This is a genomic window from Anaeromyxobacter terrae, from assembly GCF_022690685.1.
GTDB classification, from domain to species: Bacteria; Myxococcota; Myxococcia; order Myxococcales; family Anaeromyxobacteraceae; genus Anaeromyxobacter; species Anaeromyxobacter terrae.
In genome coordinates, this window is the sequence record NZ_JALCYY010000026.1 from 1 (window position 1) to 57671 (window position 57671).

Genomic DNA, 57671 nt, shown 5'->3' on the forward strand with positions numbered 1-57671 from the left:
GAACCCGCACGCAGGCCACGGACGGTAAGGCACCATGATCAAGGCCATCATCCGCTTCTCTGCGGAGAACAAGTACCTCGTCATCGCGGCGACAATCGTCGCGCTCCTCGGGTCGGCCTGGGCGATGAAGAACATCGCGCTCGACGCCCTGCCCGACATGTCCGACACGCAGGTGATCGTCTACTCGCGCTGGGACCGCAGCCCGGACATCATCGAGGACCAGGTCAGCTATCCCATCATCACGGCGCTCCTCGGCGCGCCGAAGGTGAAGGCGATCCGCGGCTTCTCGGACTTCGGGTTCAGCTACGTCTACGTCATCTTCGAGGACGGGACGGACCTGTACTGGGCCCGGACTCGCGTCCTCGAGTACCTGTCGAAGATCACCTCCCAGCTCCCGCCGGACGTGAAGGTGGAGCTCGGGCCCGACGCGTCGAGCGTCGGCTGGGTCTACCAGTACGCGCTGGTGGACAGGACCGGGCAGCACTCCTCCGACGAGCTGCGCTCGTTCCAGGACTGGAACCTGCGCTACGCGGTCCAGAGCGTGCCCGGCGTCGCGGAGGTCGCGACCGTGGGCGGCCAGGTCCGCCAGTACCAGATCACGGTGAACCCGAACGCCCTCGCCGCCTACAAGCTGCCCCTCGACGCGGTGATCAACGCCGTCCGCAAGGGCAACAACGACGTGGGGGGACGCCTCGTCGAGTTCAGCGGCCGCGAGTACATGGTCCGCGGCCGCGGCTACGTGAAGAGCATCGAGGATCTCGAGAAGCTCGTGCTGCGTTCCGAGGGAGGCACCCCGGTGCTCGTGAAGGACGTCGCCACGGTCGCGCTCGGCCCGGAGATGCGGCGCGGCGTGGCCGACCTCGACGGCGAGGGTGACGTCGTGGGCGGGATCGTCGTGATGCGGGCGGGCGAGAACGCGCTCAACGTCATCCACCGAATCGAGGCGAAGCTCGAGGAGGTGAAGCCCTCTCTCCCGAAGGGCGTCGAGGTCGTCACGACCTACGACCGCGCGGAGCTCATCGACCACGCCATCGAGACGGTGAAGGGGAAGCTCGTCGAGGAGATCATCGTCGTCTCGATCATCATCCTCGTCTTCCTCTGGCACGTCCCCTCCGCGATCATCCCGATCGTCACGATCCCGGTGTCGGTCGCGCTCGCCTTCATCCCCATGTACGCCATGGGTCTGAACGCGAACCTCATGTCGCTCTCCGGCATCGCCATCTCGATCGGCGTCCTCGTGGACGGGGCGATCGTCGAGGTGGAGAACGCCTACAACAAGATTCACCACTGGATAAAAGACGGGAAGAAGGGGGACTTCCACCAGGTCCGCCTCGAGGCGCTCCTCGAGGTGGGTCCGGGCGTCTTCTTCTCGCTGCTCGTGATCGCCGTCGCGTTCATGCCGGTGTTCACGCTGGTGGACCAGGAGGGCAGGCTCTTCCGCCCGCTCGCCTACTCGAAGAACCTCGCCATGGCCATCGCGGCGTTCCTCGCGATCACGCTCGATCCGGCGATGCGCATGATGTTCGCGCGGATCGACGAGTTCAAGTTCAAGCCGCGATGGCTCGCGTGGGCGGCGAACCATGCGCTCGTCGGGAAGTACTACTCGGAGGAGGCGCACCCGATCTCGAAGGCCCTCCACCGCATCTACGAGCCGCCCTGCCGGTTCGTGCTCCGCCATCCGAAGGCGACCATCGCGGCGGCCCTCGCGCTCGTCCTCACGACCATCCCCGTGTACCTCTCGCTCGGCTCCGAGTTCATGCCGCCGCTGCGCGAGGGCACGATCCTCTACATGCCCTCGGCGGTGGAGCCCGGCATGTCGGTCGCCGAGGCGCAGAAGGCGCTCCAGGTCCAGGACAAGCTCCTCAAGACCTTCCCCGAGGTGGAGCGCGTCTTCGGCAAGGCCGGCCGCGCCAACACCTCCACCGACCCGGCGCCTTTCACGATGATGGAGACCACGATCATCCTGAAACCCGAGTCGGAGTGGCGGGAGAAGCCGCGCTGGTACTCGTCGTGGGCGCCGGGGTGGGCGAAGTCCCTCCTCCGGCCCATCTGGCGCGATCGCATCAGCCAGGACGAGCTCGAGAACGAGATGAACGCGAAGCTCCAGCTTCCGGGCATCTCGAACGCCTGGACGATGCCGATCAAGGGACGCAACGACATGCTCTCGACCGGCATCCGCACGCCGGTCGGCATCAAGATCAGCGGCGCGGACCTCGCGACCATCGAGCGCGTGGCGAAGGAGACCGAGGCCATCATCCAGAAGGTCCCGGGCACGCGCAGCGCCTACGCCGAGCGGGTCGCCGGCGGCTTCTTCGTCGACTTCGTCCTGAAGCGCGAGCAGCTCGCACGCTACGGCCTCACCGTGGACGACGCGAACACGATGGTGATGACCGCCGTCGGCGGCGACAACCAGTCGACGACGGTGGAGGGCCGCGAGCGCTACGGCATCAACGTGCGCTACGCCCGCGACTACCGTGAGGACCTCTCCGCGCTCCGGCGCGTGCTCCTGCCGCTCCCGGGCGGCCAGGGCCAGATCCCGATGGAGGAGATCGCGGAGGTCGTGCTCGCGCAGGGTCCGTCCATGATCCGCGACGAGAACGGGCTCCTCGCAGGCTACGTCTACGTCGACTTCGACACCTCGGCGATCGACGTCGGGTCGTACGTCACCGAGGCGAAGAAGGCGGTCGCGTCGGAGCTCAAGCTCCCCACCGGTTACAACATGGCGTGGAGCGGCCAGTACGAGAACATGCTGCGCGTGAAGGAGCGGCTGAAGCTCATCATCCCGCTCACCCTCGTCCTCATCTTCGCGCTGCTGTACATGAACACGAAGTCGTCATTCAAGGCCGCGCTCGTGATGTCCGCGGTGCCCTTCTCCGCCATCGGAGCGGTGTGGCTCCTCTGGGCGCTCGGCTACAACGTCTCGATCGCCGTCTGGGTCGGGATGATCGCCCTCATGGGCCTCGACGCGGAGACCGGCGTCTTCATGCTCCTCTTCCTCGACCTGTCGCACGACGAGTTCAAGGCGAAGGGCCTGCTCCGGACGCGCCGGGACCTCGTCGAGGCGATCGTCCACGGCGCGGTGAAGCGCGTGCGGCCGAAGGCGATGACGGTCTTCGCCGCGATGATCGGCCTCTTGCCGATCATGTGGTCCGTAGGCACCGGCGCCGACCTCATGAAGCGCATCGCCGCGCCCATGATCGGCGGGCTCGTGACGTCGTTCCTGATGGAGCTGCTCGTCTACCCGGCCGTGTACTTCCTGTGGAAGAAGAAGGAAGTGAGCGACGAGGACACGATCACGGCGATGGCAGCCTGAGACCTCGCAGGACCGGGCGCGGGTGCCCGGGTGCCGCACTCGGCTCAGGTGAGCCGGGTGCGGCGTGGTTCTCGTGAGGAGGGACGAACTTGAGCGAGCTGACATCGCCAGCCGGGAGCCTCGCGGTCGCGATCTCGGCCCTGCTCCTCGTCATCGGGTTCCGCCTCGCGCGCCCGGTTCGCACGCGCGAGTGGCTCGCCTTCGCAGCCTATGCGGGCGCGCTGGTGGTGCAGACGCTCGGGTCGCTCGGCCTCCTCGCAAGGCCCGCCAGCGCTCCCGACATGCGCCTGCGCATCGCCGGTGCGGGTTTCCTCGTCGCCGGGATCCTGCTCGCCGGGGCCCCGTCGCGTGCCCGGAGGCGCGCCGCGATGGGTGTTCCGCCCGCGCGAGCGCCCGGCGCGCGGCGCGTGGATCCGGTGTACGCGGGGCTCGCGGTCATCCTCGTCGGACAGCTCCTGCGCGGGCCCTCTCGCGCCGCGGCCGTCGCCGTCGGCCTCGCGGTGCTCTTGGCCGGCTGGGCCGCGCTGACGCCGGGGCGGGACGGGGGCCCGCGCGAGGCGAGCACTCGCTGAGCCCCGGGGCGACTCGTCGTCCTCTGCTTCCATTCACAGGAGGTATGCGCTCGTCGCGTACTCGAGGACCATGCGCTGGGAGTTGAAGAACGAGGCATTGAGGGCGATCGTGGATCTCATGATGGCGGCCCACCGTTCCGCCTGGTTCTGGAACACGTCCAGGACGATCGGCAGCTTCGCGTACAGGTCCGCTGCATCGTCCGCGTCCGAACCGAACTCCGTGTCGCCGCGTCCAACGGACCACCCGGTGACGCCCTCGATGTGACCCTCGAGCCACCATCCGTCCAGCACGGAGAGGCTCGGCACGCCGTTGTGCGCCGCCTTCATCCCGGACGTCCCCGACGCCTCGAGCGGACGCTGCGGCGTGTTGAGCCAGACGTCAACGCCGGCCACGAGCAGCTTCGCCAGGTCGAGCCCGTAATCCGGAAGGTAGACGACCGGGATCTCGTCGCCGAGCTCGCGTGCGAAGCGCGAGACGCGGCGTATCAGCTCCTTCCCCCCGCTGTCCTTCGGGTGTGCCTTTCCGGCGAAGACGAGCTGAAGAGGCCCGAGCCGTCTGATCGACCGCAGCCGCGGCACGTCCGAGAAGATCAGATCCGCGCGCTTGTACGACGCCGCGCGGCGAGCGAACCCGATCGTCAGCGCTTCCGGCGCGAGCTCCCGACCCGTCAGCCGCTTCACCTCGTCGAGGAGCGCACGCTTGGCTTGCGCGTGTGCGCGCCGCAGCTCGTCCCCGGGGATGCGCATCGCCTGGCGCAGCAGCGCGGGGTCCTCCCGCCACCCGGGCACGTGTCGATCGAACAGCGCGCGCAATGGGACGCTCGTCCACGTGACCGAGTGCACGCCGTTCGTGACGCTGGAGATCGCGTACTCCGGGAACATGCCGCTCGACACCTCGCGGTGCTTGCGCGCGACGCCATTCACGTACCCGGCCAGGCTCAGCGCGAGCTGGGTCGTGTTCAGCTCGTGCGTTCCCGAGAGCATCCGCAGGAGGTCCCTGGGAACGGGCTCACCGAGCACCCGCTGTACGAGCTCGTGATCGAACCGATCGTGTCCGGCAGGAACCGGGGTGTGGGTCGTGAAGACGATGCGTTCCCGGACGTCGTCGAACCCCATCTTCGCGTCTCCCATCCTGAACAGTTCCAGCGCGGCGAGGCTGGCGTGTCCTTCGTTGAGATGGAACTTGCGGATCGAGTGATGGCCGAGGCTCTCGAGCATCCGCACTCCGCCGATGCCGAGCACGATCTCCTGCGCCAGGCGGTACCGCTCGTCCCCGCCATAGAGGCTGTCCGTCAGGCGTCGGTCGGGATCCGAGTTCTCCGCGACATCCGTATCGAGGAGCAGGAGCGGTACGAGGCCACGGGCGCCCGGGACGTCGTACTGCCAGGCGCGGATCTGGACTGTCCTGTCCTCGATGGAGACGTGAGCGCGCGCGGAGAGCGGCCGAAGACAGCGTTCCGGGTCCCATGTCTCCTCGCGCTCCACCTGCCCGCCGTCCCCATCGAGCGCCTGCGAGAAGTAGCCTTTGCGATGCAGGAGCGTGATCCCGATCACGGGCAGGCCGAGATCGGCGCACGACCTCAGCGTGTCGCCGGCGAGCACGCCCAGTCCCCCGCTGTAGATCGGCATTCGTGGGTCGACTGCGACCTCCATCGAGAGATAGGCGATCCGAGGAGGCCGCGTGCCCTCGGCCGCGCGGGCCTGCGCAGCGGCGGCGTATGCGGATGGATTCCAGCGGAACGCGTCGAGGCAGTAGTCGGAGCAGAACGAGTACCGTGCTCCTTCGAACTCGAGGGCACGACTCGTCGCCGGATTCACCGACATCCCGCAGACGGGATCCCTGGCACGCGGGAGCATGTTCCACCTCCTCGTCCAGCTTAGCGCTGCAGAACAACGACGGACGAGACGTGCGCCAGGGAAGGGGCGAAGAAGAGGTCGCGCGCTACCTCGGAGCCTTCGCGGTCCCGAGCTTCACGGTGATCGCGCGGAGGCGCTCGCCATCGCGCGTTCCCTGGACGACGGCGCGCTGCCCCGCCTGGACGTCCTCGCGCCGGGCAGGCTTCTCACCCTGGAAGAAGCGCGTCTCGGGCGTGACGGTGAACGCGACCGAGTGTCCGTCGGTCGTCTTCACCACGAGCTGTTCGGCCGTAACGCTCTGGACGACCCCCATCGCCCGACCGTGCTCCTCGTGGGCCGCGGCCGGAGAGGTGGCGAGCAGCGGCACCAGGGCCATCAGGGTTCTCACGAAGCTCATCTTCGCTCCTTCGGATGCGAGTGTGATCCGGCGCCGGGCGAGCGCTCCGCGGGGTCTTCGCCGCGCAGGAACGCGTCCTCCTCCCGCAGTGCGCGCCACTCCTCGGGTGACCTGGGGTTGAGCGCCTCCATCTGCGCTTTCTCCTCGGCGGTGAGCTTCGGGAGATGGCGGATGAAATGCACGAGGTGCCAGGTGCCCTCCGCGCTCCCGGCTGCGCTCCACGCCGGCATGCCCGTGAACCGCACCCCGTTCTCGATGACGTAGAAGAGCTCCCCGTCCGTGAGCCCCTGCGTCGCGCCGGCGCGCAAATCAGGTGCCCGCGGATAGAAGCTCTGGCCGATCCTGGTCTGGCCGCTGCCGTCGTTCGCATGACAGGTCGCGCAGTGGTCCGCGAAGTGCGCGAGGCCCGCCGCGAGCACGCGCGGGCTCGACGGGATCGGGTTCGTCGCCTCGCGGGCCTCCCTGGGGATCGCCCAGCGCCGGAGCGCGCGCGCGACGCGCGCCTCCACGGCGGAGGGCTCCCTGCGCGCCGAGATGCCTCCGCGCCGCACGAGGATCACGCCGAGCCCGACGAGGACCACGATCGCCAGCCCGAACCCTCCCGCGACCCAGCCCCCGCGTCTCATCGACCCTCCTACGCAGCTCCGACGCCCGCTGACGGCGTCCTGAGCTTCTGCCTCTCGGCTCCGTGGATGTCGGCCACGCGCGGGCGGAGCCGGGCAAGCCTCTGCTAACGTCCGGTGGGTCGGCGCGCACGAAGAGTTCCTTTGCCGAGCACGAGCGGCCACGTACGAGGTGGAGCGGGCTCACCGGGCTAGGAGCTCGGGATGACCGCGATCCTGATCGGCGTCCGGGATGGTTCACGATCCGTCGCGCACCACCCCACAACCGCGGTCGCCTGACGTCGAAAGGCCGCGAGGGTATCGGATCCGCGGACCAGGCTCGATGCGCCGGGCTCCGGAGGTCGGGTCGTGCCCGGCGCGTGATCTCCCCCGGGCGATGACGAGCCGGGCAGACGAGCGGGCGTCGTGCGCTTCGTGCGCGTTAGGTCGTGTCACGCGCAGGGTCACGCTCGCTTCGTGACGCGGCGCGGCCGCTCACGACTCGCCGCTCCTGATTACCCACCAGACCAGCATCTCCCTCGGGAACACGGCGGTAGGGTTCGACTCAGGCCGAGCCAGCTCGCATCGAACATCCGTCGGAGTCCGTCCGGCACGATTGCCGGCCCGACGTCCAGCATCCGGCATGCATCATCAGCGGCCAGAGCGGGTCACCTCGCGCCTGCGGCCGCGGACCGAGCAGAGGCCCACATGAAGCGGAGCGCCTTTCTCTACGCCGTCGTCGCGGTCGTGAGCGCTGCCGCGGGGCTCGGCCTGGGCGCGCTCGTGCTTCGCCGCCCGGCTGGCGCGCCGATGACCTCGGCCTCGGGCGAGCGCAAGGCCCTCTACTACCGGGATCCGATGAACCCATCCCGCACGTCGCCCGTCCCGCGGAAGGACGAGATGGGGATGGATTACGTGCCGGTCTACGAGGGCGGCGACGGTGCGGGAGCCGCGGCGCCGGGCGGCGTGTACGTCGATCCGCGCATGGCCCAGAACTCCGGCGTGCGCGTCGAGGAGGTGCGGGTCCGACGGATGAGCAAGGTGATCCGCACGGTCGGCCAGGTCACCTACGACGAACGGCGGCTCCAGAACGTCAACGCGAAGGTGATGGGTTGGATCGATCGGCTCTACGTCGACTTCACCGGCAAGCCGGTGCGCCGCGGCGACCCGCTCATGGCCATCTACAGCCCCACCCTGTTCTCGACGCAGCAGGACTATCTCCTCGCCATCCGCAACCGAAGCGCGCTCGCGCGCGACACCCCGCTTCGCGCGGAGGCGGACGCGCTCGTCGATGCCGCCCGGCAGCGGCTGCTCTACTTCGACATCCCGGAGAGCGACATCGGGAAGCTCGAGCGCCGCGGTGCCCCCACGAAGACGCTCACGGTCCGCTCGCCCGTGGACGGGTACGTGGTGGAGAAGTCGGTCGTGCAGGGTGCGCAGGTCACGCCCGGCATGCCGCTCCTCAAGATCGCGGATCTCTCGAGCGTCTGGGTGCTCGCCGACATCTACGAGTACGAGCTGCCCTGGGTCGCCACGGGCCAGCAGGCGACGATGGAGCTCCCGTACGCGCCGGGCACGACACTCGAGGGGCGCGTCGCCTACGTGTACCCGTACCTCGCCGGCGAGACGCGCACCGTGAAGGTGCGGATCGAGGTGCGCAACCCTGGCGGTCGGATCCAGCTCAAGCCCGACATGTACGCGACGGTGACCATCCGATCGCCCATCGTGCGGGAAACCGTGGCGGTCCCGGAGCAGGCGGTCATCCGGACCGGCGAGCGCAGCGTCGGCATCGTCGCGCTCGGCGGCGGGTGGTTCGAGCCGCGCGACCTGAAGCTCGGCGTCACGGCGGACGGCTACGCCGAGGTGCTCGCTGGCCTCGAGGCAGGCGAGCAGCTCGTCACCTCCTCCCAGTTCCTCATCGACTCGGAGAGCAACCTCCGGAGTGCCGTGGCGGGGATGGGCGCGCACGAAGGGATGCAGGGCGCCGGCGGAAGCACGTCGCCACGAACCGACTCCGCTCCTGCGGCGGGGCGAGGCGGAGCTCACGCCGGCCACGAGGTCGAGGGGCGAAAGCCGCCCGATCGCTCGGCAGAGCACGACGCGCACGAGGGGAAGTAGCCGCGAGCACCCTGCTCTGAGTTCTCAGCAGCGGCGGCACGCGAGACGAGGTGGCGGTCATGCTGGAGAAGATCATCGAGGGATCCGTCCGGAACAGGTTCCTCGTCCTCCTCGTCACGGCGTTCCTCGCGGGCTGGGGAGCGTACTCTCTCGTCAACACGCCGGTGGACGCGCTGCCGGATCTCTCGGACGTGCAGGTGATCGTCTACACGGAGTATCCGGGGCAATCGCCGCGCATCGTCGAGGACCAGGTCACCTACCCGCTCACCACCGCGATGGTGTCGGTCCCGGGGTCGAAGGTGGTGCGAGGCTACTCGTTCTTCGGGTACTCGCTCGTCTACGTCATCTTCGAGGACGGGACGGACCTGTACTGGGCGCGGAGCCGCGTCCTCGAGTACCTCAACTACGGGCAGAAGCGGCTGCCTGCCGGGATCGTACCCACGCTCGGCCCCGATGCGACCGGCGTCGGCTGGGTCTTCGAGTACACCGTCACGTCGGACCGGCGCTCGCTCCAGGAGCTGCGTTCGTACCAGGACTGGTATCTCCGGTACGGCCTCGCCTCGGTCCCCGGCGTCGCCGAGGTCGCGAGCATCGGCGGCTTCGTGAAGCAGTACCAGGTCACCGTCGATCCCACGAAGCTCCTCGCCTATCGCGTCCCGATCGACAGGGTCGAGGGCGCGATCCGCCGATCGAACAGCGACGTGGGCGGCGAGGTCGTCGAGCTCTCCGAGAAGGAGTTCATGGTCCGCGGCCTCGGCTACATCAAGAGCGTCGAGGACGTGAAGGCGATCCCGGTGATGGTGAACCCGAAGACCGGCACGCCCGTCCACGTCCGCGACGTCGCCGACGTGGCGCTCGGGCCCGTCATGCGTCGCGGACTGACGGAGGCGAACGGTGAAGGAGAGGTCGTCACCGGCATCGTGGTGATGCGCTACGGCCAGAACGCGCTCCGGGTCATCGACGGGGTCAAGCGGAAGCTCGAGGAGCTGAGGCAGGGATTGCCGGCCGACGTGAAGATCACGCCGGCCTACGACCGCTCCGGCCTCATCGAGCGGTCCATCGAGACCCTGCGCAGCAAGCTCGTCGAGGAGTCCATCATCGTCGCGCTCGTGAGCATCGTGTTCCTGCTCCACCTGCGGAGCGCGCTCGTCGCCATCTTCACGCTGCCCACCGCCATCCTGATCGCCTTTGCGGTGATGCGCATGCAGGGCATCAACGCGAACGTCATGTCGCTCGGCGGGATCGCCATCGCCATCGGCGCCATGGTGGACGCGGCGATCATCATGATCGAGAACGCCCACAAGCACCTCGAACACGAGGCGGCGAAGCCGCCCGGTGAGCGGCGCGATCACTGGCAGGTGATCCTGGACGCCTCGAAGGAGGTCGGGCCGTCGCTGTTCTACTCCCTGCTCGTCATCACGGTGTCCTTCATCCCGGTGTTCACGCTCGAGGCGCAGGAGGGGCGGCTCTTCGGCCCGCTCGCGTTCACCAAGACGTACTCGATGGCGGCCGCGGCCGTGCTGTCGTTGACGGTGGTGCCGATCCTCATGGGCTACTGGATCCGCGGGCGGATCCTTCCCGAGGAGCGCAACCCCATCAATCGCTTCCTCATCCGCGCCTATCATCCGGTCGCCGCCTTCGTGCTCGCGCACAGCCGCGCCGTCATCGTGGTCGCGGTCGCGATCATCGCGGTGACGGTCATCCCGCTCTCGAGGCTCGGCTCCGAGTTCATGCCGCCCATGTACGAGGGAGACCTGCTGTACATGCCCACGACGCTGCCGGGGATCTCGATCACGAAGGCGCGGGAGGTGCTCCAGCAGACGGACCGGATCATCCGGACCTTCCCCGAGGTCCAGAACGTGCTCGGCAAGATCGGCCGTGCCGAGACGGCGACCGATCCCGCAGGGCTCGACATGATCGAGACCACGATCCAGCTGAAGCCCGAGAGCGAGTGGCGCGCGGGGATGACGCCCGAGAAGCTCGTCCAGGAGATGGACCAGGCGATCCGGTTCCCTGGGCTCACGAACGCCTGGACCATGCCGATCAAGACGCGCACCGACATGCTGAGCACGGGCATCAAGACGCCCGTCGGGATCAAGATCGGAGGGCCCGATCTCACGGTGCTCGAGTCGATCGGGAAGGAGGTCGAGGCTGTCGTGCGCGAGGTGCCGGGCACGCTCAGCGCCTTCGCCGAGCGGGCGGCGGGGGGCAACTACCTCGACTTCGACATCGATCGCCTTTCGGTCGCGCGGTACGGCCTCACCGTGGGCGACGTCCAGGACGTCATTCAGACCGCGATGGGCGGCATGACGGTGACGACCACGGTCGAGGGGCTCGAGCGCTACCCTGTGAACCTCCGGTACAGCCGCGAGCTGCGCGACGATCCCGAGGCGCTGCGGCGCGTGCTCGTTCGCACGCCCTCGGGGCAGCAGATCCCCATCGCCCAGCTCGCGGACGTCCGGATCCGGAGCGGGCCGATGGTGGTCCGCAGCGAGGGGACGCGGCCGAACGCCTGGGTGTACGTGGACATCACCGGGATCGACGTCGGCACCTACGTGAAGAGCGCGATGCGCGCCGTCGCCGACCGCGTGAAGCTCCCGCCGGGCTACACGCTCAGCTGGAGCGGGCAGTACGAGTACATGCAGCGCGCCGAACGAAGGCTCCTGCTCGTCATCCCGCTGACCATCTTCATCATCTTCATCATCATCTACCTGAACACGAAGTCGCTCACGAAGACGGCGATCGTGTTCCTCGCCGTACCGTTCTCGCTCGTGGGGGCCATCTGGCTCCTCTACCTCGCGGGCTACAACCTCAGCATCGCCGTCTGGGTGGGGATGATCGCGCTCGCCGGCCTCGACGCGGAGACGGGCGTGGTGATGCTCCTCTACCTCGACGTCGCCTACCAGGAGTGGCGCTCGAAGGGACGCATGCGCGGCCTCGACGACCTCCGAGAGGCGATCGACCACGGCGCCGTCAAGCGCGTCCGCCCGAAGGTCATGACGGCTGCGACGATCATCGCGGGGCTCCTCCCGATCCTGTGGAGCAGCGGGGCGGGAGCTGACGTCATGAAGCGCATCGCCGCGCCGATGGTGGGCGGCGTGGTCACCTCCGTGCTGATGGAGCTGCTCGTCTACCCCGCCATCTATTTCCGCTGGAAGGGATGGGAGCTGCGGAGGGAGGCTCGCGCGACCGTGCCCTGACGCGGAGTGTGACCGTCTGCAAGCTCCTTCGCTGACCGTGACCGGACGGATCACAGAGTGACGAGCCGGGACGGGCCGGCAGGTGGCGGAGCCTGTCACTCCGGGCACTTCCGGCGCCGGAGCTCGGTCCGGCCGATGCACGAACGGCAGGCGAGCGAAGGGCTGCCTCGGCGCGAAGAGCGTTCGAGGGAGCCCGCTCGGCCGCCGCCACCACCGGCGGGAAAGGGGTTCACATGAAGCACCTCACCAGCGCCCTCGCCATCCTGTCGCTGTTCGCCGCCGCTCCGGCGCTCGCCAGCGACGTCTCGTCCGATCGCCACTTCGCCGAGACCAAGGCTGCTCAGTCCCGGAAGGGGACGACGGACGGTCATGTCGCGCCTTCGCAGGAGGTCAAGAAGGAGAGCTGTGCGCGCTGCAGCTGCGCGAAGAGCGGCGACCCACGGGCGCCCCGCAACGACACAGGCGCTCGCTAGGCCGTTACATGCGGTCGCCTGAAGCGTCGTACAGCGGCGGTCCAGGCGAGCTGAACCACTGGTACGCGCGTGGGCTCTGATCGGCATTCCCCTGAAGGAGACCCATGGATTCGAAGCTGGAAAACCTGCCTTCCTTTGAACCCCGCGTCAGCGTGTCCGTGGCGAGGCGGCGCGGCCTGCGCCCACTCGCCATGCTCGCGATCGGAGCGGGGCTCGCCCTCGCCGCGTGCGGCGGAGGTGGAGGCGGAGGCGGAGGCGGGACGACCACGCCCGCCTCGGGCGGCACCATCAGCGGAACGGTCGTGAAGGGACCGGTGAACGGCGCCTCGGTGGTCGCGTTCGCGGTGACGAACGGAACGAAGGCGGGCCAGATCGGAACCGCCACCACGGACTCGCAGGGACGGTTCACGATGACCCTCGGGGAGCACTCGGGCCCCGTGATGCTCCAGTCGACGGCGGGCGCTTACACGGACGAGGCGACCGGCGCGACGATGACGATGCGGCAGGGGGACGTGATGACCGCCGTGCTCCCCGCCCTCGACGCGGGGTCCACTGCGACGGACGTCCAGGTGACGCCGCTCACCTCGATGGCCCAGGCGCACGCGCAGAACATGGCCGGGGGTATGACGCCCGCGAACGTCACGGCAGCGAACGACGCGATCGGCGGCTACTTCTCGGTCGGTGACATCCTGCACACGATGCCCATGGATCCGCTCGCGCCGGGCGCAGGCACCGGCGCGACGCAGGACATGAAGAACTACGGCATGTCCATCGCGGCCATGTCGCAGTACGCGGCGATGATCGGGATGACCGGCTCGTCCTCGGGCATGGTGACCGTCATGATGAACGACGCGTCCGACGGCGTGATGAACGGCATGGCCGGCGCGACGCCCATCTCGATGGGAGGGATGGGCGGCATGATGGGCGGCAGCCTCGCGCCCACCGCAGGGACGGCCGGCCTCGCCGATGCGATGACGCAGTTCGTGAGCTCGGGCATGAACAGGTCCGGCGTCGCGATGCCCGACATGCAGCCGCTCGTCGACAGGCTCCGCGCCGCGGGCGGCCAGCTCTCCGGGAGCGGTACGGGAAGCACGAGTGGGATGGTCGGCGGCACGGTGTTCATGGGGACCGTCACGGACGGGACGATGAGCGCGTTCGCGATCCAGGGCGGCCAGCTCGGTCCCATGCTCGCGAGCGGCGCGGTGGACGCCACCGGTCACTTCAGCCTCTCCGTCGGCTCGTACGCGGGTCCCATGATGCTGCGCGCGAGCGGGGCGTCGTACGTGGACGAGGCGACCGGCTCCAGGATGACGATGCTCCCTCGTGACGTGCTCACGGCGGCCATCCCGTCGGTGGCCGACGGCTCGAGCGGGATCCAGGTCACGCCGCTCACGTCCATGGCTCAGGTCCGCGCGCAGGACATGGCGGGCGGCATGAACCCCGAGAACATCGCGGCCGCCAACTCCGCGATGGGCGATTACTTCTCGGCGGGGGACATCCTGCACATGCAGCCGATGGACCCCAGCGTGGCCGGCGCCGGCGCCGCCGCGGACCCGAGCAGCAGGAACTACGGGATGTCGATCGCGGCCATGTCGCAGTACGCGGAGACCATCGGGATGACGACGTCCTCCGGCATGGTGACCTTGATGATGGAGGACGCCTCGGACGGCGTCATGAACGGCATGCACGGGGGCACGCCCATCTCGATGAGCGGGATGGGCGGGATGATGATGGGCGGCAACATGCAGCCGTCGCTCGGGACGTCCGGCCTCGCGGCGGCGATGACCGCGTTCGTCGGCGACGCCGCCGTCAACAGGTCAGGCGTCACCATGGCCGACATGCAGCCGCTCATCGACAAGCTGGAGCGCTCGCAGGGCCTGATCCAGTGAACCCCACGCGGGCTGACCCGGATCTCCTCCGGGTCAGCCCGCTCGGCTTCGGCGGCTCACTCGTGCGCCGCGGGCCCCATCTCGCAAGTCCCGCTCTCCTCCATCCGCTGGGCGTGCAGCCGAACGGTGGAGCGCAGCCGCTCGACGTCGGCGGGATCCACCGGGGTGAGGAGGATGCGAGCTCCGTAGTCGAGATCCTCGACCGTCGCGCGGGACGGCGGCGGCATCGCCTCGTGCGGCATCGCCCCATGCCGCATGCCGTGCATTCCTTCCATGCCGGGGGTCGCATGGTGGCGGTTGTGCGTCTCGGCCATGGCCCGGACGCGCGTGCGGAGCTCCGGCGCCGCGTCCGGCGTCGTGGTGAACGTGAGTGACTCGCCGTCTGCCGTGTCCGCCGCGACCACGCGTGTCCCTGCCACGGACATCGGGCAGGCCGGCATCGCCATGCTGGTCATCCCGCCGGGCGCCGTGTCGGCCGCCTGTGCGGAGGCCGCGGGCGGCTGCGTGTGAGCCGCGTGTCCAGCCATGCACCCCGTCACGACGGTCAAGGCGACGCCAAGGGTACCGAACGCTCGCGTCATGCCACACCTCCGTTCCGGCACGCGAACGTACGGCGGGGTTCACCGCTCGCATCCGAGGAAAGGTGGGGCGACGCCTTCGTGATGCGTCCGGAGGCGTGACCTCCGACGCCTCGCCTGGCTGACTGCACGAGGTCCTGGCCGCTGCGATCAGGGGGGCATTGCCATCTGGCCAGGAGTCCGACGCGCCTCGCCGGGCACCGTCCGTTTCCTCGGGGCCAGCTCGGATCGCGGCGCCCGCTCAGCCCTCCTGAAGCTCGCGCACCGGGTCGCGCGCGATCGTGGCGAGCGCCGTCGGGATGGCCGCGGCGACCCCGACGGCAACCGCCGCGCCGACGGTCGCGACGCAGAGCGACCACGCCCGCGCGAGCGCGGCGGCGACGGCGGGATCCTGCGCCGCCGCGAGCGCCGCACCGCCGGCGGCACCGAGCGCTGAGCCGGCGGCGGCGAGGAGCGCCGAGCGAAAGAGGAGCGCGCCGAGCACTGTCCTTCGCGAGGCGCCGAGGGCGACCAGCGTCGCGAGCTCGACGCGACGCTCGGCCGCGTCGAGGTGGGCCGCGATGACGAGGCAGAGCGCCGCCACGGCCGCCATCACCGCGTAGGCGCTCCCGCGGTGGCGAGAGAGAGACTCCTGCGCCTCGCGGTCCGCGACGTCGCCCCGGTCGCTACGGATCACCGCGGCGCCGAGGGACGCGCGCGTGAGGCGCGCCTCGGCGCCGCGCGACGAGACGCCGGCGCGGAGGGACAGCCTGAGCTCGTTCACGCCCTCGACGCCGGCGAGCGCTTGCGCCGCGGCGAGCGGCAGGAAGAGCCCGAGGTCCTCGACGCCGCCGGTCGAGGGCAGGACGCCCTCCACCCGAAGCTCGCGCCCGTCGAGCGCGACACCCGCTTCGTTCCCGAGGCGGCGCGCGAGCTCGGAGCCGAGCGCCACCGAGTCCGGGCCGTGGAGCGGCATCGGCAGCGCGTCCGCCGCGACCCCCACCACCGGGACTCGGGTGCCCGCGAGCTCGCGGTGCACGACGAGGCGCCGCTCGATCGCCCGGAGATCGCGGCCGAGCGCGGCGCGCACCGCCGCCTCGGCGCTCGCCGGGAGCGCGGCCTCGCCGAGCTCGTACCGCGCGAGTTCGCCGGTCGAAGTACCACGCGGCACCACCGTGAGCGCGGGTCCCATCGCATCGATCTGCGCGGCGACGGCCTCCTCCCGCGCGCGGGCCACGAGCTCCGTCGCGGTGACGGTCGCAGCGATCGCGGCGATCACCGCGCACGCCAGCGCGGCGCGCCCGCGCCTCACGACGAGCTCCCGTACGGCGAGCCACGGCGCGGTCGTCACGCGGTCACCCGCTCCGGAGGATCCGTGTCGAGCGCCCCCGACCGGAGCCGGACGATCCGGCCAGCCCGGGCCGCGAGCCGCAGGTCGTGGGTCACCATCACGATCGTCTGTCCCTCTCCGTTCAGCTCGCGGAGGAGGTCGACCACCTGGTCCGCCGTCGCGGGGTCGAGGTTACCGGTGGGCTCGTCCGCGAGGAGCACCCGCGGGCCGTTCACGAGCGCGCGGCCGATCCCCACGCGCTGGCGCTCGCCCACGGAGAGCTGCGCGGGACGGTGGCGGCTTCGCGCCGACATCCCGAGCCGCTCGAGCACGCGAGCCGCCGCGTCGGTCGCCTCGCCGCGTGAGCTGCCCGCAAGCAGCGCCGGGAGCGCCACGTTCTCGAGGCAGGTGAGGTACGGGACGAGGTTGAACGTCTGGAAGACGAACCCGACCTCCGTCCGGCGCAGCGCCGCCCGCGCCTCGCGATCGAGATCGTAGACGCGCGTCTCGCCGAGCTGGACGTGGCCGGCGGTGGGGGTCGCGAGCCCGCCCATCGCGAAGAGCAACGTCGATTTCCCGCTGCCGCTCCGGCCGACGACGGCGACGAACTCCCCGCGATCGATCCACAGCGACACGCCGGCGAGGGCGTGCACCTCCCCGCCGCCGGGGGCGGCGAACGTCTTCGTCAGGTTGTCGACGCGGATCATGATCAGGACTCCCTCAGGACGACGGTGGGATCGAGCGACGCCGCGCGGGCGGCGGGGACTAAGGCGGCACCCGCGCTCACGAGCGCGGCGAGCCCGGCGGCGGGGAGGAGCAGCCCCGCGGGCGGCGCGAGCGGGGAAGCGAGCAGGGACGCTCCGAGCTGCCTCGTGAGCGGCGCGGCGAGAGCCCATCCCACCACGCCGCCGACCGCGCCGGCGATCGCCGCCTGCAGCGCGAACATCCCGGCGAGCGCGCGCGGCGATGCGCCGACGGCCACGAGGAGCCCCAGCTCGCGCGCGCGGCGCCGCGCCTGCGACGCCGCAAGGGAGCCGATGACGAGCGCGACGACGGCGAAGCCCGTCAGGTGGAGCACGGTCGAGTAGCGCTGCATCGTCTCGACGCTCCCCTTCTGCGCCTTCACCATCCCCGCGACCGTGACGGCGCGGGCGCCCGGAACGAGCTTCTCCACCTCGCCCGCCAGCGTCGCGACGTCGATGCGGCACCAGCACCCGCCGAGCCTGAGCGCCGAGAGCTCGCCGGGCCGCCCGAGGACGCGCTGCGCCGCGGCGAGCGGCATGAACACCGCGCCGTCGAGGCCATCAGGCGGCGGGTCGGCGATCCGCAGCGCCAAGAACGCCCGCCCCCCGAGGCTGAAGGTCCCACCCGCGGCGACGCCGAGGGCGCGCGCTGCCTCCGCGCCGAGGATCGCCGGCTCCGCGTCGCCGAGCGATGGCCAGTCGAGGTCCTGCCCGACGACGACCACCTCGCCCGTGCCCGCGCGCACGTTCCCGTAGAGCCGCGCCTCGATCGACCGGACGTGCTCGGCGACGCGCGAGGAGCGGATCGTGTCGGGGTACGTGTCGGGCAGCGCCTCCGAGCCGAAGCGCCTGGCATGGAAGGCCGAGAGGTCGGTGGCGGCCGGGACGACGAGCATGTTCCGGCCCAGCCGATGCGCGAGCTCGTGCACCGACTCCTCGGCGGAGGCAGTGACGGCGCGGTGGGTGACGAGCGCGGCCACGACGAGCGCGACGGCCGCGGCGCCGAGGGCGTACTCGGCCCAGCGTCGTCGCAGGTCACCGATGAAGATGAAGAGCATCCACATGCGTGGCTCCGGTCTCGGGAGAGGGGGGCGTGTGCCTGTCAGCAAGCCGCGCGCCACGATCCGAGCGCCGGGCCCGACGGGATCCGCCTGCATTCCTCGCGCGAGGCGGCTCGGCGCGGCCACACTGTGATGGGATCGGTTACGCAGGGCCCGCCGCCCCACGCGCGAGCTTGCCTGCTCCGTCGAGGGCGAGAATGATGGCCCGACGTTGAAGGGCTCCTCGCAGGAGGTGAACCATGATGCTCGTTCTCACGTGCGCGCTCTGCGCGACCCAGCCGGCGCTCCCCGCCGAGCGCGAGGCCGGTCCGGATCGCCCGGCGCTGCTCGGTGAGCGCCTCTCGCCGCCGGAGCTCGGCTTCGCAGGACCCTCCGCACCGTCGCCGATGGCGCTCGGTCGAGCCGAGGGCGCTGGCTCGGGCGAAGGCGACGGCCACTCGAGCTACATGGCGCCCATGTGGATCGCCATGGGAGTCATGATGGTCGCGATGATGGTGGTGATGGGCGTCTACGTCGCCGGCCACGGCTCGGGCGCCCAGGCCCTGCATCCCGCGGCCTCGACCTCGCCCGCTCAGCTGGCGCTTCCCGTGGCCCCGATGCGCGGCGGCGGTGGCTGAGGAGGCGTGAGGCTCACAGCCGCGCGCGGCGGAGGAGCTGCGCGTTGATCGCGACGACGACGGTACTGACCGACATCAGCACCGCCCCGACCGCCGGCGCCAGCAGGACGCCCCACCGCGCGAGGACGCCGCCCGCGAGCGGGATCGCGACGACGTTGTAGCCCGCCGCCCACCAGAGGTTCTGGATCATCTTCCGGTACGTCGCCCGGCTGAGCGCGACGATCCGCGGCACGTCGCGCGGGTCGCTCCGGACGAGCACGACGTCCCCGGCCTCGACCGCCACGTCGGTCCCGGCGCCCATCGCGATCCCGACGTTCGCGGTCACGAGGGCCGGCGCGTCGTTGACGCCGTCCCCGACCATCGCGACGCGCTTGCCGCTCCGCCGCAGCGTCTCGATGACCTCGGCCTTCCGCTCCGGGAGCACCTCCGCGTGCACGGTGTCGATCCCGAGCTCTCCTGCGACCGCCGTCGCCACCGCGCGGGAGTCGCCGGTGAGCATCGTGACCTCGAGCCCCATGTCGTGGAGGCGACGGACCGCCTCGTGCGACTCGGGCCGCACCGCGTCCGCGACGGCGAACGCGGCGACCGCCCTCCCCTCCTCGGCGAGGAACACCACCGACTGCCCGCGCTCCGCGGCAGCGCGCGCGAACGCCTCGAGCTCGGCCGGGGGGGCGATCGACAGCCGCCGCAGCAGATTCGGTCCGCCCACGTGGCGCTCCCGCCCGTCCACCCGCGCGCGCACGCCGTACCCGGGGATGGCCTCGAACGCCTGCGCGTCCGGGATCGCGATCCCACGCTCGCGCGCGGTGCGCACCACTGCCTGCGCGACCGGGTGCTCCGAGTCGCGCTCCACGGCGGCGGCCACGCGCAGCGCCTCACCCTCGCTCATCCCGCCACCCGAACGCACGCCCACCACCCGGTGCTCGGCCAGGGTGAGGGTTCCCGTCTTGTCGAACACGACCGTGGTGAGGCGCCGGGCCTCCTCGAGGCCTCGACGGTCGCGGACCAGGAGACCCGAGCGCGCGCCGAGCGTCGTCGAGATCGCGATGACGAGCGGGATGGCGAGCCCGAGCGCGTGCGGGCAGGCGATGACGAGGACCGTCACGACGCGCTCCACGACGAACGCGCCCGGCGCGCCGGCGAGGCGCCACGCGAGCGCGGTGACGAGCGCCGCCCCGATGGCGGCGATGGTGAGCAGGAGCGCCGCGCGATCCGCCAGCGCCTGGGCGCGTGACCGCGAGGTCTGCGCGCTCTCGACGAGCCGCATGATCCCGGCGAGCGCGGTCCGTTCCCCCGTCCCGGTCACCTGTGCGCGCAGGGAGCCCGCGCCGTTCACCGTGCCGGCGATGACGCCGTCGCCGGGCCGCTTCTTCACCGGGCGAGACTCCCCCGTGATCATGGACTCGTCGACGGCGCTCTCGCCGGACTGGACGCGCCCGTCGGCGGGCACGCGCGCGCCGGGCCGGACGAGCACGACGTCGCCGTCCCGCAGGGCGGCGAGCGGCACCTCCTCCTCGCGCCCGTCCACGACTCGCACCGCCGACGAGGGCAGGAGCTTCGCGAGCTCCTTCACCGCCCCCTGCGCCTGGGTGATGGACCGCATCTCGATCCAGTGACCGAGCAGCATCACCGTGACGAGGGTCGCGAGCTCCTCCCACAGCGGCATCCCGGGGTAGCCGAGCGTCACGGCGACGCTGAAGACGAAGGCGACGCCGATCGCGAGCGCGATGAGCGTCATCATGCCCGGGAGGCGATCCCGCAGCTCGCGGACGGCGCCCTGGAGGAACGGCAGGCCCCCGTAGACGAACACGACGGTCCCGAGGATCGGCGGGACGAGCGTCGATCCAGGGAACGCGGGCGCGTGCCAGCCGGTGACCGAGGTGAGCATGTGTCCCCACAGGACGGTGGGGATCGTGAGGGCGAGCGCGATCCAGAACCGGTCGCGGAACATCGCCACGCTGTGGCCGGCGTGCCGGTCGTGCGCGGCGTGCTCGTGCTCCGCCGCGCCGCGCTCGTGCCCCGCGTGTCCGGGCTCGTGCGCGGCGCGTTCGGGCTCATGGGTGGGGTGCCCGCCGTGAGCGTGCCCCGCGTGCTCCGTGGGCTCCCCGTGCGCCACGCCTCAGTCCTCGTCCACGTCGACGCGCGCCCACGGCACCGAGCGGAGCCGCTCGAACGGGATGGGCGCGCCGCTCTTCTCGCTCAGCCCGTAGGTCCCCGCATCGAGCTTCGCGAGCGCCCGCGCGACCTCGGCCAGGAGCGCGCGCTCGCGCTCGACCACCTTCTGCTGGTCCTCGCCCTCCGCCGAGCGCTGCGCCACCTCCTCGAGCTCGGTGCGCTCGTCCTCGGACGGCGCGCTGGTCGCGGGCGTCGCGAGCACGCGGGCGATCCTCCTGCGCTCGTCCTCGAGCTTGCGGCGCAGGATCTCGAGCTGCTCCTTCGTGAGCACGGACGCGGAAGTCGCCACGGTCGCTCTCCTCTCTCCTCGAACCGCCCGGGCGCCTGAGGCTCAGCGCGTCCGGGTCTTGATGAACGTCCCCGCCTCCAGCTCCTCGAACGCGGTGCGCAGCTCCTCCTGCGTGTTCATGACGATGGGGCCGTACCAGGCGACGGGCTCGCCGATCGGCTTCCCCGAGACGAGCAAGCATCGAACCGGCGACTCCTCGGTCGTGACGGTCACCGCATCCCCGTCGCCGAAGAGCACGAGGTGCCCGTCGTCGATGAGCGCGTCGCGCTCCATGTCGAAGTAGCCGGCCCCCTCGGCCTCGTAGGAGTAGGGATCCTTCTGCCTGCTGAACATGGCCTTGCCGCCGATGACGTAGGCGAAGACCGTGTGCCCGCGCGGCGTCTCGTGGGAGAAGGTGACGCCCTGCGGGACGGTGACGTCGAGGTACTCGGGCTGCGTGACCACGTCGGTCACCGGACCGGTCGTCCGGTTCACCACGCCGGCGATCACCTTGATCGTGGCGCCGCTCGCGTCCTTCACCTCCGGGATCTGCGCTGCCGAGATGCCGCGGTAGCGCGGGTCCATCATCTTGTTCGCGGCCGGCAGGTTGGCCCAGAGCTGGAACCCGTACATCGCGCCCGACGGATCGCCCTTCGGCATCTCCTGGTGGATGATCCCGCTGCCGGCGGTCATCCACTGCACGTCGCCGGGGGAGATCACGCCGCGGTTGCCGAGGCTGTCGCCGTGCTCGACGTCGCCGCGAAGGACGTAGGTGATGGTCTCCATGCCCCGGTGCGGGTGCCAGGGGAAGCCCTTCAGGTAGTGCTCCGGCACGTCCGAGCGGAAGTCGTCGAGCAGGAGGAAGGGATCGTAGAGCTCCGGGGGACCGAAGCCGATCGCGCGGCGAAGGTGGACGCCAGCGCCCTCGACGGTGGCCCGACTCTTCACGACCTTGCGGATGCGTCGCTCCTCCGCCACGGGCTGCCTCCCTCTCCGCTGCGTCCGGCTCTGCCCGGCGCGCTGCCAGTGAGATGTTTTGGCGGCCTCGCGCTGTCAACCGAGCCGCGAGGCTGGCCACGAGGAGGGAGCCCCTCGCCCGGTGGCCGGGCCACCCTTCCTTGGCACCCGGTGCCCCGAAAAAGAAAGGCCCCCGGCGAACCGGGGGCCTCGAGCTGTTTGCTGCCGCTCCGGACGACCGCGCTACGGCTCCACGGTCGCCACGTACTTCGGCGCGTTCTTCTCGATGCCGATGATGACCGCGGACTTCACCGGGTTGTGGTCGGCGTCGAGCCGGATCGTGCCGGTGACGCCCTGCAGCGAGGTCGTCTTCTCGATCGCGTCGCGGATCGCGGTCGGCGTGAGGTCGGTGGCGCGCTTCATCGCGTCGATCGCGAGGAGCGCAGCGTCGTAGCCGAGCGCGCCGAAGGCGTCGGGCTTCGCGTGGTACGCGGCCTCGTACTTCTTCGCGAACTCCTGGACCACCGGCGAGGGGTTCTCGACCGAGTAGTGGTTCGTGAAGAAGCCGCCGTCGAGCGCGCCCTGCGCGATCTCGTAGAGCTTCGCCGAGTCCCAGCCGTCGCCGCCGGCGAGCGGCGCCTTCACGCCGAGCTCGCGGCTCTGGCGGCCGATGAGCGCGACGTCGGTGTAGTAGCCCGGGACGTAGACGATGTCGGGCTTCGCGAACTTCACCTTGGTGAGCTGCGCCTTGAAGTCCTGGTCGCCGGCCTTGTAGCTCACGTCGAGCACGATCTGGCCGCCGAGCTCCTTGAAGGTCTTCGTGAAGTAGTCGGCGAGGCCCATCGAGTAGTCGTTGCCCACGTCGCGGATGATCGCGGCGCGCTTGGCCTTCAGGGTCTGGCTCGCGAACTTCGCCATCACCGTGCCCTGGAACGGGTCGATGAAGCACACGCGGAACATGTACGCGCGCGTCTTGTCGCCATCCTTCGTGACCTTCGGGTTCGTGGAGGCCGGGGAGATGGCGGGGATCTTGTTCGCCTCGGCGATGGGCGCGAGGGCGAGCGTGCTCGTCGAGCCCAGCTCGCCGATGAGCAGCGTCGCCTTCTTCTCGTTGATCGCCCGGGTCGAGGCGATGGCCGCCTCCTCCGGCTTGCCCTGCGTGTCGTAGACCTGGAGCGAGAGCTTGTGGCCCTTCACGCCACCTGCCGCGTTCGCCTCGTCGACCGCGAGCTTCACGCCGTTGTTGGCGCCTTCGCCGAACGTGGCGATGTCGCCGGAGAGGGGCATGACGTTCCCGATGACGATCGGGGCCGCCTCGGCCTGCGCGGCCGGGGCCGCGGCCTGCTGCTTCCCTTCGTCCTTCTTCGAACACGCCACGCCGGCGACGAGCGTCGCGAGCGCCACCGCGCCCAGCTTCCGCATTGGTGATCCTCCTTGCGCCGCGTCGCGCATGCGCCTGCGGGCGCAGGGCGCGGCTCACGTCGTCCATATCACGCTGGACGGGAAAAGGAATTCGGACGGGCCGAAGGGGCTCGACTCGCTGCGGCAACCCACGACGATCAGGGCGGCTCACGTCTTCTGCCAGATGCGGACCCAGTCCACGTCCATCCCGGTCGTGCTCGTCGCGCGCGCGCCGTAGCCGCCGGCCGGCACGAAGCCGGCCCAGCTCGCGTCGGCGACCTCGCAGGTGAGCTGCACGTACTCGCTCCGGTGCGAGATCGCCGCGTCGGTCGTCCAGGCCGGCAGCCCGTCGATGTAGAAGGTGTAGCCCACGTCGGTCCAGAGCACGCCGAAGACGTGCCACTCGCCCTGGATCGGCGCGTTGCCGGGGAGTGACACGACCTTCTGGACGTTCTGCCGCGAGGACGCGGTGCGATCCCAGTTCAGGTTCATCGCCGACATGTCGCGCAGCGCGGTCCAGCCGTGGTCATCCGTCGCGCGGTGCTCGACGACGTCGATCTCCACGCCCGCCGTGCCCGGGTCACCCATCGGATTGCCGTTCGTCGGCGAGTCGATCCAGAACGCGCACCACTCGCCCGGCGAGTCGTGGAAGCGGATGCGCGCCTCGAAGTAACCGTAGGTCACCTCGACGACGCCCTGCGTGCCGAGGAACCCGGTGTGGTGCCGGCCGGACGCGTCGGTGTAGGTCGTGAGCGTGAGCAGGCCGTCGTGCACGGAGGCCGCGTCCGGCGTGGCGATCGCGTCGAGGCGCGGGGCGGAGAGCGCGCTCCACGCCGGGCCGAGCGCGCTGCCCTCGAACTCGTCCTGCCAGACGAGCTTGTAGCCTTGCGGAGGCAGCGCACCGGGGTTCGCGTTCGCCGGCACCTCCGTGGGAGGCGACGTCGGCTGCTGGCGCGGCGGCTCGGGGGGCGGCGTGAGCCCGCACGCGGCCGCGAGCGCGACCAGGGCGGCGAGGCTCGCTCCCTCCAGCATCGTTCGCATCACGGTCTTCCCCTCCCAGCGTGCCGCTAGAACGCGAGGTTCACGCCCACCGCGAGCATGCCGTTGTGGGACCAGCTCGTCGGTCCCCAGTCGTAGTAGGTGACGTAGAACGTGCCCGGCCTCCAGTCCCACCGGCCGAACCCGTAGACGATCCGCCAGCGCGGCGTCCCGGAAGGCCCCTCGAACACGCGCGGCACGGTCCAGCCGATCCCACCCATGGCGAACCACTTCCCGGCGACGGTGAGCGTCGCCCGCGCGCTCACGTAGGGCCCGCCGGCGAAGGGGACCGTGCCCCCGACGAGCGGCGAGAGGCAGAACGCGCCGCCGCAGAGGTTCGGCCCACGGTAGCCGAGGTTGAGCTCGGCCCCGTGCATGGCGAGCCCGTCCCCGGGCCGGACCGGCCCCCAGTTGTCGAGGTGCAGGAAGAACGTCCGGCCCCGCCAGTCGTCCCAGCCGATCCCCCACAGCATCCGCGCGTTGCCGGTGGGCGAGAACGGCGTGGCCTCCGCGCCGAACCGCAGGAACGAGGCGCGCCACGGCCAGAGCGTCGCGACCGCCCCGGCGCCGGCGCGATCGACGCCGCGGTAGTCGGTGAACAGGGAGAGCGTGAGCGGGTGCGCGTACAGCCGGGCGCGGCGCGGCGGCGCCGGGGGGGCGAGTGCCGGCGCCGCCGAGATCGCCTCTGCGCGCGCGGCCTCCGGCGTCCCGGGGTAGCAGGCACCGGCGGCGGCCGGGAAGGCGGCAGGGACGGTGACGCCGCGGCGAGCGGACCTTGCCTGTGGGCCGCTCGGCGCCCCGTGCGGCGGACGGTGCAGCGGTCCAGTGCGCTCGAACAGGATCGCCTCGAGGATGATCCCATTCGTGTTCGCGTTGAGGGATCTGTTCACCCCGCCCCGCTCGTAGATCCCGGCGTACCAGCCGCGCTCGGGATCGCGCGCCTCGGCGACCGCGCGGCGGAGCACGCGGGAGTACGGATCCTCGGGGAAGAGCGTCGCGAGCGCGAACGCCGCCTTGGTGGAGAGCGCGCGGAACCGCGTGGCGTCGTCGCCGGTGGGCGTGACGGCCTGCCAGGGCCCGCCGTCCGCCCAGATCGCGCCGTACACGAACCACGGCGCCTCGTCGACGTGATCCTCGCTCGCGGCCGTCGGGATCCCGGTCCGCTCCCACCGCCGCCGCTGCACCTCGAAGACTCGCCGCAGGAGCTCGCCCCGCTCGCCGTCGCGCCCGAGCTCGAACGCGCCGAGGACCCACGGATCGGTGACGAGCGCGTTCACTGCCCCGAACCGCCGCCGATCGCGCGTATCGTGGCGGACCGGCACGCCGAGGATCGGGGTGTCCGCGGCGAAGCGGTCGTAGGCGCGAGCGCGGGACATCGCGAACCCGAGCCGGGCGAAGCTCTCCGCGGCGTACTGCTCGTACCCGAGCCGCCCCTCCTGCACGACCTGCACCTTGCCGCGGTCGTCGACGATCGCGCCGTGGAGCTCGCCGTCGCCGAGGAGCCGGCAGTAGCGCCAGCGCCCGAGGACGCGTGCGACCGCCGCGCGGTGCTCCGGGGCGCGCTCGGCGAGGACCGTCAGGGCCGACGCCAGCCGGGCGAGATCGACGGCCGAGAAGCCGATGCCGGCGGCGGTCGGCTTGTTCGCGTAGTCCGCCATCCTGCCCGTCGCGGCGTCGTACGCCTTGTTCGGCAGCTCGTTCTGGAAGAGCGGCTGCATCGCGAGGGTCCAGAGCAGCGTGTCCATGCGCGTGTCGAAGGTGGCCCCGTCGACGAGGCCGAGGTCACGCGCGGCGAGCGTGGCGAAGACCGTCGAGCCGAGATCCCACATCGAGGTGTTCGAGTAGCCCTCGACCGAGTTCACCAGCCCCGTCGCGGGGTGGTAGTTCCGCTCGAAGTACCGCCAGGCGATCTGCGCCGCCTCGAGCTCGGGATCCGCGGGGCGCGCGGGCTCCGCGCTCGGCGCGGCCGAGGCCGCGGGCGGTGGCGCAGGCTGCGCGCTCGGTGCCGCCGACTGCGCGGGCGGTGGCGCCTGCTCCGCGATCGGTGCCCCTTGCTCCGCGGGCGCCGTCGCCTCCGGCGCCGGCTCGTCGGCGAGCGCGCCCTGCTCGCCGGCCGGCTCCCGCTGCTCCGTCGCGGTGGAGTCCTCCACCGCCCCGGCCTCCACCGCGGGCGGGGCGGTCGCGTCGGCGCCTGCGGCGCCGCGTGGAGCGACCGCGAGCGCCGCGGCGAGGACGGCGACGAGGGCGCGTGCGCTCACCGCCGGGCCTCCGAGGCGTCGGGCTCCTCGGGCCGCAGCCAGGGGCCGTGCGCGCGGTAAGCGAGCGCCTCCAGCACGAGCGCGTTCGTGTTGAGCGACAGCGCCCGGTTCACCGCGCCGTCCCGGTCGTAGCGCCCGGCGAAGAGCCCGCGCGCGTCCACGAGCTCCCGCGCCGCCGTGAGGAGGCGCTCCGGATAGCTTCCATCGAACAGCACGCCCCACCCCACCGCCGCCTTCGTCGAGAACCCGAGGTCCTGCGGGACGGGCGTGCCGTCGGGCGCGAACGCCGTCCAGCGCTCGTCCCCGTTCAGCACCGCCGAGTACGCGAACCACGGCGCGCGATCGAGCGCGTCCTCGGAGATCGCGGTGAGCTTCCCCGTCGTCGCGAAGCGCCGCTCCTGGACGCGCAGGAGCGCGCGCGCGATCGGGAGCGTCGTCGCGTCGAACCCGTGCTCGAGGGCGTCGAGGATCCAGGGCTCCGACAGCACCGCGGCGTGCGTGCCGCCGTACCGGCGCGGGTGGCGATCGTCGTGCGGGATCCGCTGCCCGAGGACGTCCGAGAACGCGAGGTGGGCGCGGTAGTCGATGGCGCGCGAGACCGGCACGCCCCACGGCAGGAGCGCCTTCGCCGCGTACTGCTCGTAGCCGAAGCGGCCTTCCTGGTACCTCTCGACGGCGCCGTCGGCCCGCCGCTGCGCGCCGACCAGCGCGGCCCCGTCGCTGAGCTCGCCGAGCCGCCAGCGCGACACCGCGCGCCGCACGAGCGGCGTCAGCTCGGGGTGGCGCCAGGTCACGATCCACAGCGGGACGAGGACGCGGGCGACGTCGAGGGCCGACCAGCCGATGCCGTTCGGCGCCAGCCGGTTGTCGTACCCGACCATCTCGAGCGTGCGCGTGTCATACGCCTTGTTCGGCAGCTTGCGGTCGAAGAGCGGGATCGCGCGGAGCGACTTCAGGGCGCGGCGCAGGCGAAGCCCCGCCGCGTCGCTCGAGATGACGCCGAGGTCCTCCGCGGCGAGGATCGCCATGAGCTGAGACCCGGTGTCCCACATCGTGGTCGAGGGGTAGCCCTCGACCGAGCCGGCGAGGCCGGTCGCCGCGTCGGTGTTCCGCTCGAAGTAGCTCCAGGCGGCTCGCGCCATCCGCCGCTCGTCCGCGTCGAGCGGCGAGGGCCGCCGCAGCGACGGCTCGTCGCCGGTCGCGAGCGCGGCGAGCCCCGGAGCCGGCGACACCTCGGCCCGCGCGAGCTTCCCGGCGTAGTGCACCGTGAAGATCGCGACCGCGAGCCCGACGAGGAACGCGAGGTGCGATCGCGCAGTTAGGAGTCCACCCCAGAAGCTCACGCCGTGACCTCCTTCGGCCGCCTCGGCATGAGCCCAGCCCCGATGAACGGGGCGAGGCAGGCGGCGTTGTGCAGGCTCCAGAACAGGTTCGCGAGGTACGCGGCCGCCTCCCCGGGCGTAGCCAGCGGCCGCGCGACGAGCGCGCCCCGGTAGACGAGCCCGACCGCGATCGCGCCGAGCAGCACGAGGTGCGGCACGACGAGCCCGACCGGGCGCCGCGACGAGGCGATCTTGGGCGTGACGGGGAACCGCAGCGGGCGCCGGGCGATCACGTGGGCGAGCGCGCGGAGGTTCAGCCAGAACGAGGCCAGGTGGTACTGCTCGCCGCGCCAGGTCGGTACGCCCCACGTGCCGACCATCAGGGCGAGGCGGCTGGCGAGGAGGAACGGCACGATGCGGACGGCGAACTCGCCGTCGTACGCCCGCACCGGCGTCACCCCCGCGAAGAAGAACGCGAGCGGCGCGAGCATGAGCGGCAGCACCCACAGCGGCGCGAGGTACGCGTACATCGTCGCGCCGTACATCACCTTCTGCCAGGCCGTGAGGCGGGGCAGGCGCAGCGGGTTGTCGTGCAGCGCGATGTCGAGCGTGCCGCTCGCGTACTTGAAGCGCTGGATGCTCCAGGCGAGCAGGTCCTGGGGCGAGAGCATGCGGGTGAGGACGCGCGGGTGGTACACGGAGCGCCAGCGCCGCGGCGCCGCGTGGAGCCGGATGCTCGTGTAGATGTCCTCCGACACGTGGAACTCGTACGGCGTGAGCTCGATGCGCCGTGCCGCCTGCGACGCGAGCGCGGTGGCGAGCGTCGCGCGGCGCGCGCGGTCGGGGACCCGCGCCGTGATCGGACGGATGGCCGCCGCCACCGCGGCGCCGAACTCCGTCAGGGCCCCCTCCATCACCGCCTCGCGCCGGTGCACGCTGCCCGCGCCGCAGCAGAACGCGGCGTTGCACCAGTTCCGGCACCGCTGGACCACGTGGTAGAAGGCGCGCGGATCCGACCCGAGCCGGTCTGCCCCGACGGCGACCGGCCCGATCGCCGCCTCGACGGCGCGGCCGAGGAGGCGCCCCGCGCGCCCGAGCCGGGCCCGGCGCGCGAGCCAGTCCGGGAGCCGCACGCCGGCATCGAGGTCGTAGAAGGACTGGGGCGTCTGGACCCACGCGACGCGCGGATCGCGGAAGTACCCGAGCGTCTCCTCGAGCAGGGCGGGCAGCGGCCGCGTGTCCGCGTCGCAGATGACGACGAGGTCGCCGTCGCTGTGCTCGAGCCCGTTGCGGAGGTTGCCCGCCTTGTACCCCTCGTTCGTCGCCCGGGAGAGGTACCCCACCCCCTCTTCCCCGGCCATCCGCCGCATCTCGGGGCGCCGACCGTCGTCGAGGACGTACACACGCACCGTCAACGGGTGCGGATAGGTGAGCTGCTTCGCGTCGCGCACTGAGAGGCGCACGAGCCCGACGGGCTCGTCGTAGGTCGTGATCATCACGTCGACCTTGATCGGCCGGTCGTGCGGGAGCGGATCGTCGCGGATCTCGTTCACCGTTCGTGGAGCCGGCCGAGCGACGGGATCCTCGGCCCGCCAGATCGACAGGAAGAAGACGACCGCCCCCAGGTACGCGAGCGTCTCCGCCGCGGCGATGACGACCGCGAACCCGAGCGCGTCCGGGTTGAGCGACGCGGTCCAGCGCCAGGCGAGGTACCAGCCGCCCAGCACGGTCGCGAGGACCGCGAGCACCTGGAAGGCGAAGTTGCGCACCCCGTCGCCGCGTGCCCGCACGCGCGGCGGGGCGGTCTCGGTCTCGATCCGCGGCACGTACGATGCGTCCAAGGCGATCACTCCCCGACGGCGGCTGACATGTCGTCGAACTGAGGGAAGAGCTCGTCCAGCCGCGTCCGCGCGAGGAGCGCGCGGACGGACGGCGAGGCGTGGGCGAGGCGCAGCTCGGCGCCTGCGTCCATCGCCTTCAGGATCGAGATGAGCGCCGCGAGCGCCGAGCCGTCCATGGACGCGACGTGCTCGAGCGACACGACGACGCGCCGCCGCCCCCGCGCCTGCTCGGCGACGCGCGCCCGCAGCTCCACGGCGCACTCGGCGTCGAGCCGCGGGGCGAGCGGCGTGACGACGAGCGATCCGTTCCTGTGCGCGAAGCGGAGATGGAGCATGGGCGAGGACCCGGCCGGCCACAGCCGCACCGCATCCGCTCTGCAAACTGGAACGTCGCCCGGACGACGCAAGGGTTGACCGTTTCATCCGACCCTTGCCGGGAAGGCGTGCCGGGAGGCGCAGGCAGGGGGCTCGCGGAGGCGTCGGATCGCCGCCTCGCCCGTGGAGCGAGCGCGACCGCAACCCCGCGTCTTCACGCCGCCAGGGCCTTCAGCAAAGGCCGCTCGCTCCCGTCATCGATGGGCCGCTCAGCGAGCGCGCGCCCGCCACGCCTGCCGGTTCGCGAGCGAGGCAGCTCGCGCCGATCCGCTCGGCTCGTGGAGGGGCGCCTGCCTGGGCGCCAGGGGGGGCAGGCGCTCGTTGCGGAAATCAGCGCTTCGGCTTCCCGGCATCCCCCGAGTCGCGCCGGTCCGATTCCCGCCAGATCCGCCGCAGACGGATCACCGAGAGCGCGACCGCACCGAGCGCCGCGACGCTCGCCGCCGCGGCCGAGATCCACGGCGCGCCGAGCGCCGGGAACGACGCAGCGAGGATCCGCGGCACGAGCCCCACCGCGATCACCGCGAGGAGACCCAGACCGCCGATCTGGAGGAGCCCCAGCGTCGCCAGGGCCCTGCGTCGCTCGGTCTCCTCCTGCTGATGGTCGTCCGGTTCGCGCATGGTCTCCTGCTCGGCTCGACCCTACCGCACGTACCGGTAACCCTGCGCCGCACTGCCCCGAAAGTCACGTCGCTGACGCAGTGCGAAGCCGGGGTCCCGGTGCCGGCATCCACCGAGGCGCGACGCGTGCACGGCGTCCACGTCACCCGGCCTTGGCCGACACGACCTTGAAGTTGAAGGCACCGCTCCCGGAGACCCCGTAGATCCGGAGCCAGAGCGGCAGGATCGACTCGGTGCCACGGGCAGTGGACAGATCGCCGAGGTCAAGGATCTCCTCCTCCCTCCAGCCGAACGATCGCAAGAGGCCCTTCACGACCTTCTTCGCCTCGGCATCGTTCCCGGAGAGGTAGGTGTGGTGCGAGTCCGGGAGCATCCGCGGGTTCACCATGACGCCGCACCACATGGTGTTCAGCGCCTTCACCACGCGTGCACCGGGGAAGGCCCGCTGAATGGCCTCGGCGAGCGAGTCGGTGTTGCCGATGGCCAGGATCGGCGGCCCCCCCTTCGAGGCGTCCAGCGCGTTCGCCACGTCCACCAGCACCTTGCCGGCGAGGTTCGCCTCCCCCGCTGCGCGCAGCGCATCGAGGCTCGCCACCCCGAGGGTGCAGTTGAGCACCACCTCGCCGAACGCCGCTGCGTCGGCGAAGGTGCCGCTGCTCGCCCGCGCGCCGGCTTCCCTGGCCCAGGCCTGCCCCTTCTCGTTGGCCGCCGTGCGCGAGCCGAGCCTCACCTCGTGCCCCAGCTCCACCAGCTTGGTGCCGAGGGTCCTGCCCACATCGCCCGTTCCCAGGATGCCCATCCTCATCGCCCTTCCTCCCTCCGATCGCCGGCCGATGGGCCGGGGTCACCGGTGAACGTAGGGGCCGGGCACGGGCGCTTCTACGCGGAGGCGACCCCGGCTCCGAGATCACGACGAGATCGCAGCCGAATCGCGACGCGTCGGGCCAGACGGTGCGCCGGTTCCGCGAGGGCAACCTCGAGGCGCGCGCCCGGGTCGACGGCAAGGACGAGATCGCCGCGCTCGCACAGTCCTCTCGCGGAGCGACAGGCAGCACGAGTTCGGTCCGGTCGTGGGGATTTCCTACCTTTACTGGCGACGGCTCGCCGGCGTGCGCGGTATGAAGCGCTGATGAGGCCAGCGGCCGAGGACAGGATCTCTGCACCTGCCCGTCGCCGCCGCGGCGGACGCCGCTCGGAGCAGCACGCGAGGTCGACCCCGTGATCCGCCGCGTCACCCAGATCTTCGGCGAGGCCGTCGCGTTCCTCGACCGCTCGCGGAAGCTCGGATGGACCGATCTGGCGCTCGCGGCCGGGCTGGGCGGGACCATCTACGGGCTCATCCGCCTCGCCCAGGAATGGACCGGGGCGTTACGGCCCACGGTCAACATCGACCTCTCCATCGGCGCGCTCCCCGGCTACGCGCTCCTCTCGCTCTCGCGCGGGTTGGCCGCCTACGCGCTCTCGCTCCTCTTCACGCTCGCGTACGGCTACTGGGCGGCCCGGGATCGCGTCGCCGAGCGCGTGCTCATCCCCACGCTCGACATCCTCCAGAGCATCCCCGTGCTCGGGTTCATGCCCGGGCTCGTCCTCGGCCTCGTCGCGGCGTTCCCCCGCAGCAACGTGGGGCTCGAGCTCGCCTCGGTGATCATGATCTTCACCGGCCAGGCGTGGAACATGACCTTCAGCTTCTATCACTCGCTGAAGTCCATCCCGCGGGACCTCACCGAGGTGGCGACGCTCAACCGCTTCCACTGGTGGCAGCGCTTCCGCTGGGTCGAGCTGCCGTTCAGCGCCATCGGGCTCGTGTGGAACAGCATGATGAGCATGGCGGGGGGATGGTTCTTCCTCATGGTGAGCGAGGCGTTCGTCCTCGGAGACAAGGACTTCCGCCTCCCGGGACTCGGCTCGTACATGAGCGTCGCCGTCGCCGCGGGCGACGGCCGCGCGACGCTCGCGGCGGTGGTCGCGATGGCGCTCATGATCGTCGCGCTCGATCAGCTCCTCTGGCGCCCGATCGTGGTCTGGGCGCAGAAGTTCCGGGTCGAGGAGAGCGGCCAGACCGAGCCCATGGAGTCCTGGTTCCTCGATTTCCTGAAGCGCTCTCAGGTGCTGCCCTGGGTCGGGCGGCTGATGCGCCGTGCCGTGAGCGCCGTCGCCCCGGCGCGACCGGCGACGCGCCCGGAGCGGACCCCTGCCCGCCGGCCGCGCGCTTTCGCGGGGGCGCTCTCGCTCGCGCTCTTCACGCTCCTCCTGGCGCTCCTCGCGTGGGGCGCGTTCGGGCTCCTCGGCCTCCTGCGGCAGGTTCCTCTCGGCGCGTGGGGAAGCGTCGGACTGGCTGCGACGCTCACGCTATGCCGCGTGCTGCTCGCGACGGCGATCGGAACGCTCTGGACGCTCCCGGCCGGACTCGCCATCGGGCTCTCACCTCGCCTCTCGCGGGTCCTGCAGCCCGTCGTGCAGGTCGTCGCGTCGTTCCCGGCCCCGATGTTGTTTCCGGCCGTGGTCGCGATGCTCACCGCCGCCGGGGTCGGGCTCGGCTTCGGCAGCATCCTCCTCATGCTGCTCGGCACGCAGTGGTACATCCTGTTCAACGTCATCGCGGGCGCGACGGCGATCCCGGCAGACCTTCGTGAAGCCGCGCGCATCTACCGGGTCGGCACGCTCCAGCGCTTCCGCGAGCTCTACCTCCCTGCCGTCTTCCCGTACCTCGTCACCGGCTGGGTGACGGCCGCGGGCGGCGCCTGGAACGCCAGCATCGTCTCCGAGTACATGAGCTTTCGCGGCCAGGTGCTCTCCACGACCGGGCTCGGCGCCCGCATCAGCATGGCCGCGGCGGGCGGTGAGTTCACCGTGCTCGCGGCCGCGATCACCTTCATGGCGGCGATGGTCGCGCTCTTCAACCGCCTCGTCTGGCGGCGCCTGCACGGCATCGCTGAAGAGCGCTTCTCGCTGACCCGGTAGCGAGGTCCCCCGATGTCCCAGGCCACGGCGCTGGCGATGACCGAGCGCGAGTTCCTGTGCGAGCTCCGCCACGTCGACAAGGAGTTCCCCCAGGGGAAGGGCGCGCCCCTCCGCGTGCTCCAGGACATCTCGCTCGCCATCCGGCCGGACGAGGTGGTGGCGCTCCTCGGGCCCTCCGGATGCGGGAAGTCAACGATCCTGCGCATCCTCGCCGGGCTGACCGCTCCCACGCGGGGAGAGGTGCTGTACCACGCGGCGCCGCTCGCGGGGCTCAACCCCGGCCTCGGCTTCGTCTTCCAGAGCTTCGCGCTCTATCCGTGGATGACGGTCAGCCAGAACGTCGAGGCCGTCCTGCGGGCGAAGGGGCTCTCGCGCGAGGAGGCCTCATCCCGGGCGAGCGGGGCGATCCGCACCGTCGGCCTCGCGGGCTTCGAGGAGGCGTATCCACGGGAGCTCTCGGGCGGGATGAAGCAGCGGGTGGGCATGGCCCGGGCCTTCTCGCTCGATCCCGAGATGCTCTTCATGGACGAGCCCTTCAGCCAGGTGGACGCGCTCACGGCGGAGAGCCTACGGGCCGAGGTGCTCGACATCTGGGCCGCGAAGGACAAGAACCCCTCCTCGATCGTGATGGTCAGCCACGACATCAAGGAGGTCGTCTACATGGCCGACCGGATCGTGGTGCTCGACGCGAACCCGGGGCGGGTCCGCACCGTGGTCGAGAACGCGCTCCCGCGGCCACGCGACTATCGCTCGCCGGAGCTCCTGCAGCTCGTGGATCGCCTGCACGACATCATCACGGGAATGGAGATGCCGGACGTTCCGGCTGGCCGGGCGCCCTCCGCCGCGTTCGAGCCCATCCCCCAGGTCGGCGCAGGCGAGATCCTCGGCCTTCTCGAGTACCTGGACGCGCGCGGTGGTCAGGAGGACGTCTTCCGGATCACGTCCGACACCGACCGCGAGTTCGGCAAGCTCATCGCGGTGGTCAACGCCGCCGAGGTGCTCGACCTCGTGGACACCCCGAAGCGCATGGTCGTGCTCTCTCCCGAAGGGGCGCAGCTCGTGAAGGCGAGCCCGGAGGATCGGAAGGCGCTCTGGCGAGAGCACATCCTCCGGCTTCGCCTCTTCCAGGTGGTCATGGACGCCCTCGCGCGCTCGGAGGAGCACCGGGTCGATCGCGACTTCGTCCTCGAGCTCATCGCGGTCCATATGCCGAACGAGGACTACGAGCGGACGTTCGAGACGATCCTGGACTGGTCGCGGTTCGCGGACCTCTGGACCTACGACGAGGAGTCCGAGACGATCGCGCTGCGACACGGCTCGTGAGGAGGACCTCCTTGCAGGCCGCGCCTCAGGGCCGCCGACGGATGACGAGGCCGACGAGGAACATCCCTGCCGCGATGGCGATGATCAACGGCCCGGTGGCTCGATGGAGGCGCGGGGCCAGGAGCTCGCCGGCCAGCGTGGCGGAGACGGCGACGCCGGCCGAGATCGCGAACATCCCGTCGAGGCTGCGCGCGAGGTGCTTCGCCGTCGCGGCGGGGATGATGACGAGGGAGCCCATGAGGAGGACGCCCAGATAACGGAGCCCGAGCGCCACGGTGAGCGCGAACGCGAGGAGGTACAGGAGCTCGAGGCGCGCGACGCGGATCCCCGACGTTCGGGCGATGTCCCCCGAGACCAGCACGATGACGAGCCGGTGCCGCTGCGTCAGGACGAAGGCGACCACGGCGGCGGCGCCCGCGAGCCCGAGCGCCAGCTCCCAACGGCCGAGGGTGCCCGGCGCGCCGAGGAGCGCGTCGACCAGCTCGTCCCCGGTGGCGAGCATGCTCCCCACCGCGAGCGCCAGCGAGAAGACCACGCCGATCACGGTCTCGGTCGAGATGCGGGTCTGTCGCTCGAGCCACCAGATCAGGAGCGTGCCGGCGAGCAGCGCCGCCAGCCCGCCCAGCACCGGGTGGAAGTGAAACACCAGGGCGAGCCCGATGCCGGGGAGCGCGACGTGGGACATCGCATCCGACGCGAGCGTCATCCGGCGCATGACCGCGAAGCAGCCGACGAGCCCCGCGGCCACCGCCATGCCGATCGACAGCGTGAGGCCGGTCCAGTCCATCAGTGGTGATGGTACTTGAGCGGCGTGCCGTACACCTGCTCGATGCGCTCGGGGGTCAGGATCTCCTCCGGGGGCCCGAAGCACGGCTCCTCGCGCGAGAGGCACAGCACGTTCGTCGCGTACCGGTAGACGACGCTCAGCTCGTGGGAGATGAGGAGCAGCGTGAGCCGCTCGGCGTCCTGGACCCGGTGGATCATCTCGTACAGCCGCTCCTCCCCGGGCTCGTCCACCCCGGCCGTCGGCTCGTCGAAGAGGAGGACGTTCGGCTTGCCCATGAGCGCGGACGCGAGGAGGAGTCGCTGGAACTGACCGCCGGAGAACGCACCGATGGCCTGATCCGCGGCGCCTGGCGGCAGGTTCACGAGCTCTAGGGCACGGCCGAGGTCGGTGCCATGGACGCCCGACACCTCTGCCTTGGCGCGGAGGAAATCCCGACCCGTGACGGGCAGGTCCCGTTCGATGTCGAGCTTCTGGGGCACGTACCCGATGCGGGTCCCCGGGGCCCAGCGGACCACCCCACCGTGAGGCAACGCCCCGATGAGCGCCCGGAAGAGGACCGTCTTCCCTGCGCCGTTCGGTCCGATCACCGCGAGCGCGCTGCCCTGCTGGACCCTGAAGCTGAGATGTCGCAGGACCTCGGTCCCGCCGAGGCGAACCGAGAGCCTCTCGACCTCGAGCGCGTTCTCCATGTGCCCTAAGCCTCTCCCCAGAGGTCGCTCATCCCGGTTTCCGCTCGTCCGGCGCGTCGCGCACCTCGCCACGGTCGGCGCCGTGGCGCACAGTGTGCCCCACGCCGCGCCGGCGAGCACGTCCGGCGCGCGGGGCCGGGCCCGGAGGTCCCGGTCCGGGTGCCACCCGCCGGTGCGGCGTGAGCGGGACGGGAAGCGCGCTAGCGAGTCGCCGGGGGAGGACGAACCATGCCCGGCAGCGGGACGTGCCTTCGGTACCCCTCGAGCGCGGCGCGGGCGCCGCTCATCGCCGGGCTGCCCGAAGCTCCGAGGACCGCGACGGCCTTCTCTTCCTCCTCGACCGCGTCGTCGAAGTCGCCCGTCGCCGCATAGGCGGCGGCGAGCGTCTCGAGCGACCCGGGATCGCTCTCACCCGTCTCCTTCACCGCCGAGCGTGCGAGGCGCACCGCCTCGGGCGGATCGCGATAGGTCGGGTCGGTCGCCAGCAGGAGCGCGAGGTGCTGCTTCGGCGCGGCGAGGTCCGGGTCGATCTCCACGGCGCTCCGGAGCTGCGCGACGGCGTCGCCGGTTCGACCCAGCATCGCGAGCGACACCGCGAACCGATCGCGCAGCCCCGCGTCCTTGGGCGAGAGCTGGAGCGCGCGCTCGTAGTGCCCGGACGCCTCCCCCGGCATCCCCTCCGCCTGCAGGATGTCACCGAGGATCGCGTGAGCGGCGCCGAAGCTGGGATCCTCGGCGAGCGCCTCGCGCAGCGCGGCCGTGGCGTCGTCGGTGCGCCCTCGGAGGGCGAGGACGCGGCCGAGGTTGACGGTCGCCTCGACGAGCATCGGGGAGGCCTCGAGCGCCGCCCGGTAGAGGACGATGGCGTTCTCGAAGTCCTTCCTCACGTCGAGTCCCAGCGCGTGCGCGAAGATCGCCTGGCCGACGATCTGGTGCACCACGCCGAAGTCGGGCGCCTCGGCGAGCGCGCGCCAGAGCAAGCCCTGCGCACCGGGCGTCCCGCGCGCATCGCCGACGAGGCCGTCGACGAGGTCGCCGACCGCCCGCGAGCTCGCGTCGAGCTCCGCAGCGTCCGCGCCGACCAGGGCGACCTCCCTGACACCGCTCCGGCGAAGCCGCGCAATCTCGGACAGGTTCGCGGCGACCCGCTCGCCGTCCGGGCCGGTGAGCGCTCCCGGCGGGTAGAACTCGAGGATCGGGCGCTCCAGCGAGTTCGTCGTGCTCCCGTCGGATACCCAGGCGCGCAGCGACCCCGTGTCCGCGACGAGCAGGCTCGCCACGTCGGTGGCGCGGCGCCAGCCATAGCGGCGGAGGTCCTCGGTCTCCGGCGCGTCGAGGACGCGCTGGACGTGGGCCATGTCGAGGGTCAGGGCTTGCTTCGTGCCGACGAGGAAGCTCGAGCCCTCGCCCAGCCACATGTACGCGTGAGGGAAGACGCTCGTGAACGTGCGGACGATGGTCTTGAGATCGTCCGGCTCGACGTCGAGCGGCACCCACTGGATCATCGTGCCGTCCGCGGCGAGGTGGTCGAGCGCGCTCCGGTAGTAGTCGCTCGAGTAGAAGAGCGCGTTCCCGGCGTGGCCCGAGCGCGACTTTCCGTCCGAGATGATCGCGTCGTAGCGGGCGGCGCTGCGCTTGAGGTAGTTGACCCCGTCGTCGTTCACGACGCGGATGGACTGCCTCTCGAGGGCGCCGCCGTTCCAGGGCGCGAACTCACGCGCCGCCTCGATCACCGAGGGGGAGAGCTCGACGCACTCGACGTTCGCGACCCCCGGATGGCGCGCGACCTCGCCGACGAGGATCCCGGTCCCGAGCCCGATCGACAGCACGTGCTCCGGGGTCTTCCGCGAGAGCATGAACGGCAGGTGGGCGAGGACCTGCTGCTTCTTGTCCACGCCCGCGCTGCTCTGCCCGATCGTGATCCCATCCACGGCCATGACGAGCTGCCGCCCGTCCCGCGCGCGTCGGAAGACCTTCACCGTCGAGACCGGGCCCTCCTGGTAGAAGAGCACCGGATCGAGGGCGTCGCCGCCGCTGGCGGGGAGGGGCTCTGGATGCCACGCCCACAGGAGGACGACGCTGCTGCAGAGGCAGGCCGCCACGGGCGCCACCCTCAGCAGCCTCGTGCGCCAGGGACTCCGCTTCACCTCGTGGGCGAGCCCCCACCCCGCGCCGAAGAGGTTGAACGTGGCGACGAGCGCGATCCCCTTCTGCATCCCGAGCAGCGGCAGGACGACGAACCCGCCGATCGCGGCGCCGGCGACGTTCCCCAGGGTGTTCGCGCCGTAGAGCTGGCCGAGGCGCCGGCCGAGCGTGTCGACCGAGCGTGCCCAGATCACCGCCGCGATCGGCAGCGTCGTCCCGATGAGCGTCGTCGGGACGATCATGATGAGGAAGCTGAGGAGGAACCTGCCCGAGAGCGCGGTGGTCCAGCCCGGCTCGCCGTCGGCGAACCAGCGCTTCCCGTACTCGAGCACCCACCGGGTCAGCGGAATGGTGGCGAGGGTGGACGCGGCGATGGCGACCTGGATCCAGCCCAGTGTCCGCCTCGGGTTCCGGAGGCGATCGACGAACCCTCGCGCGATGAGGCTCCCGAGCGCGATGCCGACGAGGAACGTCGAGAGCATCGTCACGAAGGCGTACGTCGAGGTGCCGACGAGGACGGAGAGCATCCGCGTCCAGATCACCTCGAGGCACAGGGACGCGATGCCCGAGAGCATCATGACGACGAGCAGCCCTCGGTCGGTACCGGCGGGCGCTGCGACCGGGGGGGCCGCGGCCTGCGGAGCGGCTGCGCCCGAGGGTTCGGTGCCCGCCCCCCTGCGGCGAACGGCGGCCACGGCGAGCGCGGCGACGCCGGCGGCGCAGTTCACCGCGACCGCGATCCACAGCGTGCCGTGGACCCCCAGCGCGCGGATGAGCATGAAGCCCGCGGCGACGCTGCCCACGACCGCGCCGGCGGTGTTCAGCCCGTACAGGAGGCTCAACCCGCGCCCGAGGTTCCCGATGCGCTGCACGAGCGCGCGGGTGATCGCTGGTAGCGTCGCACCCATGAGCAGCGTGGGCGGGAGGACCACCACCGCCGCGAGGAGGATCCGGAGAAGCAGCAGGGTCGGCGAGGCCGGCGCGAGCCGGGCAGCGGCCCACGCATGGACGGGGTCGAGCAGGCGGATCGCCCCGTTGCCCGCGAGCGCCGCGGCGGCGATCCCGAGCTCGAGCCATCCGTAGACCCGGAGCGCGTCGCGATTCCGGTCCGCGACCGGGCCGAGCGCCCACCCGCCGAGCGCGAGGCCGCCCAGGTAGGTGGCGAGGACGGCGGTGATCGCATGGATGCTGACGCCGAAGACGTCGCTCAGCATGCGCGACCAGACGACCTGGTAGATCAGCCCGGCCGCGCCGGAGACGAAGAAGATCGCGGAGACGACCCAGAGATCGCGGCGTCGTTGCATGGCCGCGGAATGTACCCGCTTGGCCCGTCCGACCCAAGCCGCGTCGCGCCGTCGCCAGGCGAGCGTCGGCTACCGCATGCCGGGCCCCACCATCTACTGGAAGGCGGGCGGGCGCCGGCTCGCGTCGCGCACACCGGCGCCGCGGAGAACGGGGCCCCGATCGGAGAACGATCCGCTCCACGGGGGCGCTTATCTGCGACGACACGAGCGCCGCGCCCACGGCATCGGCGTGCAGTCGGAGCGCTGGGGCCTCAGCCGCGACGGCACGCCCAGGCTTTCCCGGGTGCCGTGGGCTGGAGCGCCCGCTCGAGGACGCGCCGTGGACTCGCTCGACATCGGAACCTCCGCGACCGGGCCTCCCGATCGACGAGGCGACGTCCTGGGCGCTCTGCGACGGGAGCGCCTCGCGGCCCACCTCGTCGCACTCTTCGGGTCCGCCGACACGGAGATCGCCGACGATCTGCTCCGGCTGGGAGAATGGGTGAAGGTCTCGGGCGGAGACCGCCTCTTCGGTCAGGGTGAGCCCGGCGACAGCATGTACATCGTGGTCGCCGGCCGGCTCGTCGCGCTCTGCGCGGACGCCTCGGGGCGCGAGCGCGTCGTGGGCCAGGTCCGTCCCGGCGAGAGCGTCGGGGAGATGGGCTTGCTCGCGTCACAGCCGAGGACCGCCACGGTTCAGGCAGTGCGCGACAGCGTGGTGGTCCGGATCTCCGAGCAGGCGTTCCGGCAGGTCATCGCCAAGCACCCCCAGCTCCTCGCCGGCGCGGCGCGCCTCATCATCCGCCGGACGACCGAGATGATCCGCGGCCGCACGTCCATCGAGCGGGTGAAGAACATCGTGATCGTGCCGCTCCGGCGGAGCGTCGCCGGCTCGGAGTTCGTGGAGCGCCTCCGGCGCGCGCTGGAGCGCCGCGGGAGGACGCTCGTCATCGACCGCGCGCGCGCCGACGCGGTGCTCTCGGCGAACGGCATCTCCCCGGCCAGCGGCGACGACGCGCGCGACCTCGTCTTCTCGGCCTGGCTCGACGAGGAGGAGCTTCGCCACGAGTCGATCCTCTACGAGACGGAGCGTTTGAGCGATGCCTGGACGGAGCGCTGCCTCCGCCAGGCGGACGTCGTGCTGATGCTGGCGCCGTCCGGAGAGCCGCCGGAGCTTCACGCCGACGAGCATCGCCTCGCCCGCGGCGACGGCCACGGCGAGCGCCGTGAGCTCGTCCTGATCCACCCGCCCGGCGCGGGTCCGCCGGCGGAGACCGACCGCTGGCTCGCCCCACGCGACGTCGCTCGCCACCACCACCTCCGCTGGGACCGCGAGGACGACTTCGGGCGGCTGGCGCGGTTCCTCACCGGCGAGGCCGTCGGCCTGGTGCTCGGAGGCGGGGGGGCTCGCGGGTTCGTCCACCTGGGCGTGATCAGGGCCCTGCGGGAGGCGGGGATCCCCATCGACGCCGTCGGGGGCACGAGCCAGGGCGCCATCGCCGCGGCCGCGGTCGCGATGGACTGGGACGACGCCACCATCGAGCGCCTGCACCGGGTCTTCACGCAGCGCAACCCCATCGGCGACTACTCGCTCTTTCCGCACCTCGCGCTCGTGAAGGGCAAGCGCCTCGAGGACGCGCTCCAGCGCTCCTTCGGGGCGCGCGGCGCCGAGGACACCTGGCGATCGTTCTTCTGCATGTCGGCCAACCTGACGCTGGCGCGTCCCGAGGCGCACCGGCGCGGTCCGCTCTGGAAGGTGCTCCGGGCGAGCGCGGCGATCCCCGGCATCCTCCCGCCGGTGGTGTTGGGAGAGCACCTCCACGTGGACGGCGCCCTCCTCGACAACATGCCGGTCGAGGCGATGCGCGGCAGCGGCGTGGGCCGGATCGTCGCGGTCGACCTCGAGGTGAAGCGCGAGATGAGGGTGCTCCGCGGGGAGCTGCCGTCGGTCGTCGACTTCCTCAGGGAACGGCTCCGCTCCGGCGTGGACGGTCCGGCGTCGCCCGGGCTCGGCTCGATCCTCTTCAAGTCGGTGATGATGTCGAGCACCCAGCGCTCGCAGGAGCTCCGGGACGAGGTGGACCTCCTCCTCTCGCCGGAGCCCGCCGAGATCGGCTTCCTCGAGTGGAAGGCCCTCGATCGCGCCATCGAGCTCGGGTACCGCTACGCCAGGCGGGAGCTCGCGCGTCGCGACGTCCGCGGGTGGGTCGAGGCCGCGGCCGCCCTCCCCGGCTCGTGAAGCGCGCGATCGCCACGCGGGGGCCCGCGGCGGCTATTCGCACTGGAACTCCAGGACCGTCGCGTTCGCGTCGGTGGTGGGGCGGCCGAGCGCGATCCGCCCCCGCGCCCGCAGGACCAGCTCCTCCCGGCGCAGGCACCGCTCCGTCTCGTCCGCCATCGCGACGTAGGTCCCGTTCGCGCTGTGGTCCACGAGGACGAACGCATCGCGGCGCCTCTCGACGTGCGCGTGCCGGCGCGAGGCCTCGCGATCGCCGACGACGAAGTCCGACGCCGCGTCTCGTCCCAGGGTGAAGGGGCCGGCGCCGTCGAGCCACCGCTCCCGTCCGGCGGACAGGATCCTCAGCCGCGTGACGCGCTCGCCGGGGACGCTCTGCCGTATGAGCGTCAGCTCGTCGGCGCGCCCCGCCTCCCAGACGTACTCGAGGAGCTCGACCGGCTCGTGGCGGCCTTTCACGGTGGCATGGCCCAGCCTTCGAACGCTCTGTCGCAGCGTCTCGCCGAGCCGGTCGACCACCTCGCGCGTGACGACCACCTGCCCGGTCTTCGCCAGGCCGGCGATCCGCGCCGCGACGTTGACGCAGTCGCCGTACAGGTCGCCGGCGCGCTCGAGCACGGGGCCGTAGTGGCAACCGACGTGGATCCCGATCGCGCTCCCGCGGATCTGCTTCAGGCCCGTCGCCTGCATCGCGTGCGCCGCGCGCACCGCCGCGTCGGCCTCCGCGAAGGCGCACATGAGGCCGTCGCCCAGGCGCTTCACGATCCGGCCGCCATACACGCCGGCCGCGAGCTCGATCCGACCGAGCCGCTGCGCGATCCGCGCATGCGCCTGCTCGTCGCCGAGCTCCTCGTAGAGGCGCGTGCTGCCCGTGACGTCCACGAACAGCACGGCACAGGTGCGCGGGAGGTTCATCGGCGTGGGCGAGGCTCGGCGGCGGCGCGCTCCGGCCCGTCCACTGGATCTCGTCGCGCGCTCCGGGGGCGCACCTCCCAGAGGGGCCCGCCGGCGCCGGCGGCAGCTACCGCACCGGCGTGCGCCAGCCCACCTCGCCGGGAGCCGTGGCCTCCCCGTCCCCTGGGCGAGTCACGGCGAGCGGCGCGCCGGCCTTTCGCCGCCGAGCGCGCCGAGCTCGCGCCCGAAGCGGACCGAGAGCCTGGACCGGATCGGCGTCGCGCGCGCCGCGTGCACCCGACGAGGACCGCGGCGCGCCGTAATTCGACGATGGCGCTCGGAAATCCGAGGTGTGAGCTGAGGGCGGTCGGAGCACATCCGCGGAACGGCGCGCACTCGACCCTCGCCCGCGGCGGGTACAGGGTCTGCGTAAACCCCTGGGTTAGTTTGACGTCATACATTCATGGTCCCTACCGGTCGGCATTCGCGTCCCCCGCGCCGTGTGCGCGGCGCCCCGCGTGCAGCAGGGGCCACCCGCTGCACGCGGGATGGACCCGCACCGGGCGGCCTCCGGGCCGCGTCATCGCCGGGCGATTCGCCCGGAGAAGGGAACACGATGCACCGGATCAAGAACCTCGCCGTCGTCGCCGTACTCGCCGCGGTCGCCGCGCCGCTCTCCGCGAGCGCGCTCTCCACGTACCTCTCGACGTTCAACTCCAAGTACGGGACCTCCGGCACGGCCCTGGACAGCTGCACCACCTGCCATGGCAGCGGCGGCACGAGCACGTTCAACCCGTATGGCACCGACGTGCGCGCCAACATCGCGTCGGGGATCGCCTCTGCGCTCACGCTCGCCGAGCCCAAGGACTCCGACGGCGACAAGGTCACGAACCTCGACGAGATCACTGCGCGCACGCTGCCGGGAGACGCGACGAGCTTCCCGGTCGCGCCCGCGCCGAAGATCGCGGTCGCCCCGACGTCGCTCTCGTTCGGTACCGTGGCCGTCGGCAGCTCCGCCACCCAGACGGCGACCGTGTCGAACACGGGGACCGCGGACCTCACGGTGACCTCGGTGTCGAGCTGCAACGGCACCTCCACCGAGTTCACCGCCTCCCCCGCCGCCGCCTTCACGGTCGCGCCCGGCGGCACCCAGACGCTCACCGTCAAGTACGCCCCCGCCGACGCGACGACGGACAGCGGGTGCATCCAGCTCGCGAACAACGACTCGACGGACGGGACGGTCCAGATCGCCGTCAGCGGCACGGGCCAGAGCCAGCCGACCGCGGTGGTCGACGTGGACATCACCCGGTTCTCCGTGCCGAAGCGTCTCGACCTCTCGCGCGGCGGCACCGCCGCGCCGAAGGTGTCGGTCGTGAACGCCGGGACCGTGGCCGGGACCGTCACGGTGCACGTGGAGGGATCCGTCACCGACGCCCAGGGCGTGGCGGCGATCGTGTACACCGCCAGCCAGGACGTGACGCTCGCGCCTGCCGCCACCGCGAAGGTGTCCTTCCCGGCGTATGCGCCGGCGGGGCCAGAGGTCGTCACCTGGACGGCCACCGTCGCCGACCAGGACCCGGACGTCGACGCCTCGAGCGCGACCACCAAGGTCGTGCCGTAGCGAGCCTTCAACAACTGTGGTGAACGAGGGGGAGGGCCACGTGGCCCTCCCCCTCTTCGTTCTGCAAATCATCACCCACTTCTTCCACGAGGACGACGGGGACCGAGTGGAGTCGGGTCGCCTCGGGGGATCGCTTCCTTCCGGGCTCTCGCGGTGTCCGGCATTCGCGCTGGCGCAGGAGCGTGCTCAGGGAATGAGCGATCTGCGCGACGCGCTCGAGAGCCGCCGACCGAGCGCCCCTCCGCGAATTCCGCATTTCGGTGCTGCCGCAGCGAAGGGCGGCGTGGCCCGCCCGCTGCAAAGCTCGGGTCTGGGTGCCCCGCCGAGGACGGCTGGGCGAGAGGATGGCACACGATGGCTACCACGAAGATGACCGCACTCCCGCGCACCGGCGTAGCGCGGAAGCTCGACGAGGACGCGGCGATGAGGCTCTGGCGCGGCGGGGCTGCGACCGTCGTGCGCGTCGAGCGCGGGACGGTGCTCGTCACGCAGGAAGGCGATCTCGACGACCACGTCCTCGAGCCGGGCGATGAGCTCGTGCTCGACGGCGAGGGCCTCGCGGTGGCGTGGGCGTTCACGGAGGCCGTGATCTCGGTGCGCGAGGCAGCCCAGCGCGGCTCGACGACTCGGACCGCCTCCTCGCTGGACGGTGACCTCTCGCCCGCACCCCGCGCGACCTGATGCGGCGGGCGGCGTGACGAGCGGGATCGATCGCGTCACGTGCGCGCATGCGCGCTTCGAGGCGCCCTCACCGGCGGCAGTGCCGAGCCCGGGCCTCTGTGCGCACACTCACGGGCGTGAAGACTCTCCTGAAGCTCGGCGCGGGCATCGGCTTGGCAGCGGGCGCGTACGCGCTGTGGGGTCGCCCACGCATGCTCCGCTGGGGTGCGACACCGGATGAAGTCAGGGCGCGATCTCCAGGCGCGGACATCATCCCGGGCGGCAAGCGCGGCTCGACGATGGCCGCCACCCTCGATGCCCCACCCTCCGCGGTGTGGCCGTGGCTCGTGCAGATGGGGTACGGCCGAGCGGGCTGGTACAGCTGGGACCGCCTCGACCACTTCGGCAAGCCAAGCGCTCGCCGGATTCATCCGGAGTGGCAGTCGCTCTCCGTCGGACAGCGCCTGCCGGCCACCCCGGATGGCCGGTACTGGTTCGACGTGGCGGCGGTCGAGCGCGAGCGGTTCCTCGCGCTGCGCGTCTTCACGTCGGGCGGTCGCCAGTACGACTCCGCGGATCCGCGCCCACGGGCCTTCAGCGACTTCACCGACTCGCTGTGGGCGTTCGAGCTCGAGGGGCTGCCTGGCGGGCGGACGAGGCTCGTCGTGACCGTCCATTCCGCCGGTCGACCGCGGCTCATCGACAGCGTGCTCGGCTACCTCTTCTGGGAGCCGGCCCACTTCGTCATGCAGCTCCGCCAGTTCGGAAACCTCCGCCGCCGCGCCGAAGGCGCGCCCCGCGGAGCGCGACGGGAGCGGGCGATGCGGTCGCCGGCCGAAATGCCGATGGCGCCGCAGCCCCCGCAAGCCTGACGAGGGCTGGCCCCCGGTGTCGAGGGCCGGCGATCCCCATGAGCTCGCCCGCTCGAGACCGGCCGTCTCCGGCCGGGGGCGGCGGGCCGCCGTCCCCGGCGCGGTCCCCTCAGCGCGCCGCCGCGGACAGGGGACAGGATGCGGCGGCGAACGTCGCCGTGACGGACTTCGCCGCCGACATCGTGACGGTGCACGGGCTCGCGGTGCCGTAGCACCCGCCGCTCCACGAGGTGAACGTGGCGCAAGCGCCCGGGGTCGCCGTCAGGGTGACGGCCGAGCCGGCGCTCTCGTCCGCCGCGCAGCCTTCGATGCTCCCCGACGTGCAGGCGATGCCGGGGCCCGTCACGGTGCCCGTGCCCGCTCCCGCCGTAGTGACGGTGAGCCGGAACGTGGTCGGCTGGAACGTGGCCGTCACCGTCTTGGCGGACGATATCGTCACGGTGCAGGTGCTGCCGCTCGTGGTCGTGCAGCCGGACCAGCTCTTCAGCATGGAGCCCGTGGCGGGGTTCGCCGTGAGGGTCACCGTGCTGCCGTTGGCGACGGCGGTCGTGCAGCCCGCCGGGTCGGTGCAGTCGGGCCCCGCCCCCGTGATCGTGCCCGTCCCGCCGTAGTAGGAGGCGGGCTTCACCGTGAGCGGGTACGTGCTCGGCTGGAACGTCGCCGTGGCCGTCTTCGTGGCGGTCATCGTCACCGTGCACGTCGCGCCGCTCACGGAGGTGCAGCCGGTCCAGCTCTTCAGGATCGAGCCCGCGTCGGCGGTGGCGGTGAGGGTCACGGTCTCGCCGTTCGCGATGCTCGCGGTGCACCCCGCGGTCGACCCGGTCGTGCAGGCGATGCCCGGTCCGGTGACCGTGCCGGTCCCGCCCGAGGCCATCGGGTTCACGGTGAGCACGAACATGCTCGGCTGGAAGTTGGCCGTGACCGTCTTCGCGGCCGTTATCGTCACCGTGCACGTGTTGCCGCTCACCGAGGTGCAGCCGGTCCAGCTCTTCAGGATCGAGCTCGCGTCCGGGGTGGCGGTCAGGGTCACGGTCGTGTCGTACGCGATGCTCGTGGTGCAACCGGCGGTGGACCCGGCCGTGCAGGAGATGCCCGGCCCCGTCACCGTCCCCGACCCACCCGAGGCGGTCGCGTTCACGGTCAGCGCGTAGGTGCTGGGCATGAACGTCGCCGTGACCGTCTTCGCCGAGCTCATCGACACGGTGCAGATCGCGCCGTTCGTGGACGTGCATCCCGTCCAGCTCTTGAACAGCGACGTCGCGTCCGGCACCGCCGTCAGCGTGAGGGTGGCCCCGTTCGCCTCCACGTACGTGCAGCCCGTGGTCGAGCTGCAGTCGACCCCATCGCCCTGGACCGCTCCCGCGGCGCCCGCCCCGGCGGTCTTCACCGTGAGCGCGTACGTGCTCGGCTGGAACGTCGCCGTGACCGTCTTCGCCGAGCTCATCGACACGGTGCAGGTCACGCCGATCGTGGACGTGCAGCCGGTCCAGCTCTTGAACAGCGACGCCGCGTCCGGCACCGCCGTCAGCGTGATCGTCGCCCCGTTCGGCTCGACGTACGCGCAGCCCGTCGTCGAGCTGCAGTCGATCCCGTCACCCTGGACGGTGCCGGCGGCGCCCACCCCGGCGGTCTTCACCGTGAGCGCGTACGTGCTCGGCATGAACGTCGCCGTGACCGTCTTCGCCGAGGTCATCGTCACCGTGCAGGTCGCGCCGTCGACGCTCGTGCACCCCGTCCAGCTCTTGAAGAGGGAGCTCGCGTCCGGGGCCGCCGTGAGGGTCACCGTCGCGCCGTTCGCCACGAGCGTCGTGCACCCCGCGGGATCGCTGCACGCGACGGCGCCGCCGATCGTGCCGGTCGCGGTCGTCCCCGACAGCGAGATGGGCTTGACGGTCAGGGCGTACTGGCTCGGCTGGAACGTCGCCGTCACCGACTTCGCCGAGGTCATCGACACCGTGCAGACGTTGCCGGCGACGCTCGTGCAGCCGCTCCAGCTCGCGAAGATCGACTCCGCCTCGGGGGTCGCCGTCAGCGTCACCGAAGTCGCCGGCGACGTGTTGGGCACCGACACCGTGCACCCCGCCGTCGAGCCGGTGGTGCAGGAGATGCCCTCGCCCGTCACCGTCCCGCGCCCGATCCCGGACGTCCTCGCCGTGAGCGTCACGGTGGCCGGCTGGAACGTCGCCGTCACCGTCTTCGCCGCATCCATCGAGACCGTGCAGACGTTGCCGGACATCGTCGTGCAGCCGCTCCAGCTATACAGCGTCCACCCCGCCTCCGGCGCCGCCGTCAGCGTCACGGACGTCGCCGGCGTCGTGTTGGGCACCGACGCCGTGCACCCCTCCGTCGAGCCGGTGGTGCAGGAGATGCCCTCGCCCGTCACCGTCCCGCGCCCCGTCCCCGCCGTCTTCACGGTGAGGACCCGGGGGGGCGGCAGGAACGTGGCCGTCACCGACTTCGCCCCGGTCATCGAGACCGTGCAGACGTTCCCGGCGACGCTCGTGCAGCCGCTCCAGCTCGAGAAGACGTATCCCGTGGCCGGCGTGGCGGTGAGCGTCACGGCCGGTGAAGGCGACGCGTTCGGCACCGAGACCGTGCACCCCGCCGTCGAGCCGGTCGTGCAGGAGATCCCGTCGCCGGTCACGGTTCCACGCCCCGACCCGGCGGTCGCGACGGTGAGCGGGTAGCTCGCGAGCGAGAAGGTCGCCCCCACGGTCCGGGCGGCGTCCATCGTGACGGTGCAGGTCGAGGCCGCGCCCACGCACGCGCCGGTCCAGCCGAAGAAGATCGACCCGGACGCCGCCTGGGCGGTGAGCGTCACCGACCACCCGGCCGGAAACTCGGCCGAGCACGACGCGCCGCAGACGATCCCGGCCGGGCTCGAGGTGACCGTCCCGGCGCCGTCCCCACCGGACGCGACGGTGAGCGAGAAGCCCGGCGTCCCGCCGAAGTCGACCACCTTTCCGAGAAGGTCGACCGAGGTGCCGCCACAGTAGCCCGACGCGCAGTTGCTCCAGTCGTCCCAGGTGACGAGGAACCTGCCCTTCGCGAGCGGTACGACGTAGGGGTATAACTGATTGCCCGGCTTCCCCTCCACCCACACGCCGTTCGACGCCGCCAAGGGAACGCCCGTCGGCCCGAGGCGCTGCACGAACACATCGTAGTGTCCGGGCCGCTTGTCGGACCATGCGTAGAACGCGCCGTCTTCACCGTCGGCGACGACGAGCGGGGAGATCTGGTCGCCGTACGCCGCCGTGACCGGGACGCCGTTCGTGCCCCACAGCATGCTCCCCAGCGGATCGACCCGCTGGGTGTACACGTCCCAGCTCGCGTTCCGCCAATCGTGCCAGACCACGAACGCGCCGCCCCGTCCGTCCGACGTCATCGTGACCTGATCGGGAGCGTAGCCCGGTACGAAGGTGCTCGGAGCGACGGTCAGGCCCGACACGACGGGGACCGCGCCGGCCGGCCAGACGCTCTCGCCGAGAGCGTTCAGGCGCACCGCATAGATGTCGCTGCGCGACAGGTACGTCACGCCGCCGGGGTTGAGGGGCAAGTTCCGGAAGTCGTGCCACGCGATGATCGCGCCGCCGGCGCCGTCGGAGACGATGTTCGGCCCGAGGGCGATCTCCGGCGCGACGAGCAGGCCGTCCTGCACCCAGCCCGGCTGGCCGAAAGCGTTCAGGCGCTGCGCATAGATGGCGTAGGAGCCGGAACGCCGGTCGACCCACGTGGCGAGCATGCCACCGGACGGGGCCCGCACGATGGCCACGTTGAACTGCTCTCCGGTCGCCTGCGTCACGGGCAACCCGCCGGCCTGCCACAGCATCGCTCCATTGGCGTCGATCTTCTGAGCGTAGATGTCCGACGCGCCGCTGCGGTACTCCTGCCACGCGACGAACGCGCCCCCAACGCCGTTGGCGAGGACCGTGGGGTTCGTCTGGCCTGGGTTTGCCTGAGACGACACCCAGACGCCGTCGACACCCCAGAGCTTCTGCCCGGAGCCGTTCACCCGCTGGGCCCGGATGTGCTTGTCCTGGGCGCTCGAGTTGCTCCCCTCCATCCACGCGATGATCGCGCCTCCCGCTCCGTCGGAGACGATGGTGGGATTGAGCTCGGCCCCAGCGGCGGAGGTCAGCGGCACGCCGTCCGCGGTCCAGGACACGTTCCCGAAGCCGTCCACGTGCTGCATGAAGAGATCGGGATTGCCGTTCCTCGTGTCGACCCACACGTAGAACGCACCGCCGGATCCGTCCGGGACCGCGGGAGGTCTCGGGCTATGGAGCGGATCCCATCTCTGGTCGGCGTTCGCCTTGGAGAGCACGGTGTTGCAGTTGCTGATCTTCACGCCCGAGGAGACGCGCTGCACGACCGAAAGCTGCGCGGGGCCGTTCGCGGCGTTCGAGGTGAGGGTCAGCGTGCCCGTCCCGGTGGTGACTCCATCGACCGAGACGAGCGGGAACGAGGGCATCGTCCCCGACCCGGGCTGGATCGAGAGCCAGTCGGGGCCGGAGGCCGACCATGCGAGCACGTCGCCGCCGATGTTGTAGAGGTCGACCGGCAACGCCCACTGCTGCCCGGCGCACATCGTCGCCGGGACGTCGAACTCGAGCGGACCCCCGACGACCTCGAGGATGGGAGGATCCGCGGGAGGGTCGAAGGCCCTCGCCACCGCGGCGGAGGCGTCGAGCCGCCCCCAGCCGTAATACGGGTCGTATCCTGGAGCGTCGAGCGAGGGGGAGCCGACCTCGTCGCGCGCCGTGTGCCGGATGAGCGACTCGACCTGCGCCACGGTCAGCTGCGGGTTCGCGGACAGCAGCAGCGCGGCGACCCCGGAGACGTGAGGCGCCGCCATCGACGTGCCGGCCTGCCGGAGGTAGTTGCCGCCGACGGCGAGGGACGCGTCGCCGGTGTTCGCGGCCCGGAGCGAGAGGATGTTGCGCTGCCCTTCGTAGAGCGACGCGCCGTCAGGGCCGCCGCCGGGGGCGGCGACGTCGACGAGGTAACCCCAGTTCGAGAACGACGACCTCGAGTCATCGGCGCCGGACGAGGCGACCGTGATCACGTCCTGGACGTTCGCAGGGAAGGCGGTCCGGACGTCGGCGTTGGAGTTGCCCGCGGCGAACGTGACGACGCTGCCGAGGCTCCGCGCCAGCGCGATCGAGTCGGCGATGGCCACGTCCGTGCTGCAGCCGGAGCAGCCCCAGCTGTTGTTGATGACGTCGGCGCCGTTCCTCGCCGCGTACGTGATCGCGGCCGCGAGGTTCGAGAACCCGCCGTAACCGGTGTCACCGAGCCCCTTCACCGGCATGATCCGGGCCTGGTACGCGACCCCGATCACGCCGAGGTTGTTGTTCCCCACCGCCGCGATGGTCCCCGCGACGTGCGTCCCGTGCCCGAACCTGTCCATCGGGTCGGCGTCGCCGTAGGCGAAGTCCCAGCCGCGCACGTCGTCGACGTAGCCGTTGCCGTCGTCGTCGACGCCCGGGACGCCGTTCAGCTCGGCCGCGTTGGCCCACACGTTCTCGACGATGTCGGGGTGGTTGTAGTCGAGCCCCGAGTCGACGACGGCGACCACGGCGCCGAGCCCCGTCGCGACGTCCCAGGCCGCCGGAGCGCCGATCGTCGCAAGCGGCCAGAGGTCGCCGTAAGCTTGCCCCCACGACCCGACGGACCCGAGATATGGGTCGTTGGGAACCACCTCGACGCTCGCGACGTAGTCGGGGGTGGCGGACTCGACGCTCGGGTTGGCCGCGAAGGCATGCGCCATCTTCTGGATGTCCGTGTCCGCGGGCACCTCGAGCACGTAGACGTGGACCAGGTCCGGGAGCTCGGCGCGCGGCGCACGCGCAGCCCTCGCGGCGAACTCGGCCCGGGACGCCTTCACCGTCTCGAGGAACCTCCGCCGCCGGTCCGCGAGCGCGCCCTTGCCCGGTACGTCGATGGCGCCCGCGAACAGGGACGAGAACACCGGCGTGATCGCGCTCACGCGGTACTCGGCGACGAGCCTGTCCAGGTCCGCGCCGCCGGAGCGCGCGCTCGCCGCGAACCTGAGGCCGTGTCGACGGATGACGTCCGCAGGCTCGCCCAGCGTGTCGCGGAACTTCACGACGAGGCGGCCGGGCACCCAGTGCGGCGACTTATCGGCGTCCTCGTCGCTCTGACGGGCGGGAACTGCACCGTGATCCCGAGCCGATGCCGAGCTGCGGCTGCTCACGGTCGAGGAGTCGTCTCGATCCGGAGCGTTCGAGCTGCAGCTCAGGCACACAGCTAGACAGCAGACCGCGAGCGGCGCGGCGAGTAGGTGGCGCATGGATTTCCCCCGGTAAGACCCAGACGGTACCGGGGAGACTACGGGTTTAAATCGCCCGGAGCGGTGCGACATGCGGTCGCACACGCACCGTCATCCGAGAGTGAAGCGACCGACCGTCATTGACTCGCGGGTCAGGATCGTCCCGCGCTCACGTCGCGGATCCGCGGCCCGGCGGCGATGCCCTTCGAGAACGCGAATGCACAGGTGCCGGGACGTGCCGTGCCGCCCTGCCGACCGGAATCAACGCGCGCCGAGCTGCCCGAGGAGGGCGAGGCCGTCCCACTCGCCCCAACGCTCGACGATCCATCCTCCCTCGAAGCGCAGGATCTCGATCCCCTTGAACGCGATGCGCCGGCCGGTCGGCGGCACGCCGAGGTACGCGCCCCGGTGCGTGCCGGTCGCGGTCCATCGCACGACCGCCTCGCTCCGGGACGCGTCGACGAGCATGTCCTCGATGCGCGCCTCGAAGTCGGGGAACGCAGCGTACAGCTCGCGGATGCCGCTCTTGAACCCCTCGCGATCGGGAGGGCGGCCCGAGGCGTCGTGGTCCACGAACTCGGGTGCGTGGAGCTCGTCGACGACCGCGTCGCGCCCCTTCTGCCAACCGTCCTCGATCCAGCGGTTCACGAGTCGCCGATCTCGTCTGCGGACATCGTTCGCACGGCATCTCCTTCACTGCCCTGCGCCACGACTGCGCCGGGAACTGGAGTGTTATCTACAGTTCTCCTGCTGCATCAAGTTCGGCTGCTGTGACGCCTGGGCAACCTCTTGCTCGAGCGGTCATGGTGGAGGAGGCTGCGGCTCTGTCGCTCACACTGGAGCAGGCGCCAGCGCACTCGCCGCGAGTGAACTTCGCGCAGATATCGCGCTCGGAGAGCTTCTTCTTGTTCATCGCGGGGGCCAGGGCCCCAGTTCGGAGCGCGTGCACCGACTCACCCCGCGCGCGCCTGCGTCCGACGGACGGCTTCCCCAATGAACCGGAAGATGCTGGTCGCCACGGTTAGTGCCAACTCTGCATCCTCGCGCTCGATCTGCGCGCGAAGGTCTCGGACGTGAGCAGACTCGTTCCGCAGGTCGCGAAGGGCCTCCATGAGATCGGACAGCACTCTGCGCTTCGCCTCGTTCTCCTCGCCCGGTAGAAGCCAGTCCACCAGCGCATCGAACCGCTTCTTGCCGTCCTCGCCGGTCGTGGCCGCGGCGGCCTCAAGCGCCCGTCGCGCGTCGGTGACGACAGTGGACCATTGGCCCTGCCGGAAGGCCGCTTGAGCCTCCCCAAGGACTTGCAGCGCCTTCTGGAATCGTTCGTGGCGCTTCATGGACGTGACGGCAACCTCAAATGTCTCAACGGCATCGAAACCAAGCAGTGGGAGCAGCGCGACCCACTCGTCCCTGCCGATGGTCAGTCCGAAATGACAGGAGTCTGTCTCGGTCTTCGCGTGGAGCGAGAGAACCTGCGGCGTAGCGGTTCCTCCGACGTTGACCGACACTGTCGTGGTTCGGATCGGACGCCACACGGGCCGCAGCCAGACATCAAGGCGGATCTCGACCGTCCGGCCCTGCCGCCAGTCCTCTACCCTGCGGATGAATGCTGCGCTGACGGGGAAGCAGAGTTCCACACGGACCAGCCCGTGTCCGTTCACCGTCTGCGGATGGATAGGGGAAAGCGCATCGCTCCAGTTCCCGGCCGCTAGGCCTTCGCTGTTGCAGGAGGCTGAATACTGAACCGCGAGAAGGTCGATGTCGTTATCGCCCTTCCACTGCAGTTCGACCGTTCGCCTCAACTCCATGAACGGCAAGAGGCGCGCCGAGAAGCGGCCTTCTGTAACGACACCCCATCCCATGGCGAGTTGACATCCTCCGTCGCCGCCAAATCCACGCGGCCGGTGAGACTTTACCGACCGTCTCTGACGTCAGCAGCGCTTGCTTGAAGTACCCGGGTCTCTCGCTGCGCCGGCGAGTTGGGTGTCGCGGAGGCGCTCGGGCGCCACGCGGCCTAGATCGCCAGTTTCATCGCCCGCGACCAGGCGAGTTCATGAGCGTGGCGGCCCCTGCCATTCCGTCCACAAACTTCTTCATCGCCTGCTCGACCTGCTTCCACTCCGCCTGGTAGGTCGGGTGGAGGCGGTCCACTGGCGTGTCCGCGACGACGGTCTTGAAGTCGCCGACCGAGAGTCTGCCGACGTACTGGCCGGAACGAACCCTTCGCAGTCGTCTGGCATGCCGCGCCGCTCCGACACGGGCACGGGCCTTGGTGATGAACCCGGCGACACCGGACCTGACACCCTGGACCGCGTGCGTGACCGCCCACTTGATAGTCGGCACCAAGACGGCGGCGATCACGGCCCCTGTCAGCAGCGGGATCCAGTTCGTCGCCCAGTAGGTCAGGACCTGATCGAACACGCGACGTCCTCTTCCGACCAATCTACTGCCTGGACTTCAGATCCCGAAGCTCCGCCTCCAACTTCCGCACCCGCTCGCGGAGGCGCTCTTCCGCCGCTGTCGCCTCGCTGCGCCCGAGGTCGTACGCGCAGGCTGCGCACTTATGGCGACCGACGCCGCCCTGGGACTCCGGTAGCGCGTTGAACGTCGCGGGCATCTTCCCGGAGTGGTCTGTGGCGCAGATCCTCGGCATGGCTCCCCCTTCCGCTCGAAGACGACACCGACACCGGCAGTGTGCCCCGACAAGCGCGGAAGGTGAAGTTCGAGTTCGCTGCGCCGGCCGGCCCCCTTCGTCGCTCTGGTTGGAGTTGGAATTCTCCGCTCGCATCCCCGGCCTGCGGGACGGCGCATGTCCACCCACCGTGGTACTTGGTTCGGAACTCTGCTCGAGGGGGGAAACGAAATGAAGACGATGCTTGTGGCAGTGGCCGCCCTATCCACTGTCGGCTGCGTGCCGACGGTCCTGACGACGACATCCGAGTCGTTCCACACGCTCGCGCAGGGATCGTACCAAACGGCGGCGAAACGGCAGGTATGGGGCCGCGCCCTGGAGCAGTTCCAGCGGCACAACGCGATCGTGACGGTCGCGGACTATGAGGCGGGAATTCTCGCGTCGGGTGGGCAGCCGGCGGGGGTGATCCCATGCAACGCCTACCGTAGGCGCTGCGGGCTGACGGTCGGATGGCAGTTCACGATGTCCGATGACGGGACGTCGCTGCTGTCCGTTCGGCGTGCAATCACCGGAGACGTCGAATATCTCGCCGGCTCTCTGCTCCAAGATGACCGCCGAGAAATGCTCGATTACGAGGCCGACACAATCCTAGCGGCTATCGTGGGCGAGCGCGGATCAGTTGCCCAGCGAAAGCCGCGGACGGCACCGCCGCCGCCGTCCCTGCTGCCCGTTGGGGCCAGGTGCTACGTCGGCTCCGAGTGCGCTTCGGGGCAGTGCGTGCTGGCGAAGTGCTCTAAGTAGCGGCGTCCGCCCGCTGTCCTCGCAGCCCTCTCGCCGCCGAGCTTGAGGCTAGCCGCGACTCAAGGTGTGGATTGCCCGGTGGTCCGCGCACGAGGACCGGCATGCGAGCCTCTCGATCGGCACCGCGCACTACGGGCGCGTTCTCTTACACGACTTCGCGGGCTGCGAACTGGAGGAGTTCCTCGCCGCGACCGGGCTCGCGCCGCGCGATCTCCTCGCCAACCTCGATCACGCCCAGGTCAACGGGGTCACGGTACCGCTTCCCATGCGTGCCGGAGGCAGCCGCCTCGCGATCCGTCGGCCGCAGCTTGATCACCTTGCACCGCGAGCGGGTCGCACCTAGGCGGGATGCCGACTGTTCGTCACCTGCATACCTCCCCCCTGACCTCTGACTCCGGGTGATTCCGCCCTGCACGCGTGGACAGGACAGGCTACAGCCTATGCTCCCTGAACAGACTCAAGTTCCAAGAGATCCTCTAAGTCACCCAGTGAATGCCCGAAACCACCTTGCAGATGAACGACGCGCTTCCGCATGACCGGGCTCAGCTGCGTTTGGAGTCGATCATGCGCCACCGAATCTGGGTTTATGACCACAATTCTGCGGATGCGGGTGTCTCCGGCGAGCCCGAGTCCCAAGAGGTACTGGAAGTAAAGGTCCGTCTCGGGGAAGGAATAGCCGATGAAGACGAGGTAGCGGGCCTCCGAGAGCGCATGCGCTGCTAGGCGCCACACGTTTCGAAGCAGTCTGTTGTCCGACTTGTTCCACGTTGGCGGCACGACGAGAGGCTCGTTGGGGAAGGTGGTGCGGCACTCTTCGTGGCGCAAATCCTGAAGCCGATCTCCGAGATCTAGCTCTACTTCAATCGGTCGGTCATCGAACCCCGGGCGGAAAGTGTAATTCTTGAAGTACGCCCCCAAGTCATATGAAGCGACGTAGGATTCACACTTTGGGCAGCTTCCCCAGTTCAACGAACCATGGAGTTTCAGAAGTGGGATCGCCCGCGCGTTGGGAGCACCTTCAGACAGGCCGTATGAGTACGCTACCTGGTGCCAGTGGAGCGCAAAGTCCAGAGCGAGATCGTAATTGAGAGTGATGATCGCCGGTCTTATTGGACGCTTGACCTCTGCGGGATTCCTCGCTTTCACCAACAGCTCTACGAACCTCGAGTATGACGGTGCCGGCGCAAGTTGGTTGTTGGAGAACCGGAGTCTGACGGTTGCCTGAAGCGTCCGTGCGATCACCCGCGTCATCGCACGTCGGGTCTCCATGATCCTCGCCGGCTCGTTGATGGAGCCAAGGCGTCCAATCATCGCGCCCATTTCGAACGCACTGAAGACCTTCTCAAGATCATAGGTGTCCAGAGCCATCTGCGCCTGGACGCTCTTCAACGCGGCGATGGACTCGAAGACTCGTTCGAAGTGTTCGACATCCGTTCCGGCCTTCCCTCGAAGCCTCAGCTCGTCAGCGACATCCAGGAAGTCCGCCATGA

Annotated in this window: 42 protein-coding genes (1 of these 42 running past the window's edge); 14 read left to right on the forward strand and 28 right to left on the reverse strand. The window is 71.0% G+C overall.

Going from position 1 to position 57671, the window contains the following annotated elements; genetic code table 11:
• The first annotated feature begins 34 nt into the window (after nucleotides 1–34).
• Together MNY62_RS13090 and MNY62_RS13095 are read left to right on the forward strand one after the other, a co-directional pair.
• On the forward strand, nucleotides 35–3313 hold the full coding sequence (locus tag MNY62_RS13090) for an efflux RND transporter permease subunit (RefSeq protein WP_242344622.1): 3279 nt from the start codon (nucleotides 35–37) through the stop codon (nucleotides 3311–3313).
• A gap of 89 nt (nucleotides 3314–3402) precedes the next feature.
• Nucleotides 3403–3885, forward strand: a complete 483-nt coding sequence (locus MNY62_RS13095) for a hypothetical protein (RefSeq protein ID WP_242344623.1) — start codon at nucleotides 3403–3405, stop codon at nucleotides 3883–3885.
• A gap of 33 nt (nucleotides 3886–3918) precedes the next feature.
• On the opposite strand, the gene glgP is transcribed toward MNY62_RS13095, so the two are convergent.
• The 3 genes from glgP to MNY62_RS13110 form a co-directional block, all read right to left on the reverse strand.
• Nucleotides 3919–5742, reverse strand: coding sequence for an alpha-glucan family phosphorylase (gene glgP, locus MNY62_RS13100; RefSeq protein WP_242344624.1), 1824 nt, complete (start codon nucleotides 5740–5742; stop codon nucleotides 3919–3921).
• Between the two features lie 85 nt (nucleotides 5743–5827).
• A complete protein-coding gene (locus MNY62_RS13105; RefSeq protein ID WP_242344625.1) occupies nucleotides 5828–6139 on the reverse strand; it encodes a DUF5666 domain-containing protein in 312 nt (103 codons plus the stop codon).
• Nucleotides 6136–6765, reverse strand: a complete 630-nt coding sequence (locus MNY62_RS13110) for a c-type cytochrome (RefSeq protein ID WP_242344626.1) — start codon at nucleotides 6763–6765, stop codon at nucleotides 6136–6138. Before MNY62_RS13110 ends, MNY62_RS13105 begins: the two co-directional genes overlap by 4 nt.
• Before the next feature lie 684 nt (nucleotides 6766–7449).
• Between MNY62_RS13110 and MNY62_RS13115 the strand changes: the two genes are divergently transcribed.
• The 4 genes from MNY62_RS13115 (at nucleotide 7450) to MNY62_RS13130 (ending at nucleotide 14421) form a co-directional block, all read left to right on the forward strand.
• Nucleotides 7450–8859: an efflux RND transporter periplasmic adaptor subunit gene (locus MNY62_RS13115; RefSeq protein ID WP_242344627.1), complete on the forward strand. Its 1410-nt coding sequence runs from the start codon at nucleotides 7450–7452 to the stop codon at nucleotides 8857–8859.
• A 59-nt stretch (nucleotides 8860–8918) separates the two neighbouring features.
• Entirely contained in the window at nucleotides 8919–12059 is a 3141-nt protein-coding gene (locus MNY62_RS13120; RefSeq protein WP_242344628.1) for an efflux RND transporter permease subunit, read from the forward strand.
• 233 nt (nucleotides 12060–12292) lie between these two features.
• Nucleotides 12293–12532, forward strand: a complete 240-nt coding sequence (locus tag MNY62_RS13125) for a hypothetical protein (protein WP_242344629.1) — start codon at nucleotides 12293–12295, stop codon at nucleotides 12530–12532.
• A gap of 104 nt (nucleotides 12533–12636) precedes the next feature.
• Nucleotides 12637–14421, forward strand: coding sequence for a hypothetical protein (locus MNY62_RS13130; RefSeq protein ID WP_242344630.1), 1785 nt, complete (start codon nucleotides 12637–12639; stop codon nucleotides 14419–14421).
• A 56-nt stretch (nucleotides 14422–14477) separates the two neighbouring features.
• Here the strand turns inward: MNY62_RS13130 and MNY62_RS13135 are convergent, their stop codons facing one another.
• The 4 genes from MNY62_RS13135 to MNY62_RS13150 all read right to left on the reverse strand — a co-directional run bounded on the left by MNY62_RS13135 (nucleotide 14478) and on the right by MNY62_RS13150 (nucleotide 18115).
• Nucleotides 14478–14867 (reverse strand): hypothetical protein, encoded by a 390-nt coding sequence (locus MNY62_RS13135; RefSeq protein ID WP_242344631.1) that lies wholly within the window; start codon nucleotides 14865–14867, stop codon nucleotides 14478–14480.
• 373 nt (nucleotides 14868–15240) lie between these two features.
• A complete protein-coding gene (locus tag MNY62_RS13140; protein WP_242344632.1) occupies nucleotides 15241–16329 on the reverse strand; it encodes an FtsX-like permease family protein in 1089 nt (362 codons plus the stop codon).
• On the reverse strand, nucleotides 16326–17015 hold the full coding sequence (locus tag MNY62_RS13145; RefSeq protein WP_242344633.1) for an ABC transporter ATP-binding protein: 690 nt from the start codon (nucleotides 17013–17015) through the stop codon (nucleotides 16326–16328). The genes MNY62_RS13140 and MNY62_RS13145 overlap by 4 nt, the downstream gene beginning before the upstream one ends.
• 2 nt (nucleotides 17016–17017) lie before the next feature.
• On the reverse strand, nucleotides 17018–18115 hold the full coding sequence (locus MNY62_RS13150; protein ID WP_242344634.1) for an ABC transporter permease: 1098 nt from the start codon (nucleotides 18113–18115) through the stop codon (nucleotides 17018–17020).
• A 236-nt stretch (nucleotides 18116–18351) separates the two neighbouring features.
• Here MNY62_RS13150 and MNY62_RS13155 point away from each other — a divergent pair, with 236 nt between their 5' ends.
• Nucleotides 18352–18729, forward strand: a complete 378-nt coding sequence (locus MNY62_RS13155; protein ID WP_242344635.1) for a hypothetical protein — start codon at nucleotides 18352–18354, stop codon at nucleotides 18727–18729.
• Nucleotides 18730–18742: 13 nt separating this feature from the next.
• On the opposite strand, the gene MNY62_RS13160 is transcribed toward MNY62_RS13155, so the two are convergent.
• The 11 genes from MNY62_RS13160 to MNY62_RS13210 all read right to left on the reverse strand — a co-directional run bounded on the left by MNY62_RS13160 (nucleotide 18743) and on the right by MNY62_RS13210 (nucleotide 31790).
• A complete protein-coding gene (locus MNY62_RS13160; protein ID WP_242344636.1) occupies nucleotides 18743–20845 on the reverse strand; it encodes a heavy metal translocating P-type ATPase in 2103 nt (700 codons plus the stop codon).
• A 3-nt stretch (nucleotides 20846–20848) separates the two neighbouring features.
• Nucleotides 20849–21193: a TraR/DksA family transcriptional regulator gene (locus tag MNY62_RS13165; RefSeq protein ID WP_242344637.1), complete on the reverse strand. Its 345-nt coding sequence runs from the start codon at nucleotides 21191–21193 to the stop codon at nucleotides 20849–20851.
• Nucleotides 21194–21235: 42 nt separating this feature from the next.
• Nucleotides 21236–22150: a pirin family protein gene (locus tag MNY62_RS13170; protein ID WP_242344638.1), complete on the reverse strand. Its 915-nt coding sequence runs from the start codon at nucleotides 22148–22150 to the stop codon at nucleotides 21236–21238.
• A 222-nt stretch (nucleotides 22151–22372) separates the two neighbouring features.
• Nucleotides 22373–23551: an ABC transporter substrate-binding protein gene (locus tag MNY62_RS13175; RefSeq protein WP_242344639.1), complete on the reverse strand. Its 1179-nt coding sequence runs from the start codon at nucleotides 23549–23551 to the stop codon at nucleotides 22373–22375.
• A 147-nt stretch (nucleotides 23552–23698) separates the two neighbouring features.
• Entirely contained in the window at nucleotides 23699–24571 is an 873-nt protein-coding gene (locus tag MNY62_RS13180; protein ID WP_242344640.1) for a glycoside hydrolase family 16 protein, read from the reverse strand.
• Between the two features lie 26 nt (nucleotides 24572–24597).
• Nucleotides 24598–26826 (reverse strand): DUF3131 domain-containing protein, encoded by a 2229-nt coding sequence (locus MNY62_RS13185; RefSeq protein WP_242344641.1) that lies wholly within the window; start codon nucleotides 26824–26826, stop codon nucleotides 24598–24600.
• Entirely contained in the window at nucleotides 26823–28169 is a 1347-nt protein-coding gene (locus MNY62_RS13190) for a DUF3131 domain-containing protein (protein WP_242344642.1), read from the reverse strand. The genes MNY62_RS13185 and MNY62_RS13190 overlap by 4 nt, the downstream gene beginning before the upstream one ends.
• Nucleotides 28166–29989, reverse strand: coding sequence for a glycosyltransferase (locus MNY62_RS13195; protein WP_242344643.1), 1824 nt, complete (start codon nucleotides 29987–29989; stop codon nucleotides 28166–28168). The genes MNY62_RS13190 and MNY62_RS13195 overlap by 4 nt, the downstream gene beginning before the upstream one ends.
• Nucleotides 29990–29994: 5 nt before the next feature.
• Nucleotides 29995–30324, reverse strand: a complete 330-nt coding sequence (locus MNY62_RS13200) for an STAS domain-containing protein (RefSeq protein WP_242344644.1) — start codon at nucleotides 30322–30324, stop codon at nucleotides 29995–29997.
• 370 nt (nucleotides 30325–30694) lie between these two features.
• On the reverse strand, nucleotides 30695–30985 hold the full coding sequence (locus tag MNY62_RS13205) for a hypothetical protein (RefSeq protein WP_242344645.1): 291 nt from the start codon (nucleotides 30983–30985) through the stop codon (nucleotides 30695–30697).
• A 142-nt stretch (nucleotides 30986–31127) separates the two neighbouring features.
• Nucleotides 31128–31790, reverse strand: coding sequence for an NADPH-dependent F420 reductase (locus tag MNY62_RS13210; protein ID WP_242344646.1), 663 nt, complete (start codon nucleotides 31788–31790; stop codon nucleotides 31128–31130).
• A 413-nt stretch (nucleotides 31791–32203) separates the two neighbouring features.
• Here MNY62_RS13210 and MNY62_RS13215 point away from each other — a divergent pair, with 413 nt between their 5' ends.
• Both MNY62_RS13215 and MNY62_RS13220 read left to right on the forward strand, forming a co-directional pair.
• Nucleotides 32204–33946: an ABC transporter permease gene (locus MNY62_RS13215; protein WP_242344647.1), complete on the forward strand. Its 1743-nt coding sequence runs from the start codon at nucleotides 32204–32206 to the stop codon at nucleotides 33944–33946.
• A gap of 12 nt (nucleotides 33947–33958) precedes the next feature.
• Nucleotides 33959–35269: an ABC transporter ATP-binding protein gene (locus MNY62_RS13220; RefSeq protein ID WP_242344648.1), complete on the forward strand. Its 1311-nt coding sequence runs from the start codon at nucleotides 33959–33961 to the stop codon at nucleotides 35267–35269.
• A gap of 25 nt (nucleotides 35270–35294) precedes the next feature.
• Here MNY62_RS13220 and MNY62_RS13225 read toward each other — a convergent pair whose 3' ends face one another.
• From MNY62_RS13225 to MNY62_RS13235, 3 genes are all read right to left on the reverse strand, one after another.
• Complete coding sequence (locus MNY62_RS13225) at nucleotides 35295–36056, reverse strand: metal ABC transporter permease (RefSeq protein ID WP_242344649.1); 762 nt, start codon at nucleotides 36054–36056, stop codon at nucleotides 35295–35297.
• The gene (locus MNY62_RS13230) at nucleotides 36056–36745 is read right to left on the reverse strand and encodes a metal ABC transporter ATP-binding protein (RefSeq protein WP_242344650.1); all 690 of its coding nucleotides are present in this window, start codon (nucleotides 36743–36745) and stop codon (nucleotides 36056–36058) included. Before MNY62_RS13230 ends, MNY62_RS13225 begins: the two co-directional genes overlap by 1 nt.
• A 200-nt stretch (nucleotides 36746–36945) precedes the next feature.
• Nucleotides 36946–40194: a fused MFS/spermidine synthase gene (locus MNY62_RS13235; RefSeq protein WP_242344651.1), complete on the reverse strand. Its 3249-nt coding sequence runs from the start codon at nucleotides 40192–40194 to the stop codon at nucleotides 36946–36948.
• 319 nt (nucleotides 40195–40513) lie between these two features.
• Between MNY62_RS13235 and MNY62_RS13240 the strand changes: the two genes are divergently transcribed.
• Nucleotides 40514–42412 carry a cyclic nucleotide-binding and patatin-like phospholipase domain-containing protein gene (locus MNY62_RS13240; RefSeq protein ID WP_242344652.1) on the forward strand — a complete coding sequence of 633 codons (1899 nt, stop codon included), beginning with the start codon at nucleotides 40514–40516 and terminating at the stop codon, nucleotides 42410–42412.
• Between the two features lie 33 nt (nucleotides 42413–42445).
• Here MNY62_RS13240 and MNY62_RS13245 read toward each other — a convergent pair whose 3' ends face one another.
• Nucleotides 42446–43324: an adenylate/guanylate cyclase domain-containing protein gene (locus MNY62_RS13245; RefSeq protein WP_242344653.1), complete on the reverse strand. Its 879-nt coding sequence runs from the start codon at nucleotides 43322–43324 to the stop codon at nucleotides 42446–42448.
• Between the two features lie 595 nt (nucleotides 43325–43919).
• Here MNY62_RS13245 and MNY62_RS13250 point away from each other — a divergent pair.
• The 3 genes from MNY62_RS13250 to MNY62_RS13260 all read left to right on the forward strand — a co-directional run bounded on the left by MNY62_RS13250 (nucleotide 43920) and on the right by MNY62_RS13260 (nucleotide 46456).
• Complete coding sequence (locus tag MNY62_RS13250) at nucleotides 43920–44924, forward strand: choice-of-anchor D domain-containing protein (protein WP_242344654.1); 1005 nt, start codon at nucleotides 43920–43922, stop codon at nucleotides 44922–44924.
• Between the two features lie 354 nt (nucleotides 44925–45278).
• Nucleotides 45279–45605: a DUF2917 domain-containing protein gene (locus tag MNY62_RS13255; protein ID WP_242344655.1), complete on the forward strand. Its 327-nt coding sequence runs from the start codon at nucleotides 45279–45281 to the stop codon at nucleotides 45603–45605.
• 116 nt (nucleotides 45606–45721) lie between these two features.
• On the forward strand, nucleotides 45722–46456 hold the full coding sequence (locus MNY62_RS13260) for a hypothetical protein (protein ID WP_242344656.1): 735 nt from the start codon (nucleotides 45722–45724) through the stop codon (nucleotides 46454–46456).
• Nucleotides 46457–46565: 109 nt separating this feature from the next.
• Here the strand turns inward: MNY62_RS13260 and MNY62_RS13265 are convergent, their stop codons facing one another.
• The 4 genes from MNY62_RS13265 to MNY62_RS13280 form a co-directional block, all read right to left on the reverse strand.
• On the reverse strand, nucleotides 46566–52583 hold the full coding sequence (locus MNY62_RS13265; protein WP_242344657.1) for an InlB B-repeat-containing protein: 6018 nt from the start codon (nucleotides 52581–52583) through the stop codon (nucleotides 46566–46568).
• 426 nt (nucleotides 52584–53009) lie between these two features.
• Nucleotides 53010–53396 carry an ester cyclase gene (locus tag MNY62_RS13270; RefSeq protein WP_242344658.1) on the reverse strand — a complete coding sequence of 129 codons (387 nt, stop codon included), beginning with the start codon at nucleotides 53394–53396 and terminating at the stop codon, nucleotides 53010–53012.
• Between the two features lie 305 nt (nucleotides 53397–53701).
• The gene (locus MNY62_RS13275; protein WP_242344659.1) at nucleotides 53702–54610 is read right to left on the reverse strand and encodes a DUF4145 domain-containing protein; all 909 of its coding nucleotides are present in this window, start codon (nucleotides 54608–54610) and stop codon (nucleotides 53702–53704) included.
• A 166-nt stretch (nucleotides 54611–54776) separates the two neighbouring features.
• Nucleotides 54777–55169, reverse strand: coding sequence for a hypothetical protein (locus MNY62_RS13280; RefSeq protein WP_242344660.1), 393 nt, complete (start codon nucleotides 55167–55169; stop codon nucleotides 54777–54779).
• A gap of 442 nt (nucleotides 55170–55611) precedes the next feature.
• Here MNY62_RS13280 and MNY62_RS13285 point away from each other — a divergent pair, with 442 nt between their 5' ends.
• Nucleotides 55612–56181 (forward strand): hypothetical protein, encoded by a 570-nt coding sequence (locus MNY62_RS13285; RefSeq protein WP_242344661.1) that lies wholly within the window; start codon nucleotides 55612–55614, stop codon nucleotides 56179–56181.
• Nucleotides 56182–56326: 145 nt separating this feature from the next.
• Here the strand turns inward: MNY62_RS13285 and MNY62_RS13290 are convergent, their stop codons facing one another.
• Together MNY62_RS13290 and MNY62_RS13295 are read right to left on the reverse strand one after the other, a co-directional pair.
• Entirely contained in the window at nucleotides 56327–56497 is a 171-nt protein-coding gene (locus MNY62_RS13290; protein ID WP_242344662.1) for a hypothetical protein, read from the reverse strand.
• Nucleotides 56498–56619: 122 nt separating this feature from the next.
• Nucleotides 56620–57671, reverse strand: the 3' portion of a protein-coding gene (locus MNY62_RS13295) for an SIR2 family protein (RefSeq protein ID WP_242344663.1). It continues 58 nt past the right edge of the window; the window shows 1052 of its 1110 coding nt (coding positions 59–1110); its start codon lies off the right edge, out of view — the gene reads right to left on this strand; its stop codon occupies nucleotides 56620–56622.

What these genes read in the sequence shown, in the direction of transcription:
- MNY62_RS13115 (WP_242344627.1), top strand. Translation starts at nt 7,450, where the DNA reads ATGAAGCGGAGCGCCTTTCTCTACGCCGTCGTCGCGGTCGTGAGCGCT.
- MNY62_RS13210 (WP_242344646.1), bottom strand. Translation starts at nt 31,790, where the DNA reads ATGAGGATGGGCATCCTGGGAACGGGCGATGTGGGCAGGACCCTCGGC.
- MNY62_RS13145 (WP_242344633.1), bottom strand. Translation starts at nt 17,015, where the DNA reads ATGATCCGCGTCGACAACCTGACGAAGACGTTCGCCGCCCCCGGCGGC.
- MNY62_RS13105 (WP_242344625.1), bottom strand. Translation starts at nt 6,139, where the DNA reads ATGAGCTTCGTGAGAACCCTGATGGCCCTGGTGCCGCTGCTCGCCACC.
- MNY62_RS13230 (WP_242344650.1), bottom strand. Translation starts at nt 36,745, where the DNA reads ATGGAGAACGCGCTCGAGGTCGAGAGGCTCTCGGTTCGCCTCGGCGGG.
- MNY62_RS13205 (WP_242344645.1), bottom strand. Translation starts at nt 30,985, where the DNA reads ATGCGCGAACCGGACGACCATCAGCAGGAGGAGACCGAGCGACGCAGG.
- MNY62_RS13125 (WP_242344629.1), top strand. Translation starts at nt 12,293, where the DNA reads ATGAAGCACCTCACCAGCGCCCTCGCCATCCTGTCGCTGTTCGCCGCC.
- MNY62_RS13120 (WP_242344628.1), top strand. Translation starts at nt 8,919, where the DNA reads ATGCTGGAGAAGATCATCGAGGGATCCGTCCGGAACAGGTTCCTCGTC.
- MNY62_RS13175 (WP_242344639.1), bottom strand. Translation starts at nt 23,551, where the DNA reads ATGCGGAAGCTGGGCGCGGTGGCGCTCGCGACGCTCGTCGCCGGCGTG.
- MNY62_RS13250 (WP_242344654.1), top strand. Translation starts at nt 43,920, where the DNA reads ATGCACCGGATCAAGAACCTCGCCGTCGTCGCCGTACTCGCCGCGGTC.
- MNY62_RS13245 (WP_242344653.1), bottom strand. Translation starts at nt 43,324, where the DNA reads ATGAACCTCCCGCGCACCTGTGCCGTGCTGTTCGTGGACGTCACGGGC.
- MNY62_RS13135 (WP_242344631.1), bottom strand. Translation starts at nt 14,867, where the DNA reads ATGGCGATGCCGGCCTGCCCGATGTCCGTGGCAGGGACACGCGTGGTC.
- MNY62_RS13220 (WP_242344648.1), top strand. Translation starts at nt 33,959, where the DNA reads ATGTCCCAGGCCACGGCGCTGGCGATGACCGAGCGCGAGTTCCTGTGC.
- MNY62_RS13110 (WP_242344626.1), bottom strand. Translation starts at nt 6,765, where the DNA reads ATGAGACGCGGGGGCTGGGTCGCGGGAGGGTTCGGGCTGGCGATCGTG.
- MNY62_RS13225 (WP_242344649.1), bottom strand. Translation starts at nt 36,056, where the DNA reads ATGGACTGGACCGGCCTCACGCTGTCGATCGGCATGGCGGTGGCCGCG.
- MNY62_RS13180 (WP_242344640.1), bottom strand. Translation starts at nt 24,571, where the DNA reads ATGCGAACGATGCTGGAGGGAGCGAGCCTCGCCGCCCTGGTCGCGCTC.
- MNY62_RS13255 (WP_242344655.1), top strand. Translation starts at nt 45,279, where the DNA reads ATGGCTACCACGAAGATGACCGCACTCCCGCGCACCGGCGTAGCGCGG.
- MNY62_RS13200 (WP_242344644.1), bottom strand. Translation starts at nt 30,324, where the DNA reads ATGCTCCATCTCCGCTTCGCGCACAGGAACGGATCGCTCGTCGTCACG.
- MNY62_RS13090 (WP_242344622.1), top strand. Translation starts at nt 35, where the DNA reads ATGATCAAGGCCATCATCCGCTTCTCTGCGGAGAACAAGTACCTCGTC.
- MNY62_RS13130 (WP_242344630.1), top strand. Translation starts at nt 12,637, where the DNA reads ATGGATTCGAAGCTGGAAAACCTGCCTTCCTTTGAACCCCGCGTCAGC.
- MNY62_RS13275 (WP_242344659.1), bottom strand. Translation starts at nt 54,610, where the DNA reads ATGGGATGGGGTGTCGTTACAGAAGGCCGCTTCTCGGCGCGCCTCTTG.
- MNY62_RS13150 (WP_242344634.1), bottom strand. Translation starts at nt 18,115, where the DNA reads ATGTGGATGCTCTTCATCTTCATCGGTGACCTGCGACGACGCTGGGCC.
- MNY62_RS13235 (WP_242344651.1), bottom strand. Translation starts at nt 40,194, where the DNA reads ATGCAACGACGCCGCGATCTCTGGGTCGTCTCCGCGATCTTCTTCGTC.
- MNY62_RS13285 (WP_242344661.1), top strand. Translation starts at nt 55,612, where the DNA reads ATGAAGACGATGCTTGTGGCAGTGGCCGCCCTATCCACTGTCGGCTGC.
- glgP (WP_242344624.1), bottom strand. Translation starts at nt 5,742, where the DNA reads ATGCTCCCGCGTGCCAGGGATCCCGTCTGCGGGATGTCGGTGAATCCG.
- MNY62_RS13155 (WP_242344635.1), top strand. Translation starts at nt 18,352, where the DNA reads ATGATGCTCGTTCTCACGTGCGCGCTCTGCGCGACCCAGCCGGCGCTC.